Here is a 54,187-nt window from a genome sequence, read left to right on the forward strand (position 1 = left end):
GTCGGCCGTCCATTCGGCCAAGAAACACGCGAAGCATGCCACGAAGTCGGCCAAGGGCCATGCCGGCTCGGCCAAGGCGAAGACCGGTGAAGCGGCCGAGGGTGGCGCAGCGGTCGGTGCGGAGGGTGGTGCATCGGCCCAGGGCACTACGCAGTAAGCGGTGCCCGATGCCGCGTGACGCTCGTCCCGGACGGCGCGTCGCGACGGCGGCCGTCCGACGGCCCGGTGCGCGTTGCGCGAACCGGGCCGTTTTCATGTGTTGATGTGATGGGGCGCGCCGTTACGGCCGGCGTTGGCTTTGCCCTTGTCCCTGTCCTTGCGCCGGCCGCACGGCCGCCGGGGTGAATACGCTGCGCAGCCACGCGGCGAGCCGGGCGAACACGTCGTACGGTTCCTCGATGAAGATCTCCGGCTTCAGCAGCCGCAGGTATTCCATGATCTGCTGCGCTTCCTGCTTCTGGAACGAGCCATGCGAGAGCCCGAGCCGCAGCAGCCCGCGCAGTTCGCCGAGCTTGTCGCGCGCGGTGCTGCCGACGCTCATCTCGCACGCGAGCTTGGCCTCGTAGACCCGTTGTCGCAGCGATTCCGCGAGCCGCCATGCAGGCGTCTGCATCAGTTCCTCGAGCGTCTGGATGTCTTGCGCAGCCCCCTTGATCTGCGAGGCGAGCGGGTCGACCAGCGACGGGTCGCCCTGCGCTTCGGCGACGATCGCTTTCGCCCAGTCGCGGCACGCCTTCGCGAGTTCGTCGGGGGTCCACTCGGAGCGGAATGCGAAGCCGAAGCCGAATTCGCCGGCCTGCTGCATCAGGATGGCGACGACGTCCGGAAATTCCTTGTCGAGCGTGCGTTTTGCCCACGCGTACTGGCCGCCCTGCAGCATCCGCTGCACCGCGTGCTCGGTCAGCGGCACCATGTTGTCGAGCAGTTTGGCGCGCAGGAAATCCTCGAACGACGGCGTCGCGAACTGCGGGTCGAGTTTCAGCGACACGCGGACGAACGCGTCGTAGTCCTTGCGCAGGGACTCGAGTGTGTCGTCCTTGAGGGAAAGGGTGATCTGGCCCATGAATCGTCTCGATGGCGGCCCGCGCAAGCCGGCGGCCGGCACGGCGCACCGGAGCGGGCGCAGCGTCGACTGACCGGTGCGCGCCGAGGCCGGTGGCGGGTCTTCATTCCCTATATCGGCGTGCCGGACGAAAACTTGAGCGTGCTTGACCGAGCGTGTACTCAGGCGGGCAGCCAGTGGGGCAGCACGACCCCTTGCCAGAGAAAGAACACCGCGAGCCCCGCCGCGATCGTCACGAGCGGGCGGCGGGTGGCTGCCGACACGAGCACGGCGGCCAGCGCGCCGACGAGCTGCGGATTGCGCCAGGTCAGCTCGGCCGTACCGCCGTGCGGCGAGACGGTCATCGGCACGATGATCGCGGTCAGCACGGTGACGGGCACGAAGCCGAGCGCGGTCCGCACGAGCGGCGGGAAGGTCAGCCGTTCGCCGAACAGGAACAGCGTCGAGCGGATTGCGTACGTGATGACCGCCATTCCGAGAATCAGCAGCGCGTAGCTCACGATGCGGCCTCCGTGCGCGAGCCGGCGCGCGTGCGTTCGTGCAGCAGCGTGAGCGCGACGCCGATCGCGACGCCGGCGGCAACTGCGCCGAGCAGCCCGAGCTTGTACGGCCAGCCCTGCCAGAAGTACGCCAGCGTGCCGGCCGTCACGGCCGCCGCGAAATAGCGCAGCGTGCCGAGCTGCGGGACGACGATCGCGATGAAGGTCGCCGCCATCGCGAAATCGAGGCCGAGCGACTGCAGGCCCGGGAACGCGGCGCCGAAGCCGATGCCCGCGAGCGTCCAGACCTGCCAGTTCAGGTACATCGCGAGCCCCGAGCCGAAGAAGTAGTGGGGGCCGATCGCACCGGGCGGGAAGTGCCGGTAGTGCGCATAGGCGACCGCGAACACCTCGTCGGTCATCAGTGCGCCGAGCGTCGCGCGCCAGCGCAGCGGCAGGTGCGCGACATAGGGCGCGAGCGTCGCGCTGTACAGCAGGTGACGCAGGTTCACGATTAGCGTGGTCGCGAGCACGACGACGAAGCTCGCGCTGCCCGCGATCAGGCCGAGCGCGATGAACTGCGCGGAGCCCGCGAACACGGCGAGCGACATCAGCGCGCCATGCCACGGGGCGAGCGGGCCGCCGCCAACGAGCGTGCCGAAAATCACGCCGAACGGCGCGGCGCCAACCATCATCGGGATCGTGTCGCGCGCGCCGTCGAGCCATTCGTTGAACGGGCGGCGGGCAGGCGATGCGGGTGTCGGGTTCAAAGGGTGCTCCTCCATGAACTGGAGGATAGCGGGCAGGTGACCGGCCGGCTTGTATGTTCTTGCGCTCGCGGGATCGGGCCGGTGCCTGCACGCTTGCGGGCGCCGCCCGCATCGCGGTGGCGGGCCGTGCGCTGCCGTGTGTCAGCTCGCCTGCCAGCGCCCGGGCGGCACGCCGAACATGCGTTTGAAATGTCGGGTGAAGTGGCTTTGGTCGACGAAGCCGCTGGCTGCCGCGACATCGGCGACGGGTACGCCCGCGCGCAGCGGCGCCAGCGCGCGCTGCAAGCGCAACTGGTTGCGCCACGCATGCGGCGGCATGCCGGTCGTGCGGGTGAACAGGCGCGCCGCGTGGAACGGCGACAGGCCGGCCGCGTGTGCGACTTCGTCGAGCGTCACAGTGCACATGAGATCGGCGGCGAGCCGCTCGCGCATCGCGTCGACGCGCGGCTCGTCCGCCGCGAGCGGCGCCGGTCGCGGCAGGGCATCGGCATGGCGCACGATCAGCGTCGACAACGCATCGAGCATCGCCGTCTCGGCAGCGAGCGGATCGTAGATGCGCGGTGCGCCGGTCGCCGGATCATGCGCCGGCTGCCCGTGCGCCTGCAAGGGCAGGGCGCGCTCGCTGCCGGCCTCCATCATCCGGTGCGCCAGCGTGAGCCGGGCCGCAAGATCGGCGTCGCGAATCACGTCCGGCGCAAACCACGGCGCGTCCTGCGGGCGGCCGGCAATCGCACTGGTGAGTTCGCGGATGAATTCGACCGGCATGTAGCTGACGCGATAGCACCAGCCCTCGTCGGCCGCGCGCGAACCCGTATGCACCTCGCCGGGATTGATCACGGGCACGGAGCCGGTTTCGGCGACATAGCCGCTGCCACGATAGGTGAAGCGTTCCGCGCCTTCGAGAATCACGGGGATCGTGTACGCGTCGTGCCAGTGCGGTGCGAACGTGTGGTCGCGATAGGTGGCCGTGACGAGATCCGCATCCGGCAGCAGCGGCGTGCGCCAGTAGCGTGCTGAGTCGGGAAGGCGGGTGGCGGACATGATCGGGCGCGGAAGCGGTCGAATCGACAGTGTATCGCTCGCGCGCCCGGCAGGCGTGCGCTTTACTTGACCGGAATCGTCGTCCCGGCCGGCATCGGCACCGCGGTGACGGCGTTCTTCGGGCTGCCGCTGACGATGCGGTCGCTGTAGGTCAGGTAGACGATCGTGTTGCGCTTGGCATCGACCACGCGCACGACATGCAGGGTCTTGAAGATGAACGACATGCGCTCGCTGAACACGTCGGTCTGCTGCTTGAGCGGCTCCTTGAAGCTGATCGGGCCGACCTGCCGGCATGCGATCGACGCTTCGCTCGGATCCTCGGCGACGCCGAGCGTGCCCTTGATCCCGCCGGTGCGGGCGCGCGACACATAGCAGGTCACGCCGTTCACGACCGGATCGTCATATGCCTCGACGACCACGCGATCGGAGCCGGTGACGCGGAAATGGGTGTTGACGCTGCCGACTTCCTCCGCGTGCGCGAGCGGTGCCGCGGCGAACGCGGAAAGCAGGAGGGCGAAGGGGGCTGAGCGGAAGAGGCGATGCTTCATCGACGGAACCGGATGCGAATGCGGGACAGAGACTCTAGCATGCGCACGACCGGGCGATGAAAGGCGAAAGGCGGGCCGGAAAAACAAAAGGCCCGTCGAATGACGGGCCTTTCGCTATTTGGCTCCCCGACCTGGGCTCGAACCAGGGACCTACGGATTAACAGTCCGGCGCTCTACCGACTGAGCTATCGGGGAATAAATCGGTACATCTGCATGCGTGTTTGTCTACCAGCAAAAAGCCCGTCCACTTTCAACGGGCCTTTGCGTTTTTGGCTCCCCGACCTGGGCTCGAACCAGGGACCTACGGATTAACAGTCCGGCGCTCTACCGACTGAGCTATCGGGGAACAAACAACAACAGCAGAGAAACGAGATTGTATGGAGTGTTCGCTAACCTGTCAATAGTTTTGAGCGACGAGGCACAAAATTTTTTGCAGGGTCGCCGTGCGATCAGCGCTCGAGCAGGTGCAGCTTGTCCTGCACGTCCTTCCACTCGTCCGCGTCGGCCGGTGCCGGCTTGGTCTTCGTGATCGACGGCCAGTCCTTCGCCAGCTCGGCGTTCAGCGCGGTGAACTGCTGCTGGTCGCCCGGAACGTCTTCTTCGGCATAGATCGCATTGGTCGGGCACTCGGCGACGCACACGGCGCAGTCGATGCACTCGTCCGGATCGATGGCGAGAAAGTTGGGACCTTCACGGAAGCAATCCACCGGGCACACATCCACGCAGTCCGTGTATTTGCACTTGATGCAGCCTTCGGTCACAACGTGAGTCATTAAAACGCTCCTGCTTGGCGGTATATATGGGGTGGCGTTTGCGCCAAAACCGGCATTGTAACTGAAGCGCAAAACCCGCATGGCGTGGTCGGCTATCCGGCTTATATCGTTTCGTGATTAGTTTATGGGGGCCCGCCCAGAGGCTCGCCGAAGGGGCACGCCCAGCGGGCCGCATGTACCGTACGCAGGTGCGGCCGGAGCAGGGCGGCAGGCGGTTTCACGATGGTCGGGCCCGCATTCGGGTAACATGGCCGACAGACCGGGCGGCGCGCGGTGCGCCGGGGCCCTGTCTCGATATTGGCGGTGCCGTAATCATGATCATCACTTCGCTGCTCGACACGGATCTCTACAAGTTCACGATGATGCAGGTCGTCCTGCATCACTTCCCCGCTGCAAGCGTCGAATACCGTTTCCGGTGCCGCACGCCCGGCGTCGATCTCGTGCCGTACATCGACGAGATTCGCGACGAGGTGCGCGGCCTGTGCGCGCTGCGTTTTTCCGACGTCGAACTCGACTACCTGCGGCGGATGCGCTTCATCAAGAGCGATTTCGTCGATTTCCTCGCGCTGTTCCACCTGAACGAGAAGTACATCTCGATCACGCCGTCGCCGAAGGGCAACGGCGAGATCGACATCGCGATCACGGGGCCGTGGCTGCACACGATCCTGTTCGAGATCCCGGTGCTCGCGATCGTCAACGAAGTGTATTTCCGCAACACGCAGCGCGAGCCCGACTATCGCGAAGGCCGCGAGCGGCTGTGCGAGAAAATCAAGCTGCTCGGTGCGAAGCCGGAATTCGCCGACTGCAAGATCGCCGACTACGGTACGCGCCGGCGCTTCTCGAAGGTCTGGCACGATGAAGTCGCGCTCACGCTGCGCGACGGCCTCGGCCCGCAGTTCGCGGGCACGAGCAACGTGCTTTACGCGATGAAGCACGGCATCACGCCGCTCGGCACGATGGCGCACGAGTACCTGCAGGCATGCCAGGCGCTCGGCCCGCGGCTGCGCGATTCGCAGATCTACGGCTTCGAGATGTGGGCGAAGGAATACCGCGGCGACCTCGGGATCGCGCTGTCGGACGTCTACGGGATGGATGCGTTCCTGAACGACTTCGACATGTACTTCTGCAAGCTGTTCGACGGCGCGCGCCACGATTCGGGCGATCCGTTCGAATGGGGCGAGCGGATGCTGCGCCATTACGAGTCGAACCGTTGCGACCCGCGTACCAAGGTGCTCGTGTTCTCTGACGCGCTCGACATCCCGAAGGTCATGCAGTTGTACGAACGGTTCCGTGGCCGCTGCAAGCTCGCGTTCGGCGTCGGCACGAACCTCACCAACGATCTCGGCTATGTGCCGCTGCAGATCGTGATCAAGATGGTCCGTTGCAACGGCCAGCCGGTCGCGAAGCTGTCGGATTCGCCGGGCAAGAGCATGTGCGACGACAAGGCGTATCTCGCGTACCTGCGCCAGGTGTTCGGCATCGCGCAGCCGGTCGAGGAAGACGCGTCGAAGTAAGCGTCGGCCGAACGGCCAAAACTGCGTTGGGGCGAGGTCGGCCGGTATAATCCGACGGTATCGCCCGCCAACGTCACGAGGACCGTTCATGGACACTTCCGCTGCCCGTCGCCAGATCCTCGCGCGCATTCGCGCGGCGCAGGGGCGTGCGGCCGAACCCGATGCGGCCGAGCGCGACGGCGTTGCCGACTATCTCGCCCGTCATCCGGAGGGCCCGCGTCCGCCGGCGCCGGCCGATCTCGTCGCTGCATTCGTCGACGAAGCGGCCCGTCTGTCGACGACGGTCGACGAAGTCGCGACGTTTGCCGACGTCCCTGCCGCCGCGGCACGTTACCTTTCCGCTCACGGCCTGCCGACGCAGGCCGTCGCGTGGCGCACGCTGACCGATTTCGACTGGGCGGGCGCAGGCCTGTCGGTCGAATGCCGCAAGCCGCGCGACGGCGATCTGGTCGGCCTCACCGGCTGCTTTTGCGCGACCGCCGAAACCGGCTCGCTGGTGCTGTTGTCCGGCCCCGATACCTATGCGTCGGCCGGCCTGCTGCCGGAAACACACATCGCGATCGTTCCCGCTTCGCGGATCGTCGCCGGTCACGAAGACGCGTTTGCGCTGATCCGCGGGGAGCGTGGCGAATTGCCGCGCGCGGTCAATTTCGTGTCGGGCCCGTCGCGCACGGGCGATATCGAGCAGACCATCGTACTGGGCGCGCACGGCCCGTACCGCGTTCACGTGATCGTCGTACGGGGCGCATGACGCGCCCGCCGCATCCACTACCACTCGAACAAGGAAGTTCTGCATGAAACGACATGCCGCCTGGGCGGGCATGGCGTCGGGAATTGCGCTTGGCGCCGTTCCCGCGCTTGCATCGGCCGCAACGCTCGACGGTGCCACGCTGTCTGCTCTCTGGGGCATCCCGTTCGCCGGGATCCTGCTCTCCATCGCACTGTTCCCGCTCGTCGCCCCGGTGTTCTGGCATCACCACTTCGGCAAGATTGCGGCCGGGTGGGCGATCGTGTTCCTGATCCCGTTCGCGTTCGCGTTCGGCGCGGGCACCGCGTTCGGCACGCTCGTGCACGCGCTGCTCGAGGAATACATTCCGTTCATCGTGTTGCTCACCGCGCTCTATACGGTCGCGGGCGGCATCTGCGTGAACGGCAACCTGCACGGCACGCCGAAACTGAACACCGCGATCCTCGCGCTCGGCACGCTGCTCGCGAGCGTGATGGGCACGACCGGTGCCGCGATGCTGCTGATCCGGCCGCTGCTGCGCGCCAACGACAACCGCAAGCATGTCGTGCACGTCGTGATCTTCTTCATCTTCCTCGTCGCGAACGCGGGCGGCTCGCTGTCGCCGCTTGGCGATCCGCCACTGTTCCTCGGTTTCCTGAATGGCGTGAGCTTCTTCTGGACGACCACGCACCTCGCGCTGCCGATGCTGTTCATCTGCGCGGTGCTGCTGACGCTGTTCTTCGCGCTCGATACGTACTTCTACCGGAAGGGCGGCGAGGAACGGCCGGCCGTGCTCGACCCGACACCCGACAGCGACAGGCTGTCGATCGACGGCAAGATCAATTTCGTGCTGCTCGCGGCCGTGATCGGCCTGGTGCTGATGAGCGGCATCTGGAAGCCGGGCATCATGTTCGACGTATGGGGCACGCACGTCGCGCTGCAGAACCTCGTGCGCGACGTCGCGCTCGTGGGCGTGACGCTCGCGTCGCTCGCGCTGACGCCGCGCTCCGCGCGCGAGGGCAACGCGTTCAACTGGGCGCCGATCGAGGAAGTCGCGAAGCTGTTCGCGGGGATCTTCGTGACGATCGCGCCGGTGATCGTGATCCTGCGCGCCGGCGCCGACGGCGCGTTCGCGCAGATCGTCCATCTCGTCACGGGGCCGGACGGCAAGCCGATCGACGCGATGTACTTCTGGGCGACGGGCATCCTGTCGTCGTTCCTCGACAACGCGCCGACCTATCTCGTGTTCTTCAACCTCGCGGGCGGCGATGCCCAATCGCTGATGACGACCGGCGCGTCGACGCTCGCCGCGATTTCCGCCGGCGCGGTGTTCATGGGCGCGAACAGCTATATCGGCAACGCACCCAACTTCATGGTGAAGGCGATCGCCGAATCGCGCGGCGTGAAGATGCCGAGCTTCTTCGCGTATCTCGGCTGGGCGCTGGTCGTGCTGATACCGGTATTCCTGCTGACATCGTGGCTCTTCTTCACGGCGTAAGCTGACGATTTTCAACCTAGAGCGGGCGGTCCCGGCGGCGCACGGCGCGCTGCGATCCGTCCGCGGCATGCGGAGATGGCGATGCAGAAGATCCTGGTCGCGCGTCCGATCTTTCCGGACGTGATCGAGCGGCTCAAACAGTATTTCGACGTCGACTGGAACAACGGCGACGCACTCGCTCCCGACGCGCTCGCCGCGCGTCTCGCCGACAAGGACGGCGCGCTGACGGCCGGTGACCCGATCGGCGCGGCCGAGCTCGCGGCGGCGCCGCGCCTGCGCGTCGTGGCGAACATGGCGGTCGGCTACAACAATTTCGACATGGCCGCGTTCAACGCGGCGAACGTGCTCGGCACCAACACGCCCGACGTGCTGAACGAGTCGACCGCCGATTTCGGCTGGGCGCTGATGATGGCCGCGGCACGCCGGATCGCCGAATCCGAGCACTGGCTGCGGGCCGGCCACTGGCAGAAGTGGGCGTACGACGGCTTCCTCGGCAGCGACATCTACGGCTCGACGCTCGGCGTCATCGGCATGGGGCGCATTGGCCAGGCGCTCGCGCGCCGCGCGCGCGGCTTCGGGATGCAGGTGATCTATCACAACCGGTCGCGCGTCGCGCCCGAGATCGAGGCCGAGCTGAATGCTGAATACGTGTCGAAGGACGCGCTGCTCGCTCGTGCCGATCACGTCGTACTCGTGCTGCCGTACACGAAGGAGAACCATCACACGATCGGCGCGGCCGAGCTCGCGAAGATGAAGCCCAGCGCGACGCTGACCAACATCGCGCGCGGCGGGATCGTCGACGACGCGGCGCTGGCCGTCGCGCTGCGCGACGGGACGATCGCCGCGGCCGGCCTCGACGTGTACGAAGGCGAGCCGACGGTCCATCCGGCACTGCTCGAGGTGCCGAACGTCGTGCTGACGCCGCATATCGCGAGCGCGACCGAAAAAACGCGCCGCGCGATGGCGAACCTCGCCGCCGACAACCTGATCGCCGCGCTGGGCGAGGGGCCGCGCGCGGGGCAGCCGCCGAATCCGATCAACCCTGACGTGATCGGGAAGCCGCGCGCATGACGATGACGTTGTTGCTTGCGGCGGTCGTCGTGCTGGCCGTCGCGCTTGCCGTGGCGATCGTCGCGCTCGTGCGTGGCGGTGGCCACCACGACGATGCGGCGGTACTGGGCGATCAGATCGAGGACGCCGCGCATGCGCAGGCGCGCGCGGTCGAGCGGCTCGAACGCGAATTGCGCGGCGAGATCGTCGAGAACGCGCGCGGCTCGCGCACCGAGCTGGCCGGCAGCTTCGCGCAGCTTCAGCAGACGCTCGCCGCGCAACTGACGAGCGTGGCGACCGTGCAGAACAACCAGATCGAGGGTTTCGCGCAGCAGCTCGGCAAGCTGGTCGCGGGCAATGCGCAGCAGTTCGACGCAATGCGCGAGAGCGTGCAGCGCCAGGCGCAGCAGGCGCGCGAGGAGCAGACGGGTGCGCTCAGGCTGTTCGGCGACACGTTGAACCGGCAGCTCACGCAACTGACCGAGGCGAACGACCGCCGGATCGGCGAGGTGCGCGCGACGCTCGAACAGCGGCTGAAGGAAATCGAGACGAACAACGCGGCGAAGCTCGAGGAGATGCGCCGCACCGTCGACGAGAAGCTGCACGCGACGCTCGAGCAGCGGCTCGGCGAATCGTTCAAGCTCGTGTCGGACCGGCTCGAGCAGGTGCATCGCGGGCTTGGCGAGATGCAGACGCTCGCGGCGGGCGTCGGCGATTTGAAGAAAGTGCTGACCAACGTGAAGACGCGCGGCACCTGGGGCGAAGTGCAGCTCGAGGCGCTGCTCGAACAGATGCTGACGCCCGAGCAGTACGCGAAGAACGTTGCGACGGTGCCGAAGAGCAGCGAGCGCGTCGAGTTCGCGATCCGGCTGCCGGGGCGCGATGCCGGCACGCGCGACGCGCCGCCCGTGTGGCTGCCGATCGACGCGAAATTCCCGCGCGAAGACTACGAGCGGTTGATCGATGCGCAGGAGCGCGCCGATGCGGTGGCGGTCGAGGAAGCGGCCCGCGCGCTCGAAGCGCGCGTGCGGCAGGAGGCGCGCACGATCGCCGAGAAGTACGTCGCGCCGCCGCACACGACCGATTTCGCGTTGCTGTTCCTGCCGACTGAAGGGCTCTATGCGGAGATCCTGCGTCGTCCGGGGCTGACCGACCTGCTGCAGCGCGACTATCGCGTGACGGTCGCTGGCCCGACAACGCTCACCGCCTTGCTGAACAGCCTGCAGATGGGCTTCCGTACGCTCGCGATCGAGCAACGGTCGAGCGAAGTGTGGCAGGTGCTCGGCGCGGTGAAGACGGAGTTCGGCAAGTTCGGCGACGTGCTTGCGCGCACGAAGTCGCAGCTCGAAACGGTCACGCGCTCGATCGAGGCCGCCGAGCAGCGCACGCGCGTGATGAACCGGAAGCTGAAGCAGGTCGAGGCGCTGCCGGGCGACACGGCGGCCGGGCTGCTTGGCGCAGAAAGTGTCGACGGCGCCGATGCGGACGACGCATGACGCACATGGCCGACATCGGCCTGAACGCAAAAACGGGCGCCGCGGCGCCCGTTTTCTTTTGCAGCGCTTGCCGGCATGGCCGGCGAGCGGTCAATGCCCGGCGAGCGTATCCAGCGCGTCGCCCGTGACGCGTACGATGCGCCAGTCGGGCAGCACGGTTGCGCCCATCTTTTCGTAGAAATCGATCGCAGGCTGGTTCCAGTCGAGAACCGACCATTCGAAGCGCGCGCACCGGCGTTCGACGGCCAATGCCGCGAGGTGACGCAGCATCGCGGTGCCGAGGCCCGTGCCGCGCTGCGACGGCTGTACGTACAGATCCTCGAGATAGAGGCCGCGACGGCCGAGGAACGTCGAATAATTGTGGAAGAACAGCGCATACGCGACGATCCCGCCGTCGCGTTCGGCCACGCGCGCCTCGGCAGCAGGGTGCGCGCCGAACAGCGCGTCGGCGAGATCGGCCTCGGTCGCGACGAACAGGTGCGTGAGCTTCTCGAACTCGGCCAGTTCGCGCATCAGCGCGAGGATCGCGCCGACGTCGCGCGCTTGGGCTGCGCGGATCAGCGGTGTGCTGCTCACGCTTCCTCCGGCGGATCGGACAGCACGATCTCGATGCCGCCGAAGCGCGATGCGACCCAGTTGTACGCGTGGCACGCGATCCACAGCAGCACGAAGCCGAGGATGGCGTTCAGCAGCAGCGCGCTCAGGATCGTGCTCAGTTCGACCATCCCGTAGCGAATGTATGCGACGAGAATGCCGAGCAGCACGATCGGCACGCTGAACGTCAGGTACACGAGGATCAGCGCCTTTGCGGTCTGCCCCGCGGCGATCGACGAAATTTGTTTCTTCATGTGCGGATTGCCCCGTAGAGAGTTACCGATAGTGGAATTCAGATCAGGCCGTCGAGCGGCAGGATGTCGACCGGGGTGCCCGCGTCGACTGCCGCGGTATCGTGGCCCAGGACGATGAAACAGTTGGCGGCCGAGAGGCCGCTCAGCGACGCGGAACTCTGCGAGCCCGCCGGTGCGACGTGCCAGCGGCCGTCGGCGGTGCGTGTCGCGATGCCGCGCAGGTAGTCGGTGCGGCCCGCGCGCGACTTCAGCGCATGCGTGCTGAGTGCCGTATGCATGGCCGGCGGCTGGGCCTGCGCGCCGGCCAGCGTCAGCAGCGCGGGGCGCACGATCGCGTAGAACGTCACGGCTGACGCGACCGGATTGCCGGGCAGCCCGAAAAACAGCGCGCGACCGGCGCCCTCGGCCGCGCGTGCGAGCGTGCCGCACGCGAGCGGCCGGCCGGGACGCAGCGCGAGGCTGGCGAACGTCACGTCGCCGAGCCGTGCCATGACGTCGCGCGTGAAGTCGGCTTCGCCGACCGATACGCCGCCCGACGTGATGACCGCGTCGGCCTGCGCGGCGACGGCGTCGCGCAATGCGGCTTCGAGCGCGACCGGGTCGTCGCGGACGATCCCGAGATCGACCGCGTCGACATGCAGCCTTTCGAGCATCGCGATCAGCATCCCGCGATTGCTGTCGTACAGTGCGCCGGGGCCGAGCGGCTCGCCGGGCTCGCGCAGCTCGTCACCGGTGGAGAACACGGCGACGCGCACGCGCCGGCGCACCGTGACCTGGGTGATACCGAACGACGCGAGCAGGCCGAGATCGGACGGCCGCAGGATGCGGCCCGCGGCGAGCGCGCAGGCGCCGCGCGCGAGATCCTCGCCGGCCTTGCGGCAGTTCGCGCCGCGCGCGATGTCGTGCGCGGCGAAGTGGATCGTGTCGCCGTCGACGCGCACGCGTTCCTGCGGAATCACCGTGTCGCAGCCGGCCGGCATCGGCGCGCCCGTCATGATGCGCACGCAGGATCCGGCCGCCACGGCGCCGTCGAACGGATGGCCGGCGAGCGCGGTGCCGGCGACCGTCAGCGCGACGTCCGCTTGCGGGCTGGCGCTACCGTCGAACGCATAGCCGTCCATCGCCGAGTTGTCGTACGCGGGAATGTCGAACGGCGCGTTCACGTCGGCCGCGAGCACGCGGTCGAGCGCATCGCGCAGCGTGACCGTGTCGCACGCGTCGACGGGCACCGCGAAGCGGCACGCGAGCGCCTGCGCGTCGGCGAGCGACAGCGGGGCAGCGGAATCGGGTGCGGTTCGGGAGATGGGCGAGGATTGCGTGATCATCAGTCGGACTGCGCCGCAAGGCGTATCGGGTTCGTGGCCGGTGGCGCGAGGAGGGCGCCTGGACGCGGGTTTCGCGTGCGGCAGGCGCCGGGCGGGAACCGCATGGGTGCCGTCAGCGGCGGGCCAGCGCGGCGAGTTCCTGCCAGGAGTTGGCATTGTAAAACGCACGCTCGTCGTGAAACTCGACTTCGACCGTCTTGTGGCGTGCGTACCACGCACGCACCTTGCGATCACCGGTCGCGAGCCGGGCGGCGAGATCGTCGGCCAGCGATGTGCGCAGCAGCGCGAACGTCGGCTGCGGCGAGCGTGCCTGCTGCGCGTCGACGGTTACCGCCATGGCGATGTCGGCCTGCTGCGCATCGAGCGCCGCCTGCAGCCGTGCGACGAGATCGGCAGGCAGATAGGGCGTATCGCATGGGGAGCACGCGACGAGCGGCGCGCGTGCCGCCCGCATGCCGGCGAGCAGGCCCGCGAGCGGGCCGGGGAAGTCGGGCGTTGCGTCCGCGACGATGCGCGCGTCGAACGGCGCACCGAGCTCGGCATAGCGATCGGCATGACGATTCGCGCTGATCAGCGTTTCGTCGACCTGCGGCGAGAGGCGGCGCAGCACGTGCAGCGCGAGCGGCGTGCCGTCGAGCAGCTGCAGGCCCTTGTCGACGCCGTCCATGCGCGTGGCGCGCCCGCCTGCGAGCAGCAGGCCGGCGATCGTCGGAGAGGCGGTAGCGGGCATCGTGAGAAGGCGGGAGGGGCAGCGTGCGTCAGCCGCCGATATACGACATTTCGACCCGCTTGCCCGCGCCGTCGGGCAACGCGTCGGCAGACGCGCTGCCGCGCAGTTGCGAATAGCGGTCGGTGCGGGCCTGCCAGATGCGGGCGATCGCGGTCGCGATCTCGGCGTCGCTCGCGCCGCCGCGCACGAGCGCGCGCAGGTCGTGGCCCGTCGACGCGAACAGGCACAGGTACAGCTTGCCTTCGGTCGACAGCCGCGCGCGCGTGCAGTCACCGCAGAAGGCCTGCGTGACGCTCGAAATCACGCCGATCTCGCCGCTGCCGTCCGCATAGGCCCAGCGCTGCGCGGTTTCTGCCGCCGTGTGCGGCTCGAGGGGCACGAGCGGGACGTGTTCGGCGATCCGTGCGATGACGTCCGCCGATGGCAGCACTTCGGTCATGTTCCAGCCGTTCGACGTGCCCACGTCCATGTATTCGATGAAACGCAGGATCACGCCGGTGCCGCGGAAACGCTCGGCCATCGGCAGGATCTCGCTGTCGTTGGTGCCGCGCTTCACGACCATGTTGACCTTGACCGGTGCGAGGCCCACGGCCTGGGCGGCGAAGATGCCGTCGAGCACGTCGGCGCTCGCGAACTCGGCATCGTTCATGCGCTTGAACAACGTATCGTCGAGCGCGTCGAGGCTGACCGTCACGCGCGTGAGCCCGGCGTCCTTCAGCGCGCGCGCCTTGCGCGCGAGCAGCGAACCGTTGGTCGTGAGCGTCAGGTCGAGCGGGCGGCCGTCATGGGTGGTCAGGCGGGCGAGGCGCTCGATCAGGAATTCGAGATTCTTGCGCAGCAGTGGCTCGCCGCCCGTGATGCGGATCTTTTCGACGCCGTGTGCGACAAAGAGTCGCGCCACGCGCTCGATTTCCTCGTGCGTGAGCAGCGCGCTGTGCGGCAGGAACGGGTAGTCCTTGTCGAAGACCGCGCGCGGCATGCAGTACACGCAGCGGAAGTTGCAGCGATCCGTCACCGAAATGCGCAGATCGCGCAGCGGCCTGGCGAACGTGTCGGCCAGCGTGCCGTCCGGGGCATGCGGGATGCCGGAGACGTCCGGCATCCCGCTGACGTCGGCGAGAGGAATGATGCGTCGGGACATGTTGAAAGAAGTGCGAACCAGACCTCTATTTTAGCCGCAAGCGGCGGGTCGGTCCGGTGGGCGGAAACCCGCAGCGCGGACGTGAAAAAGCCCGCCGGAGGCGGGCTTTTTCTGGTCGGACGATGCGTCGATCAGTGATGCGTCGTTTCGACCTGCTGCATCGGGGCCGTATCGGCCGGCGGCAGCGTCTTGCGTTCGCGCGGCACGCGCGCCGGACGCGGGAGTTGCGACGCGGCTTCCTGCGCGGCGGCGAACTTGCCGGCGTCCGTGTTCACCCAGACGAGACCGGCCTGCTCCAGCACGGCATCCAGGCTCGCCGAAGCGGGCGCGGCTGCCGGTTGTGCAGGCGCCGGTGCCGCTGCGGCGACGGCCTCGACCGGCGCTGCTTCGACATGGGCCGGCTCGACAGCCACCGGAGCGGCTTCGGTCGTCACGGCCGGTGCGGCCTGCTCGACGGGTGCCGGCTGCGGCGCCTCGACAGCGACAGGCGCTGCCGGCACTTCGAACGCGTCGGTCGGCGAAACCGCGACCGGAGCCGGACCGGCTTCCGTATCGACGGCCGGTGCAACCGGTGCCGGTTCTGCTGCGTGGGCGACAACCGCTGCTTCGACCGGTGCTGCTTCGACGTGTACCGGTGCCGGCTGCGGCTCGACAGCGGCCGGTGCTACCGGTTCGGCATGGTGCTCGACCACGGCTTCGACGACAACGGCGCTTGCCGCGGCGGCTGCCACGACGACTGCCGGTGCGGCCGTGTGGACCGGTTCGGCAGCAGCCGGGGCTTCCTGCGTCTCGGCTTGCACGGTGGTTTCGCCCTCTGCGCCTTGCTCGGCGTGGTCGACGACTGCGCCGTCTTCCTCGCGTTCGCGACGACCGCCGCGGCGGCCGCGACGGCGACGACGGCGTTCCTCGCCATCACGCGCGCCGGCTTCCGCATCGGCTGCCAGATCGGCGCCGGGCAGTGCTTCTGCGACGGCCTGGTCGGTTTCCGGTTCCGGATGGGTTTCGCCACGGTTGACGGTTTCGAGCGTAGCCGCATGCTGGGTCGGCTTGCGACGCTCGCCGCGCTCGCGACGTTCCTGGCGCTCGCCACGACCGGCTGCTTCGACGCCTTCCGGCTGCTCGGCACGCTCACGCGGTTCGCGCGGTTCGCGGTTTTCACGCGGTTCGCGCGGCTCACGGCCTTCGCGCGGGCCACGGCCCTCACGACCTTCACGGCCTTCGCGGTTCTCGCGACCTTCACGCGGTTCACGACCCTCGCGCGGTTCGCGGTTCTCGCGCGGCTCGCGCGCTTCACGCGGTTCGCGTGCTTCCTTGCCTTCGCGTTCCTGGCGTTGCGGCTGGCCGCGGCCTGCTGCAGCCTGGTCTCGGCCGCCTTGCGCCTGCTGGGCACCGCCGCGACGGTTGCGGTTGCGATCGCCGCCGCGTTCGCCGCGTTGCTCGGACTTCTGTTCGCCGCGAGCCGGACGGGCTGCCTGCTCCTTGACCGGTGCCGGAGCAACCGGTGCGGGCGCGGGCGCCGGCGACACGCCGAACAGGCCCTTCAGCCAGCCGATGAAGCCGGTGCTTGCCGGTGCGACAGGCGCGGGCGCGGGTGCGGCAACGGGTTCGACCGGGCGCTGCGGGGCCGGGCTCGGGGCCGGACGCTCGGGCGTGATGCCCTTGACCGCGGCTTCCTGCTTCGGCTTCACTTCCGCCGCACGCTTGCTGTAGCCGGTTTCCGACTCGAGTTCGCGGGCGGCTTCCTCGGCCATCTTCCAGGACGCGCGCGGATCGTCGAGACGTGCGTCGTCGTGGCGCAGGCGTTCGAGCTTGTAGTGCGGCGTATCGAGGTGCTTGTTCGGGATCAGCACGATGCCGACCTTGAAGCGCGACTCGATCTTGTTGATTTCCTGACGCTTTTCGTTGAGCAGGAAGGCGGTCACCTCGACCGGCACCTGGCAGTGGATCGCCGCGGTGTTTTCCTTCATCGCTTCTTCCTGAATGATCCGCAGGACCTGCAGCGCGGACGATTCGGTATCGCGGATGTGACCGGTGCCGTTACAACGCGGGCAGGTCACGTGGCTGCCTTCCGACAGGGCCGGACGCAGGCGCTGGCGCGACAGTTCCATCAGGCCGAAACGGGAGATCTTGCCCATCTGGACGCGCGCGCGGTCATGCTTGAGCGCGTCTTTCAGGCGTTGCTCGACTTCGCGCTGGCTCTTCGCCGATTCCATGTCGATGAAATCGATCACGATCAGGCCGCCGAGGTCGCGCAGGCGGAGCTGGCGGGCGACTTCGTCGGCCGCTTCGAGGTTCGTGCGGGTGGCCGTTTCCTCGATGTCAGCGCCCTTGGTCGCGCGCGCCGAGTTCACGTCGATCGCGACGAGCGCTTCGGTGTGGTCGATCACGATCGCGCCGCCCGACGGCAGCGGCACCGTGCGCGAGTACGCGGTCTCGATCTGGTGTTCGATCTGGAAGCGGGAGAAGAGGGGCACGTCGTCGTGGTAGCGCTTCACCTTCGCGACGTTGTCCGGCATCACGATGTCCATGAATGCACGGGCCTGATCGTGGATCTCGTTCGTATCGATCAGGATTTCGCCGATATCCGGCTGGAAATAGTCCCGGATCGCGCGGATCACGAGGCTCGATTCCAGATAGATCAGCATCGGCTGGCCGGGGTTGCCGCTTTGCGACGCCGCTTCGATCGCGCGCCACAGTTGCAGCAGGTAGTTCAGGTCCCACTGCAGTTCCTCGGCGCTGCGGCCGATGCCCGCGGTACGGGCGATCATGCTCATGCCGTCCGGGATCTGCAGTTGCGCCATCGTCTCGCGCAGTTCCTGACGCTCGTCGCCTTCGATCCGGCGCGACACGCCGCCGCCGCGCGGGTTGTTCGGCATCAGCACCAGGTAGCGACCGGCGAGCGAGATGAACGTGGTGAGGGCAGCGCCCTTGTTGCCGCGCTCTTCCTTCTCGACCTGGACGATCAGCTCCTGGCCTTCGCGCAGGGCATCCTGAATGCGCGCGGAGCGCATGTCGATGCCTTCCTTGAAGTACTGGCGGGCGACTTCCTTGAACGGCAGGAAGCCGTGGCGGTCTTCGCCGTAGTTGACGAAGCACGCTTCGAGCGACGGCTCGATACGGGTGATGACACCTTTGTAGATATTGCCTTTGCGCTGTTCGCGCCCGGCTGTCTCGATGTCGATGTCGATGAGCTTCTGCCCATCGACGATGGCGACGCGCAGCTCCTCCTGCTGCGTCGCATTGAACAGCATGCGTTTCATGAACGACTCCAGGCGGCTCTGCTGGCGGTGCCTCGCGGTTGTCAGTCGCGAGGGCGGGAACGACGGCAGGCCGCGCCTTGTTGTGTTGTCACAAGCACGCTGGAGCGGGAACGATGGCGGGGAGAATTGCCTGAAGAGGCGCTTGGGCCCGAAAGACGGGGCCGGCGGCCGTAGGGCACCTGCGAATACGGCTTCAAAGCACGGCGTTCACACACCGCACGCTGCAAAAGCGCGCTAAGCCTGAGTCCGGGCATTGCCACGGGCGCGCGCAATGGGTCGCGCGCGCCGACGGGCGGCAGATGCTGCGGCTTGGGCCGCAGCGGGGAGTATCGAATCCAGCCCGACTTTCCCGCTTGGGGTGTACTTCCCTGGTTTGACGTCGCCAAGTCCCGCACGCTTCGCGGAACCAAATCGGGCGCAACGCCGTAATTTTCGCAACCGGCAGCTTGCGGACGCACTTCGCGCCGTCTGGCTGCCGATCGAATTCTTTTCAACCAACTTTCCGTTACCGCGGCGCCTTGCCGACCGAATCCGCCTGTGGGCGCGATCCTTGCCGGCGAGCGGTGCCGTGCGTGCAACTTGCTGCATCTCTTTGATTAGGGGCGAGCAGCAGACCCCCGGCGCAAGTAAAATAGCGGTTTGCGCTTGCGCCTTGCCCGCTCAGTCCGGGCAGGCCGGTGAGGCCGCCCGCAACGTCAGGCTGGGCAAAATTATATTCAGTATGAACGAGTTAGGCAAAATATCCCAGAATTCGGTCGCAAGCGGCCAGGTATCGATGCTCGAGATCGACGAAAGCTCGGCCGGTCAGCGTATCGACAACTTCCTTTTGCGCGTCTGTAAAGGCGTGCCGAAAAGCCATATTTACCGGATCCTGCGCAGCGGCGAAGTGCGCGTGAATAAGGGTCGGGTCGATGCGCAGTACCGGCTCGCGTTCGGCGACATCGTCCGCGTACCACCGGTGCGGGTGGCCGCGGCCGACCTCGCGCGCGCCGAGGCGACCATCGTGCCGCCCGCGCACTTCGAGGTGCTGTTCGAGGACGACGCGATGCTCGTCATCAACAAGCCGGCCGGGGTCGCGGTACACGGCGGTAGCGGTGTCGCGTTCGGCGTGATCGAGCAGATGCGCCAGTCACGCCCGCGCGCAAAATTCCTCGAACTGGTGCACCGGCTCGACCGCGAAACGTCCGGCGTCCTGATGCTTGCGAAGAAGCGCACGGCGCTGGTGGGTCTGCACGAGCAGATTCGCGAGAACAGGATGGACAAGCGCTACTTCGCGTGCGTCCACGGTGAGTGGCAGTCGGACTGGGGCCGCCGCCGCGCGGTGAAGGCCCCGCTGTTCAAGTATTCGACCCCGGAAGGGGAGCGCCGCGTGCGTGTGCAGGACGACGGACTGCCATCGCACACGGTGTTCAACCTCGTCGACCTTTGGCCGGAGTACGCGCTGCTCGAAGCGGAACTCAAAACGGGTCGGACCCATCAGATCCGTGTGCACCTCGCGCATCTCGGCCTGCCGATCGCCGGCGACGCCAAGTATGGCGATTTCGCACTGAACAAGGCGCTGGCGCGCGCGAATGCGCAGCCGTCGTTGAAACGGATGTTCCTGCATGCGTACCGGCTGCGGCTCGCTCACCCGCTGACCGGCGAGGCGCTGCAGTTCGACGCGCCGCTGCCGGACGAATGCCGGCGCTTCCTCGACCAACTCAGCGCACTGCGCGATAACGCCTGAACCGCATGGCTCGACAGCAATTTGACCTGATCGTCTTCGACTGGGACGGCACGCTGATGGATTCGACTGCGCATATCGCGCACAGCATCCAGGCCGCATGCCGCGATCTCGGCCTTCCCACGCCGTCCGACGAGGCGTCGCGCTACGTGATCGGCCTCGGTCTGCGCGATGCGCTGCAGATTACGGCTCCGACCCTCGATCCGTCCGACTATTCTCGGCTCGCCGAGCGCTACCGCTATCACTATCTGCTCGACGACCAGCGCATCGAGCTGTTCGCCGGCGTGCGCGAGTTGCTCGCCGAGTTGCGCGACACGGGCTATCTGCTCGCCGTTGCAACCGGCAAGGGGCGGGTCGGGTTGAACCGCGTGCTCGACCAGTCGAAGCTGACGAGCCTGTTCGACGCGACGCGCTGCGCGGACGAGACCTTCTCGAAACCGCATCCGGCGATGCTGCATGAGCTGTCCCGGGAATTGGGGCAGGACCTGTCGCGCACCGTGATGATCGGCGACACGACACACGACCTGCAGATGGCCGCGAGCGCCGGAGCGGCCGGCGTCGGCGTCGCGTACGGCGCGCACACGGCCGATGCACTGGCTGCGCTCGCGCCGCGCTTCGTCGCACCGGACGTCGGCGCGCTGGCCGCGTGGCTGCGGGAGCACGCATGAGCGCGGCGCCGGATGCCGTGCGCGTGTGCGCTTCGGATGCCCTGGCTGACGGTGGCGCGGGCGTGCGCGTCGACGCGACGCTGCGCGGCGAGCAGGCCGTCGTGTTCTTCGTGCGCTACGAGGGCCAGGCATACGGTTATCTGAATCGTTGCGCGCATGTGCCGATGGAGCTCGACTGGGCCGAAGGGCAGTTCTTCGAATCGTCGGGTCTCTACCTGATGTGCGCGACGCATGGCGCGATCTACGAGCCGAACACCGGCAAGTGCGTCGGCGGCCCGTGCCGCGGCGGCCGCCTGAGGCCGGTCGAGGTCGACGAGCGCGACACGTCCGACGGGCGTGCGGTATTCTGGGTGCCCGACGCCGACCTGCGTCCCGCCGTTCCCGCCACGACCGACTAACCATAACACTGCATGGCCGACCAACCGAATTCCCCGGATTCCTCCTCCCGTCCCGACAGCCGTGAACCGAACTGGGAGCGTGCGGCGCTCGAGCGGATCGCGCTCGCGGCGGTCAAGGAGCAGCGCGCGGCGCGGCGCTGGAAGATCTTCTTTCGCTTCGCGTTCCTCGCCGTGTTCGTGCTGTTCGCGTTCGCGCTGATCGCTTTCTCGAGCGATTCGAAGTTTTCTTCGAGCGGGCGGCATACGGCGCTCGTGACGATCGACGGCGAGATCGCGGCCGGGGTCAACGCGAACGCCGACGACATCAATACGGCGCTCGATGCCGCGTTCGACGACGACGGCACCGCCGGTGTCGTGCTGCGGATCAACAGCCCGGGCGGTAGCCCGGTGCAGGCCGGGATGGTCTACGACGAGATCCGCCGGCTGCGCGCGAAGTATCCGGACAAGCCGCTGTACGTCGTCGTGACCGACATGTGCGCATCGGGTGGCTATTACATCGCGTCGGCGGCCGACAAGATCTTCGTCGACAAGGCGAGCATCGTCGGGTCGATCGGCGTGCTGATGGACGGGTTCGGCTTTACCGGCCTGATGGGCAAGCTCGGCGTCGAGCGGCGCCTGCATACGTCGGGCGAAAACAAGGGCTTCTACGACCCGTTCTCGCCGGAGACGCCGAAGATGGACGCGCATGCGCAGGCATTGCTCGACCAGGTGCACGCGCAGTTCATCAAGGCCGTGAAGGATGGCCGCGGCAAGCGGCTGCACGAGACGCCCGACATGTTCTCGGGCCTGTTCTGGACCGGCGAGAAGAGCGTCGAGCTCGGGCTGGCCGACGGCTACGGCACGACCGACACGGTCGCGCGCGACGTGCTGAAGGCGCCGGATCTCGTCGACTATACGGTGAAGGAAAGCCTGACGAACCGTGTCGCGCGCAAGTTCGGCGCGGCCGTCGGCGGCGCCGCCATGAAGGCGCTGACGGCGGGTGGTGCGTCGGTCAGCTTGCGCTGACCGAAAGCGGGCGGGCCGCAAGGGCCCGCCAGTCGCTTGGCGGTTCGTCTGCTACGGCTTCAGTTCGCCAGCAGCAGGAAGATCGCCGGGCGCTTGTGCAGATTCGGCGCGGGCGCCTTTTTCCAGTCCGCTACGGTGCGGCTCGCGATCGTCTCGGTCGCGAGGGTCAGGTCGGCCGCGACGCAGATCTGCGTCGACGGCGCGCAGGTCGCGACGAGCGTGTCGAGCATCGCGTGATTCCGGTACGGCGTTTCGATGAAGATCTGCGTCTGGCGCGCCTTGCGTGACAGTTGCTCGAGTTCGCGCAGGCGTTTCGCGCGCGCGGCCGCGTCGACCGGCAGGTAGCCGTTGAACGCGAAGCTCTGGCCGTTCAGGCCCGAGGCCATCAGCGCGAGCAGGATCGAACTCGGCCCGACGAGCGGCACGACCTTCACGCCGCGCTCATGCGCGCGGCGCACCAGCAGCGCACCGGGGTCGGCGACGGCCGGGCAGCCGGCCTCCGACACGAGGCCGGCGTCCGCACCGGCCAGAATGGGCGCGAGCAGCCGGTCGATGGCGCCGGCCGGCGTATTGACGTTGAGTTCGCTGATCTCGATTTCCTGGATCGGGCGCGTCGTGCCGATCTTCTTCAGAAACGCGCGGGTCGTTTTCGCGTTCTCGCCGATGTAATAGCCGAGCGTGCCGGCGCGCGCCTGGACGGCTGCGGGCAGCACGGCGGCGAGCATCGATTCGTCGCCTTCGCCGAGCGTGTTCGGGACGAGGTAAAGCGTGCCGGCGGTCATGCGCGGTCTCCACGGGTGGTTGCAAACAACGGGTATTCGGCGGCGCGCAGCATGCGCGTGAGCGCGATCAGCGGCAGGCCGACGAGCGCGGTCGGGTCGTTCGAGTCGATCGCGTCGAGCAGCGCGATGCCGAGCCCTTCGGACTTCGCGCTGCCGGCGACGTCGTACGGCGTTTCCGCGCGCAGGTACGCGTCGAGTTCAGCCTCGGGCAGCGCGCGGAAGCGCACGCGCGTGACGATGTCCTCGACCTGCGCTTCGCCCGTCCGGCTGTCGTACAGGCAGAGCGCGCTGTGGAATTCGACTTCGCGGCCCTGCATCGACACGAGTTGCGCGAGCGCGCGCTCATGCGTGCCGGGCTTGCCGATCTGGAGCCCGTCGAAGGTCGCGACCTGGTCCGACCCGATCACGAGCACGCCGTCCGGCGCGTCGATCGTCGCAGCGACGGCGCGCGCTTTCGCGGCGGCGAGGCGCAGGGCGGTCGCGGCCGGCGTTTCGCCGTCGTGCGGGGTTTCGTCGAGGTCGGGCGACACGACGTCGAAGGGGATGCCGAGGCGCTCGAGGAGCGCGCGGCGGTAGCGTGAACTGGAGGCAAGAATCAGCCGCGGCGGGCGGCAAACGGTATCCGGCATGGTCGGTTGGATCGGTGAGTCGTCGGGTGTTGCGCAGCGTTGCGCGGACGCAAGCTTAAGTGATTGACCGCAAAAGGTAAAACAGGTATGCTTTCCCGCTTTTCGTCGGCAGGCTTCCGTTGTGGTGGCGCCTGCCGGGTCTTCGGAAGTAAAGTACGTCATCTGCGGATGAGCCGTACGCGAGCGGTACCAAGCCGGATCCGCAAGTCAGCCTGTAGGCAGGAGCGCACATGAACACTTCTTCTGGCAAACCTGCTGCGGCGCTTGATCCGCACGCGATCGACCTGTTCGAATTCGCCCGCAGCGGGCGGCAGGCAGCGGGCGCGGTACGCCTCTCGCAACTGCCGCGCATGTTAAACGAAGTGCCCGCGGACGCGCCAGATCGCGACACGGTCTTCACATGGCAGGCGGAAGGGTTCACCCAGAAGGAGTTGCAGGACGACGGCGCCGATGGGCAGCAGCCGTATCTGCGCCTTGCGGTGCACGGCCATGCGTGGCTCACGTGCCAGCGCTGCATGACCCCGTACGACCAGACGTTCGGCGTCGACATGACGTACCGGGTCGTCGCGACCGAAGAAGAAGCTGAAGAATTTCCGCTCGACGACGATGAAGCCGATGTGATCGTGGGCTCACGCCAGTTCGATCTCGTCGACTTGATCGAAGAGGAATTGCTGCTTTCGTTGCCGCTCGTGCCCAAGCACGAGGTTTGCCCGGCAGTCCACGAAAGCCTCGTGTCGGGTGCGAGCGGTCCCGCGGAAGAGACGGACGAAGAGTCCGACGAAGCCGGGGACGAAGGCAAACGGCCGAATCCGTTCGCAGCGCTGGAAGCGCTGAAGAAGGACGGTGACGGCACCAAGAAACACTAAGCAGTTGTGGCGCGGGAAGGCGTAAAGGCTTTGGGCCAGGGTAGTTAAGCGCCGGATCGGGCTGTGTTAGAATCCGGAAAATTATTTAGGAGTTAGTCATGGCAGTCCAGCAAAACAAGAAGTCGCCGTCGAAGCGCGGCATGCATCGTTCGCACGATTTCCTGACGGCAGCGCCGCTGGCAGTCGAGCCGAGCACGGGTGAAGTGCATCTGCGTCACCACGTCAGCCCGAACGGCTACTATCGCGGCAAGAAAGTCGTCAAGACGAAGAACGACTAAGCGTCAAGTCACGCGTTGCGCGCTACGCTTGCCGTTCGCGTGACAACTGGTTCGCTTGACACTTTCCTGGCTCGACAAAAAGGCGGCATTCATCTGCCGCTTTTTTGTGCCTGAAATTCGTCGCATTCCATGACCGTAAAGCTCACAATCGATTGCATGGGAGGCGACCACGGCCCGTCCGTGACCGTTCCCGCGGCAGTCAAGTTCGTCCGCGCGCATCCCGATGCGCACCTGATGCTCGTCGGCATCGAAAGCGCGATCCGCGCTCAGCTGAAGAAGCTGAAAGCCCTCGACGATCCCGCGCTGACCATCGTTCCCGCCACCGAAGTCGTGGCGATGGACGACCCTGTCGAAGTGGCGCTGCGCAAGAAGAAGGATTCTTCGATGCGCGTCGCGCTCAACCGCGTCAAGGAAGGCGAGGCGCAGGCCTGTATCTCCGCCGGCAATACCGGCGCGCTGATGGCCGTTTCCCGTTACGTGCTCAAGACGCTGCCCGGCATCGAGCGGCCCGCGATCGCGTCCGCGCTGCCGAACCCGACCGGCTACACGATGATGCTGGACCTCGGCGCGAACGTCGACTGCGAGCCGCAGCACCTGCTGCAGTTCGCGGAGATGGGACACGCGCTCGTGGCCGCGCTCGAGGGCAAGGAACGCCCGACGATCGGCCTGCTGAACATCGGCGAAGAGGTGATCAAGGGCAACGAGACGATCAAGCGCGCAGGTGAACTGCTGCGCGCCAGCACGCTCAATTTCCGCGGCAACGTCGAAGGCAACGACATCTACAAGGGCACGGTCGACGTGATCGTGTGCGACGGCTTCGTCGGCAACGTCGCGCTGAAGACGTCCGAGGGACTCGCGCAGATGCTGGCAGACATCATCCGCGAGGAGTTCGGCCGTTCGCTGATGTCGAAGCTGATGGCGCTGCTCGCCGCGCCTGTCCTGCTACGTTTCAAGAAGCGCGTCGACCACCGCCAGTACAACGGCGCGGCGCTGCTGGGGCTGAAGGGCCTCGTGATCAAGAGCCACGGCTCGGCCGACGCCTACGCGTTTGAGTGGGCGCTCAAACGCGGGTATGATGCCGTCAAAAACGGCGTGCTGGAGCGCCTCGCGCGCGCGATGGCGGATAATTCAGTGTCGCTCGGCGAAGGCGAACACGACGCGGGCGGCGCGGGCCATGCAAGCCCCGCCGCAGGCCATCACGCCGAACCTTCCGCTGCGCAATCCTCTAAAGCATAAATGGCCCAATCGACTCTCTATTCCCGCGTGCTCGGCACGGGCAGCTACCTGCCGCCTGACCGCGTCACGAACCAGCAGTTGACCGATCGTCTCGCGAAGGAAGGCATTGAGACGAGCGATGAATGGATCGTTGCGCGCACGGGCATCCATGCGCGCCATTTCGCCGCACCGGACGTGACGACCAGCGACCTCGCGTTCGAGGCGTCGCGTCGCGCGATCGAAGCCGCCGGCATCGATCCGCAGTCGATCGACCTGATCATCGTCGCGACTTCGACCCCCGATTTCGTGTTCCCGAGCACCGCGTGCCTGCTGCAGAACAAGCTCGGCATCAAGAACGGCGGCGCGGCATTCGACGTGCAGGCCGTGTGTTCGGGCTTCGCGTACGCGATGGCGACGGCCGACAGCTTCATCCGCAGCGGCCAGCACCGCACCGCGCTCGTGATCGGCGCGGAGACGTTCTCGCGCATTCTCGACTTCAAGGACCGCACGACCTGCGTGCTGTTCGGCGACGGCGCGGGCGCGGTGATCCTGTCCGCGTCGGAAGAGCCGGGCGTGCTCGGCAGCGCGCTGCACGCGGACGGCAGCTATTCGCACATCCTCTGCACGCCGGGCAACGTCAACCGTGGCGTGATCGAAGGCAGCGCGTTCCTGTACATGGACGGGCAGGCCGTGTTCAAGCTCGCGGTCAACGTGCTCGAGAAGGTCGCGATCGAGGCGCTCGCGAAGGCGAATCTCGCGCCCGAGCAGATCGACTGGCTGATTCCGCACCAGGCCAACATTCGCATCATGACCAGCACCTGCCGCAAGCTCGGCTTGCCGCAGGAGCGCATGGTCGTGACGGTCGACCAGCACGGCAACACGTCGGCCGCGTCGATCCCGCTGGCGCTCGACACCGCGGTGCGCGACGGTCGCATCCAGCGTGGCCAGCACGTGCTGATCGAAGGCGTCGGCGGCGGCTTCACCTGGGGCGCGTCGGTCTTCCGCTACTGATCCGCAGCGCGCGACTGCTGCGCGCGGATCCCATCGGCGCGCCATTCGTGCGCGCCGTCCGAATCGACTCAATTGGGGACGATATGAAATTTGCATTCGTATTTCCGGGGCAGGGCTCGCAGGCGGTCGGCATGCTCAACGCATTCGCCGATCTGGCCGTCGTGCGCGAGACGCTCCAGGAAGCGTCCGATGCACTCAATCAGGATCTCGGCAAGCTGATCGCCGAAGGCCCGGCCGAAGAGCTGAATCTCACCGCCAACACGCAGCCCGTGATGCTGACCGCAGCCTATGCGTGCTATCGCGCGTGGCAACAGGCAGGCGGCCCGGCGCCGTTGATCGTCGCCGGCCACAGCCTCGGTGAATACACGGCGCTCGTCGCAGCCGGCGCGCTCGCGTTCAAGGACGCGGTGCCGCTCGTGCGTTTCCGCGCGCAGGCGATGCAGACGGCCGTGCCGGTGGGCCAGGGCGGCATGGCCGCGATCCTGGGCCTCGACGACGACACGGTGCGTGCGGTCTGCGCCGAAGCAGCGGAAGCTGGCGTTGTCGAAGCCGTGAACTTCAATGCGCCCGCGCAGGTCGTTATCGCAGGCAACAAGGCCGCGGTCGAAAAGGCCTGCGAGATCGCGAAGGCGAAGGGCGCGAAGCGCGCACTGCCGCTGCCGGTGTCGGCGCCGTTCCATTCGTCGCTGCTGAAGCCGGCGTCGGACCAGCTGCGCGACTATCTTGCGAACGTCGACGTCAAGGCGCCGCAGATTCCGGTCGTCAACAACATCGACGTCGCCGTGGTCAGCGATCCGGCTGCGATCAAGGACGCGCTGGTGCGCCAGGCCGCGGGCCCGGTGCGCTGGGTCGAGTGCGTGCAGCACATCGCCGGCACGGGCGTCACGCACGTGATCGAATGCGGTCCGGGCAAGGTGCTCGCCGGCCTGACGAAGCGCATCGACGGCAACCTGACGGGTGCGTCGGTGTTCGATCCGGCGTCGCTCGACGAAGCGCTCAAGCTGGTGACCGCCTGACGCGGCGCCCTTTCTCAAGAGACGGATATTCGATTCATGGACAAGACTCTCGATAAACAGGTTGCGATCGTCACCGGCGCGTCGCGCGGCATCGGCCGTTCGATCGCGCTCGAACTCGCGCGCCTGGGCGCGACGGTGATCGGCACGGCGACGAGCGAATCGGGCGCTGCTGCGATCACCGCGGCGTTCGCGGAAGCGGGCGTCACGGGGCGCGGTGCAGTGCTGAACGTCAACGACGCGGCAGCCGCCGAGGCGCTGATCGACGCGACCGTGAAGGAATTCGGCGCGCTGAACGTGCTCGTCAACAACGCGGGCATCACGCAGGATCAGCTCGCGATGCGCATGAAGGACGAGGACTGGGACGCGGTGATCGACACCAACCTGAAGTCGGTGTTCCGCCTGTCGCGTGCAGTGCTGCGCCCGATGATGAAGGCACGTGGCGGCCGCATCATCAACATCACGTCGGTGGTCGGCTCGGCCGGTAACCCGGGTCAGGTCAACTACGCGGCTGCAAAGGCCGGCGTCGCGGGCATGACGCGTGCGCTCGCGCGCGAAATCGGCAGCCGCGGCATCACCGTGAACTGCGTGGCGCCGGGCTTCATCGACACCGACATGACGAAGACGCTGCCGGAAGAACAGCAGGCCGCGCTCAAGACCCAGATTCCGCTCGGCCGCCTCGGCAGCCCGGAAGACATTGCCCATGCCGTCGCGTTCCTCGCATCGCCGCAGGCCGGTTACATCACCGGTACGACGCTGCACGTGAACGGCGGCATGTACATGTCGTAACGGTTTTCGTTTACCATCCGCGCCGTATCCCGTTTTTCAGGCGGATCGGCGCTTGATCGACCATCAAGCCAACGCGCGTTTTGGCGTCAGCAAACCTGATAAAATGCGCGCACTTGTAAATCTGAACTTTCCCTCGGAGGGGTAATGGATAACATCGAACAACGTGTCAAGAAGATCGTCGCTGAACAACTGGGCGTCGCGGAAGCCGAGATCAAGAACGAAGCTTCGTTCGTGAACGACCTGGGCGCCGACTCGCTCGACACGGTCGAACTGGTGATGGCTCTGGAAGACGAGTTCGGCATGGAAATCCCGGACGAAGAAGCAGAGAAGATCACGACCGTTCAGCAAGCGATCGACTACGCTCGCGCAAACGTCAAGGCGTAATAGGCGCCTTTCGCGCTTGTCCGCCTCGTCGCCGCGATCTTCGCGATTGACGCGCCATCCTGCCGGCTTCGCGCCGGACGGACTAACAGCCACAGGGCTCGCAGGGCTGATTCCTGTGGCCACTGTGGCTTTTGTTTTTGTCATCCAATAATGGAAAAGAGGTTACCGTGAGCCGCCGTCGTGTTGTTGTTACAGGCCTGGGGCTGATTTCGCCTGTTGGCAATAATGTTGCCGACGGCTGGGCCAATCTCGTCGCCGGCAAGTCCGGTATTGCCACCGTCACGAAGTTCGATCCGTCGAACCTCGCCGTCCATTTCGCGGGCGAAGTGAAGGGTTTCGTCGCCGAGGAGTACATCCCGGCGAAGGAAGCCCGGAACATGGATACGTTCATCCATTACGGCATCGCCGCCGGCGTCCAGGCCATCAAGGACAGCGGGCTGGAAGTGAACGAAGCCAATGCGGAACGCATCGGCGTGCTGGTCGGTTCCGGCATCGGCGGCCTGCCGATGATCGAGGATACGCACCAGACCTACGTCGATCGCGGCGCGCGCCGGATTTCGCCGTTCTTCGTGCCCGGTTCGATCATCAACATGATCTCGGGCCACCTGAGCATCATGTTCGGCCTGAAGGGCCCGAACCTCGCGGCCGTGACGGCCTGCACGACCGGCCTGCACAGCATCGGCCTCGCAGCGCGCCTGATCCAGGCCGGCGACGCCGACGTGATGGTCGCGGGCGGTGCCGAATCGACGGTGTCGCCGCTCGGCATCGGCGGTTTCGCGGCAGCGCGCGCGCTGTCGACCCGCAACGACGATCCGGCCAGCGCGTCCCGTCCGTGGGACAAGGACCGCGACGGCTTCGTGCTGGGCGAGGGTGCCGGCGTGATGGTGCTCGAAGAGTACGAAGCGGCGAAGGCACGCGGGGCGAAGATCTACGCGGAAGTCTCGGGCTTCGGCATGACGGGCGACGCGTACCACATGACCGCACCGAACATGGACGGCCCGCGCCGTTGCATGGTCGCGGCACTGCGCGACGCCGGCCTGAACGCGGATGAGGTCCAGTACCTGAACGCGCACGGCACGTCGACGCCGCTGGGCGACAAGAACGAGTCCGACGCGGTGAAGGCGGCCTTCGGCGAGCATGCGTACAAGCTCGTCGTGAACTCGACGAAGTCGATGACGGGCCACCTGCTGGGCGGCGCGGGCGGCCTCGAATCGGTGTTCACGGTGCTGGCGCTGCACAACAACGTGTCGCCGCCGACCATCAACATCTTCAACCAGGACCCGGAGTGCGATCTCGATTACTGCGCGAACACCGCGCGTGACATGAAGATCGACGTCGCCGTGAAGAACAACTTCGGCTTCGGCGGTACCAACGGCACGCTGGTGTTCAAGCGCGTCTGACGCTGCAATCGCTTGACGAGTCCATTCGATGCTCCGGCCGGGCGCCCGCAACGCTTTGCGTTGCGGGCCTCGGCCGTGTCGTATCTCGTGCTGGCCGCGTTCGTCGCGTCGGCGGCCGCGTCGGTCTACCTGTTCTGGGCACCGCGCGCGGGCGCTGCCGCCGGCGCATGCGTGTCGGCCGCGACGGCAGCGCTGCTGGCCGTGTGCGCCGCGCGGGCCTGTGCCCGCCGGCTGCCGGCCGAGCTGAGGATCGACGCATTCGGGGAAGTTGCGGCGTTTGGCCGCACCGGGCGCCTGCTGGCCCGCGGTCGCGTGACGGGCCATGCGCACTGGAGCAGCCTGTTGCTGGTGCTGTCGGTCGGGCAGGGTGCCCGGCGGGCCCGGCCGCTGCTGATCCCGGCCGATGCGCTCGACGCCGCATCGTTCAGCGCACTTTCCGTGCTGGCGAGAACGGCGGGCGCGGCGGGGCGGGCGTGACGGCGGCGCGGTTACGGACCGTAACCAGCGGCCGGCGCGGGAACGCTACAATATTGCTCCGCGTTGCATCCCTAGTTAACGGATTTGTCAGGTGAGTGAAAAAGAAATCGATCAGGCTCTGGTCGAGCGCGTACAGAAGGGCGACAAGGCAGCGTTCGAACTCCTGGTCTCCAAATACCACCGCAAGATCATTCGGCTGATCTCGCGCCTCGTGCGGGATCCCGCCGAGGTCGAGGATGTGGCCCAGGACGCGTTCATCAAGGCGTATCGTGCGCTGCCGCAATTCCGCGGCGAATCGGCGTTCTATACGTGGTTGTACCGAATTGCCGTCAACACGGCGAAGAACTACCTTGCGACGCAAGGCCGCCGGGCACCGACCTCGACCGAGGCCGATGCGGAGGAAGCGGAAACTTTCTCCGACGCAGACCAACTAAGGGATATCAACACGCCTGAGTCGATGTTGATGAGCAAGCAGATTGCCGAGACGGTCAACGCTGCCATGGCTCTGCTGCCCGAAGAACTGCGCCAGGCAATTACGCTGCGCGAGATCGAGGGCCTGAGCTACGAAGAGATCGCGGAAATGATGGGCTGTCCGATCGGGACGGTCCGGTCGCGGATCTTCCGTGCACGCGAGGCAATCGCTGCCAAATTGCGTCCGCTGCTCGATACGCCCGAAGGCAAGCGCTGGTAAGCGCGACGGGCGGAGCGACGCGGGTCGGGGTCTAGTTACGGATAGAGTCGTGAAGTCACGACGGGGTGTGCAAGATGGGGAGCATCATGGGGTCGGTCAATACGCAGTCGCAAGCGTCCTCGCGCGGCGAGCGCCTTTCCGCGCTGGTCGACGGCGAAATGTTCGATGGCCCGGACAACGGGCAGTTTCTGGCTGAGCTCAACCGCGCGGATCGCGCTGCGTGGGCCCATTACCACCTGATCGGCGATGCGCTGCGCTCGGACGAACTGGCGTTGTCGCCCGCGCTGAGCGTTGCGTTCACCGCGCGCATGTCGGCTGCGCTGGAAAGCGAGCCGCACCTGCTCGCACCGGCGGCCGCGCCCGTCGCGCGCAAGCTGCTGTCGCTGCGCCGGCGCGTCGTGCCCGCGTTCGCGGTCGCCGCTGCCGCGGCCACGCTGACGTGGATCGTCGTCCCGCAAATGCAGACGGCCGGTGCCCCGGGCGCCGTTCAGGTCGCATCGGCCGGTGCACCGCAAGGCGGTAACCTGCAGCGCGTGACGGTTGCGCAGGCATCGGCCCAGCCGGGGCTGCAGGACGTCAACATCATTCGCGACGCCAGCCTCGACCAATATCTTGAAGCGCATCAGCAATTCGCGCAGCAGCCCGTCGTCACGGGTTCGATGCCGCTGATCCGCGCTGCCGTGACCACCACGCCAGGCCAATAAACCCGATGCGGACATTGCAGTTGAATCACGCCATCTCCGGATGGAAGCGGCTGCCGGCCCTCCTGCTTTGCGCAGCCGCCCTGTTGTCCGTTCAATCCCTTCCTGCCAGCGCCCAGCAACCGGACGATCCCGTCGCGACCCGCAAGGGTGCCGCGGACTGGCTCGACCGCGTCCAGCAGGCGGCGCAGCAGCAGAGCTACGAAGGCACGTTCGTCTACCAGCGCGGCGGGTATGTGCAGTCGTCGCGCATCGCGCACGTCTCGTCCCGCGACGGCGAGTTCGAGCGCATCGAGACGCTCGACGGCAAGCCGCGCAAGCTGCTGCGCCATAACGACGAGCTGTACACGTTCGTGCCCGAGCGCAAGCTGTGCGTGGTCGAGCGCCGTCAGACGCGCGACTCGTTCCCGGCGCTGCTCGGCGCGAGCGGCGAGCACGTGATGTCCGTCTACGACGCGAAGTCGCTCGGCAAGGATCGCGTGGCGGGGATCGACGCGCAGGTCGTCGAACTCGTGCCGAAGGATGCGTACCGCTTCACGTACAAGTTGTGGGCCGACGCGCGCACCGGGCTGCTGCTGCGTTCGCAGACGCTCGATGCGAACGATCACGTGCTCGAGCAGATCGCGTTCTCGCAATTGCAGGCGGGCGGCGCAAGCGGCGACAAGGCCGCGATCGCGGCCGGCATGCGCAATCTGAGCGGCTGGACGGTCGTGCGTCCGCCGGTCGCGACAGTCGACATGGAAGCGCAGGGCTGGCAGCTCGCACCGAGCGTGGCCGGTTTCCAGAAGATTCGTGAAGTGCGCCGGCCGATGGCCGCGCGCGACGCGGGCGAACCGCCGATCCCGGTCGATCAGGCTGTCTTCACCGACGGTCTCGCGACGATCTCGGTCTTCATCGAGCCGGCCGAAAAGAATACGCGCAAGGAAGGCGCGGGCAGCACCGGTGCAACGAACGTTCTCGTGAAGCGCCGCGGCGATTACTGGATCACCGTGCTCGGCGAAGTGCCGCCGGCCACGTTGCAGCAGTTCGCGTCTGCCATAGAATACAAGGCTTCCAAGTAACGCTACGGCTTCCGACATGATGAAACCCACGCTGCGCAAATGGCTCGCGGCCGCGGCGCTGTCTGCCTGCCTGCCGCTCGTGCCGCATTCCGCGTTCGCGGTGACGGCTCCCGCTGCCAGCCTGCCCGACTTCGCCGACCTGGTCGAAAAGGTCGGGCCGGCCGTCGTGAACATCCGGACCACCGCCAACGTGCCGACGAGCGGCCCGCGCGGGATGCTCCCGCCGGGCTTCGACAACGGCGACATGTCGGAATTCTTCCGGCGCTTCTTCGGCATTCCGCTGCCGCAGGCGCCCGGCAACGGTAGCGGCAATGGCGGCGGCAACCCGAAGAACGCGCCGGCGCCGGACAATCCGCCCGACACCGAGCAGAATCGTGGCGTCGGCTCGGGCTTCATCGTGTCGGCCGACGGTTACGTGATGACCAATGCGCACGTCGTCGACGATGCGGACACCATCTACGTGACGCTGACCGACAAGCGCGAATTCAAGGCGAAGCTGATCGGCGTCGACGATCGCACGGACGTCGCGGTCGTCAAGATCCAGGCGTCGAACCTGCCGGTCGTCGCGATCGGCGATTCGAACAAGGTGCGTGTCGGCGAGTGGGTCGTCGCGATCGGTTCGCCGTTCGGCCTCGACAACACCGTGACGGCCGGCATCGTCAGCTCGAAGAGCCGCAATACGGGCGACTACCTGCCGTTCATCCAGACCGACGTCGCCGTGAACCCCGGCAACTCGGGCGGCCCGCTGATCAACATGCAGGGCGAGGTGATCGGCATCAACTCGCAGATCTACAGCCGTACCGGCGGCTTCATGGGCATCTCGTTCGCGATTCCGATCGACGAGGCGATGCGCGTGGCCGACCAGCTGAAGGCGACCGGCAAGGTCACGCGCGGCCGGATCGCGGTCGCGATCGGCGAAGTGACGAAGGACGTGGCCGATTCGATCGGGCTGCCGAAGGCCGAGGGTGCGCTCGTCAGCAGCGTCGAGCCGGGCGGTCCGGCCGACAAGGCGGGCATCCAGCCGGGCGACATCATCCTGAAGTTCAATGGTCGTTCGGTCGACACGGCGTCGGATCTGCCGCGCATGGTCGGCGACACGAAGCCCGGCACGAAGGCGACGGTCAGCGTATGGCGCAAGGGTCAGGCACGCGATCTGCCGATCACGATCGCGGAGACGCCGGCCGAATCGACGGCGAAGGCCGAGCAGCGCAAGAACGCGCCGCAGAAGCCGCGCCAGACCAATTCGCTCGGCCTGACGGTCAGCGACCTGACGGCGGAGCAACTGAAGACGCTGAAGCTGAAGAGCGGCGTGCAGATCGACGGCGTCGACGGCCCGGCCGCCCGTGCGGGCCTGCAGCGCGGCGACATCGTGCTGCGTGTCGGCGACACCGACATCACGAACGCGAAGCAGTTCGCCGACGTGACCGCGCAGCTCGATCCGCAGAAGGCGGTCGCGGTGCTCGTGCGGCGCGGCGACAACACGCAGTTCGTGCCGGTTCGGCCGCGCCAGAAGTAACGCGCCGATGTTCACGCTCTACGGCCGCGGCTGGTGCCACCTGTGCGACGACATGCGCGACGCACTGGCGCCGGTGGCGGCCGAATTCGACGTCGCGGTCGATTACGTCGACATCGACGCCGATACGGCGCTCGTCGCCCGCTACGACGAGGACGTGCCGGTGCTGCTGCTGGATGGGGCAGAAGTGTGTCGTCACCGGTTCGACGCCGCGAAGGTGCGCGACGCGCTTGCGGCCCGGCGCCGAGCCTGACCTGCCGCCAGCGGGCGTCGTTTCGCACGGGGCTTGACCCGACGGGCACCCCCTCGGCGGGCCACCGCGCGGCGCGGCGTCCGAAATCCCGCCCGGCGAAGGCCTTTTCGGCTAAAATAAGCCGTTTTTTCACCGACTTACAAGGCGTGCTCCGCGGTCGTCGAGCGCGCCTTTTTCGCTTGATCGGCACTGAATGGATCATATTCGCAATTTCTCGATCATCGCGCACATCGACCATGGCAAGTCGACGCTCGCGGATCGCATCATCCAGGTATGCGGCGGCCTCGCCGACCGTGAAATGGAAGCGCAAGTGCTCGACTCGATGGATATCGAGCGCGAGCGCGGCATCACGATCAAGGCGCAGACAGCCGCGTTGTCCTATCGCGCGCGCGACGGCAAGGTCTACAACCTGAACCTGATCGACACGCCGGGGCACGTCGACTTTTCGTACGAAGTCAGCCGTTCGCTGTCCGCGTGCGAAGGCGCGCTGCTGGTCGTCGATGCGAGCCAGGGCGTCGAGGCGCAGACGGTCGCGAACTGCTATACGGCGATCGAGCTCGGCGTCGAGGTCGTTCCCGTGCTGAACAAGATCGACTTGCCGGCCGCGAACCCCGAGAACGCGATCGAGGAGATCGAGGACGTGATCGGCATCGACGCGACCGACGCGACGCGCTGCAGCGCGAAGACGGGTCTCGGCGTCGAGGACGTGCTCGAGTCGCTGATTGCGAAGGTGCCGCCGCCGAAGGGCGATCCGGCCGCGCCGCTGCAGGCGCTCATCATCGACTCGTGGTTCGACAACTACGTCGGCGTCGTGATGCTCGTGCGTATCGTCAACGGCACGCTGCGTCCGAAGGACAAGATCAAGATGATGGCGACCGGCGCGCAGTATCCGGTCGAGCACGTCGGCGTGTTCACGCCGAAGTCGCGCAATCTCGAATCGCTGTCGGCCGGGCAGGTGGGCTTCATCATCGCCGGCATCAAGGAGCTGACGGCCGCGAAGGTCGGCGACACCGTCACGCATGTGGCCAAGGCCGCTACCGAGCCGCTGCCGGGCTTCAAGGAAGTGAAGCCGCAGGTGTTCGCGGGGCTGTATCCGGTCGAGGCGAACCAGTACGACGCGCTGCGCGAGTCGCTCGAGAAGCTGAAGCTGAACGACGCATCGCTGCAGTACGAGCCGGAAGTGTCGCAGGCACTCGGGTTCGGTTTCCGCTGCGGCTTCCTCGGGTTGCTGCACATGGAAATCGTGCAGGAGCGGCTCGAGCGCGAGTTCGACATGGATCTCATCACGACCGCACCGACGGTCGTCTACGAGGTCGTGCAGAGCGACGGCTCGACGATCAAGGTCGAGAACCCGGCGAAGATGCCGGAGCCTGGTCGTATCGTGGAAGTCCGCGAGCCGATCGTCACCGTGAACCTGTACATGCCGCAGGATTACGTGGGCTCGGTGATCACGCTGTGCGAGCAGAAGCGCGGCTCGCAGATCAACATGCAGTATCACGGCCGCCAGGTGCAGCTCACGTACGAGATCCCGATGGCCGAGATCGTGCTCGACTTCTTCGATCGCCTGAAGTCGGTGTCGCGCGGCTATGCGTCGATGGACTACGAGTTCAAGGAATACCGTTCGTCGGACGTCGTGAAGGTCGACATGCTGATCAACGGCGACAAGGTCGATGCGCTGTCGGTCATCGTGCACCGTTCGCAGTCGCAGTACCGCGGTCGTGAAGTCGCCGCGAAGATGCGCGAGATCATCCCGCGCCAGATGTACGACGTGGCGATCCAGGCCGCGATCGGCGCGCACATCGTCGCGCGCGAGAACATCAAGGCGCTGCGCAAGAACGTGCTCGCGAAGTGCTACGGCGGCGACATCACGCGAAAGAAGAAGCTGCTCGAAAAGCAGAAGGAAGGCAAGAAGCGGATGAAGCAGGTGGGTTCGGTCGAGATCCCGCAGGAAGCGTTCCTTGCAATCTTGCGCGTCGAAGACAAATAACAGGACTGATCCTTTTATGAATTTTGCGCTGATTCTTTTTGTGCTCGTCGTCTTGACGGGCGTAGCGTGGGTGCTGGACAAACTGGTGTTCCTGCCGCGGCGACGCAAGGCGGCCGACTCGGCGATCGAGGAGTTCGATCGCCAGCAGTCGCGCATCGACAAGCGTTTCGCGGATGAAAACGCCGTGCAGACGCGTTCGAAGCTGCGCGACGAGAAGCTGCGCCAGCCGTGGTGGCTGGAGTACACGGCGAGCTTCTTCCCGGTGATCCTGGCGGTGTTCGTCGTGCGTTCGTTCGTCGTCGAGCCGTTCAAGATTCCGTCGGGCTCGATGGTGCCGACGCTGCTCGTCGGCGATTTCATCCTCGTCAACAAGTTCGAATACGGGCTGCGCCTGCCGGTCACGAACACGAAGATCACGCAGGGCAGCCCGCTGTCGCGCGGCGACGTCGTGGTGTTCCGTTATCCGAAGGACGAGTCGGTCGACTACATCAAGCGCGTGATCGGCCTGCCGGGCGATACCGTCGCGTATCAGGACAAGCAGCTCACGATCAACGGCCAGCCGGTGCCCGAAGCGCCGCTGCCCGATTTCTTCGACGACGAGCGCCAGAATTACGCGAAGCAGTTCGAGGAAACGATCGGCAACAAGAAGAACGCGATCCTCAACAACCCGGCCGTGCCGCCGTTCGTGATGGGCGCATACGATTATCCGTTTCGCGACAACTGCACGTACAACAGCCGCGGTGTGATCTGCAAGGTGCCGCCCGGTCACTACTTCATGATGGGCGACAACCGCGACAACAGTGCGGACAGCCGCTACTGGGGTTTCGTGCCGGACCAGAACATCGTCGGCCGCGCGTTCTTCATCTGGATGAACTTCAGCGATCTGAAGCGCATCGGTTCCTTCAACTGATCGCATTCGACTCACTCGCACTACGCGATGCACGGGCCGCGTCGCGTAGTGCCGAACTACTTTAAGAACCGGCGGTAACACCGCCTCGTCACGCCTTTTCGTGTCCGGCCGTGCCGTTTCGGCCCGACCGGCGCCCGCGTTATACTCCTGCACATGCCCCTATCCCAGTTGGAAAGCCGGCTGCGCTACGAATTTCGCAATGCGGAATTGTTGCGCCAGGCTTTGACCCATCGTAGTCACAGTGCCACGCACAACGAACGGCTCGAGTTTCTCGGCGATTCCGTTCTGAATTGCGCGGTGGCCGCCCTTTTGTTCCAGCGTTTCAGCAAGTTGGACGAAGGCGATCTGTCGCGCGTACGCGCCAACCTCGTCAAACAGCAGTCGCTGTACGAAATTGCTCAGGCCCTGAATATCTCGGACGGGCTGCGGCTAGGCGAGGGCGAGCTGCGCAGCGGCGGGTTCCGCCGCCCGTCGATCCTCGCGGACGCGTTCGAAGCCATCATCGGGGCCGTATTCCTCGATGGCGGCTTCGAAGCCGCCCAAGGGGTCATCAAGCGCCTCTATATCCCGATTCTCGACCACATCGATCCGCGCACGCTCGGCAAGGACGCGAAGACGCTGCTGCAGGAATACCTGCAGGGGCACAAGATCGCGCTGCCGACTTACACGGTGGTCGCGACGCATGGTGCGGCGCACAATCAGCAATTCGAAGTCGAATGCACGGTGCCGAAGCTCGACGTGAAGGTGTCGGGCTCCGGTGCGAGCCGGCGCGCGGCCGAGCAGGCTGCCGCGAAGAAGGCGCTCGATGAAGTGATGGCGGCCGCGCCGATGCTGGCCACCAAGCCGAAGCGCTCGAAAAACGCGCGCGGGTCGAAGCATGTCGAACCCGAAATCGTGCCGGGCGTGAAGGGCGTGCAGGAAGCGCTCGATCTGCGCTCGCCGGAGCGGAAGGAACGCGCGGCGGCGCGCGAGGCGAGGGCAGCCGGTGTGGCGCCCGCGGCATCCACGGCGACCGGTACCGAGCCGGCCGCGGCGCCGATGGCCGCGATTCGCGCGGCGCATGTCGACGCGGCGGCGGAGAAGGGCGAGCGGGCGGCGAAGCCGGCGGCCGACAAGGTTGCCGACAAACCGGCCGAGCGCACCGACAAGGTTGCGGAGAAGCCCGCGGAAGCCGTACCTGCTGCGCGTGCAGCCGACAAGCCGGCTGGCCAGGTGGCCGATCCGGCGGCGGCGTCCGCCGACAAGACTTCCGCCGGTACCGACCCCGCTTCGCGCGCGGCTGTGCGCACACGCGACGCCGCGGCGCCGGATTCCGAGACGCCGCCGGGCGGCGCGAGCCTCGCTGCCACACAGGCGCGCGTGGCCGATGCCGACCACTGAATTGCCCATCGATCGTGCCGCGCGCCGCGCGGCCGTTTCCGAACCTGTCTCCCAAACGATATGAACACTCCCGCTCCTACCGGTTTCCGTTGCGGCATGATCGCGATCGTGGGCCGCCCGAACGTCGGCAAGTCGACGTTGATGAACGCACTCGTCGGCCAGAAGATCAGCATCACGTCGCGCAAGGCGCAGACGACCCGCCACCGCATCACCGGCATCAATACGTTCGACGACGCGCAATTCGTGTTCGTCGACACGCCGGGCTTCCAGACCCGCCACAGCACCGCGCTGAACCGTTCGCTGAACCGCGCGGTCACGTCGACGCTCACGTCGGTCGACGTGATCCTGTTCGTGATCGAGGCAGGCCGCTTCGGGCCCGACGACCAGAAGGTGCTCGACCTGATTCCGCCCGGCATGCCGACGCTGCTGATCGCGAACAAGATCGACCGCGTGACCGACAAGGCGACGCTGTTCCCGTTCATGCAGCAGATGAGCGGGTTGCGCGAATTCACCGAACTCGTGCCGCTGTCGGCGCAGCGCCCGGAAGACATCAAGCGTCTGCTGGACACGATCAAGCCGTACCTGCCGGAAGGCGAGCCGATCTACGGCGAGGACGAACTCACCGATCGCAGCTCGCGCTTCCTCGCAGCTGAAATCCTGCGCGAGAAGGTGTTCCGCTGGACCGGCGACGAACTGCCGTACACGAGCACCGTGCTGATCGACAAGTTCGAGGAAGAAGGGCGCCTGAAGCGCATCTTCGCGACGATCCTCGTCGAGCGCGATTCGCACAAGGCGATGGTGATCGGCAAGAAGGGCGAGAAGCTCAAGCAGATCAGCACCGAGGCGCGGATGGACATGGAGAAGCTGTTCGACGGCCCCGTGTACCTCGAGACCTTCGTGAAGGTGAAGAGCGGCTGGGCCGACAACGAGGCAGGGCTGCGCGCCTATGGGTACGAATGACGCGCTGACGTCGACCGAAGACGCGGTGACGGCCGGCGCGAACGACGCGCCGCTGCCGGCACCGCCCGAACCGCCGCGCAAGGCGCGGCGCGCGACGTCTCGCACGTCCGATTTCCGCGTCGCCGAGCAGCCGGCGTTCGTGCTGCACAGTTACCCGTATCGGGAAACGAGCCTGATCATCGACGTGCTGACGCGTGATCATGGCCGGCTCGCGCTCGTCGCGAAGGGCGCGAAGCGCCCGCACTCCGCATTGCGCGGCGTCCTGCAGACCTTCCAGCCGCTACTGCTGTCCTGGTCGGGCAAATCCGAGGTGCGCACGCTGACGGGCGCCGAGTGGGTCGGCGGGATGCTGCCGCTCGGCGGCGACGGGCTGCTGTGCGGCTTCTACGCGAACGAGCTGCTCGTGAAATTCTGCGCGCGCGAAGATCCCCAGCCGCCGCTCTTCAATCACTACGTGCTGACCCTCACGCGCCTCGCCCACGGCGAGCCCGCGGTGCAGGTGCTGCGCTCGTTCGAGCGCGTGCTGTTGCGCGAGACCGGCTACGCGATGGCGCTGAACCGCACGGTCGCGCGCCGCGCGGTCGAGCCCGACCGCCGCTACGTGTTCGATCCCGAGCGCGGCGTGCGCAATGCGGACGACGAAGTCCCATCGCACTGGCCGGTGATTTCCGGACAGACGTTGCTCGATATGGAGCAGGACGATTACCATCGAGCCCAGACGGTTGCGCAAAGCAAGACGCTGATGCGCTTCCTGCTGAACACCTATCTCGGCGGTACGCCGCTTGCCACGCGTCAGATCCTGATCGACCTGCAAAACCTATGAGCTTCTTCCTGACAACGCCCACCGCCATCGACCTCGGCGTGAACATCGACCACGTCGCGACGCTGCGCAATGCGCGCGGCACGACCTATCCCGATCCGATCCGCGCGGCACTGGCCGCGGAAGAAGCCGGTGCGGATGCGATCACGCTGCACCTGCGCGAGGATCGCCGCCACATCGTCGACGCGGATGTGCGCAAGCTGCGCCCGCTGCTGAAGACGCGCATGAACCTCGAATGCGCGGTGACGGCCGAGATGCTCGATATCGCATGCGAAGTGCGCCCGCACGACGCGTGCCTCGTGCCCGAGAAGCGCGAGGAGCTGACGACCGAAGGCGGTCTCGATGTCGCCGGCCACTTCGAGGCCGTGCGGGCGGCATGCAAGCAGCTCGCCGATGTGGGCGTGCGCGTGTCGCTGTTCATCGACCCGGACGAGACGCAGATCCGTGCCGCGCACGAAGCGGGCGCGCCGGTGATCGAGCTTCACACGGGCCGCTACGCCGAAGCGCACGACGAAGCCGAGCAGCAGCGCGAATACGAGCGCATCGTCGCGGGCGTTCAGGCCGGCGCGCAGCTCGGCCTGAAGGTCAATGCCGGTCACGGGCTGCATTACACGAACGTGCAGCAGATCGCTGCGATCGACGGCATCGTCGAACTGAACATCGGCCACGCGATCGTCGCGCATGCGATTTTCGCGGGCTGGGACAACGCGGTGCGCGAAATGAAGGCGATCATGGTCGCCGCGCGCGTTGCCGCGCTGCATGGCGGCGCGCGCTGAAGATGACATGCCGCCGCGCGTCGCGCGTCATGCCTGACCCGGCCCGGCCGGGTCGCACCGGCGCGTACTGACATGGCGATCTACGGCATCGGTACCGACATCGCCCAGGTGAGCCGCATCGCGGCCGTGCTCGAACGCACGGGCGGCCGGTTTGCCGAGAAGGTGCTGGGCCCCGACGAACTGCGTGTGTTCCATGCGCGCCGCGCCCGCTCCGAGGTGCGCGGCATCGCGTTCCTCGCGACGCGCTTTTCCGCGAAGGAAGCGTTCTCGAAGGCGATCGGGCTCGGCATGCACTGGCCGATGACGTGGCGTGCGCTGCAGACCCTCAACCACCCGAGCGGCGAGCCGTACGTGGTCGCGTCGGGCGAGCTGGCCGACTGGCTGGCCGCCCGTGGCATCACGGCGCGCGTGACGGTCAGCGACGAACGCGACTATGCGGTGTCGTTCGTGATCGCCGAGACGGATGCGGCGCCTGCACCAGTTTCCCGAACCTCCTCCTGACGGAATTCCCGATTCAATGAAAACGACTCCCGGCCCGGTCATGCTCGACGTCGTCGGCACGGCCCTGTCGCGCGACGATGCGCGGCGCCTCGCGCATCCGAATACCGGCGGCGTGATCCTGTTCGCGCGGCACTTCCAGAACCGTGCGCAACTGACCGCGCTGACCGACTCGATCCGCGCGGTGCGCGAAGACATCCTGATCGCCGTCGATCACGAAGGCGGGCGCGTGCAGCGGTTCCGCACCGATGGCTTCACGGTGCTGCCCGCGATGCGTCGCCTCGGCGAGCTGTGGGATCGCGACGTGCTGCTCGCGGCGAAGGTCGCCACGGCCGTCGGCTACATCCTGGCCGCCGAGCTGCGTGCTTGCGGGATCGACATGAGCTTCACGCCCGTGCTCGACCTCGACTACGGGCACTCGAAAGTGATCGGCGATCGCGCGTTCCATCGCGATGCGCGCGTCGTCACGCTGCTCGCGAAGAGCCTGAACCACGGGCTGTCGCTCGCCGGGATGGCGAACTGCGGCAAGCATTTCCCGGGGCACGGCTTCGCGGAGGCCGACTCGCACGTCGCGTTGCCGACCGACGACCGCACGCTCGACGCGATCCTCAAGCAGGACGTCGCGCCGTACGACTGGCTCGGCCTGTCGTTGTCCGCGGTGATTCCCGCGCATGTGATCTACACGCAGGTCGACAAGCGGCCGGCCGGTTTCTCGCGCGTGTGGTTGCAGGACATCCTGCGCGGGCGGCTCGGCTTCACGGGCGCGATCTTCAGCGACGACCTGTCGATGGAAGCCGCGCGCGAAGGCGGCACGCTCACGCAGGCGGCCGATGCCGCGCTCGCGGCCGGTTGCGACATGGTGCTCGTCTGCAACCAGCCGGATGCGGCCGAGGTCGTGCTGAACGGGCTGAAAGCGCGGGCAACGGACGAGTCGGTGCGACGCATCAAGCGGATGCGCGCGCGCGGCAAGGCGCTCAAGTGGGACAAGCTGATCGCGCAGCCCGAGTATCTGCAGGCGCAGGCGCTGTTGAGCAGCGCACTGGCCTGAGCGGGGAGGGGATGGCGCGGTGCGCGTCATTCCGGTCACCGAAACAAAAAGCCGCGCAATCGCGCGGCTTTTTTATGGATTGCTGCCGCCGTGAACCCGGCAGATTCGGGAATCAGGCCAGTCGGTGACGTGAATTAATGCGCAACTAACGGTCAGATCCTCTCAGCGCCTGCCTGCATCGCCGCCCGCTCAGTTCACCTTCATCCGCTGCAGCTTGTTGTACAGCGTCTTCGGGCTGATGCCGAGCAGCGTTGCCGCGCGGTGGCGCGTGCCGCCGACTGCGTCGAGCGTCGCGCGGATCAACAGATCCTCGACGTCGGACAGCGGCGTGCCGACCTTGATCTGCACGCTGCTGCCGTTCAGCGCGGCGCCGGCCGAGAAGCTCGGTTCGCCCGCGCGCAGCGTCTCGATGAAATCGCCCGATGCGTCGTACGCGAAGCGCACGCGTTCCTGCAGCTCGCGCACGTTGCCCGGCCATTCGTAGGACAGGCATTCGCGCACGAAGCCCGGCGCCGCGCGCTTGTCGGTCGTGCTGCGGCCGGTTGCGCGCGCTTCGCGGTTCAGTTCGTCGATCAGTGCGTCCGCGATCGCGAGCGCGTCGCCGTCGCGCTCGCGCAGCGGCGGCATCGTGATCGACGCCGCATCGAGGCGCAACCACAGATCCTCGCGCAGCGTGCCGTTCGCGACTGCTTCGCGCGCCGGGCGGCGCGTGGTCGCGATCAGCCGGAAATCGCTCGTGATCGAGCTGGTGCCGCCGATCCGCATGAAGTTCTGCGAATCGAGCGCATGCAGCAGCGCTTCCTGCAGCACGAGCGGCAGCGCGGTGATTTCGTCGAGGAACAGCGTGCCGCCGCCGGCCTGCTCGAACAGGCCCGATTCGCGGCGCTCGGCGCCGTCGAACGCGCCGCGCTCATGGCCGAACAGCACGCTGTCGAGCGATGCGCCGTGGCGGCCGGCCTGCGCGATGGTCCGGCAGTCGAACGACACGAACGGCCCCTTGCGGCGCCGGCTCAGGTCGTGCAGCGTGCGCGCGGCCAGCTTCTTGCCGGTACCGGCTTCGCCCGAGAACAGCACGGCTGTTTCGGTGCGCGCGTTGTGCTCGATCATGTCGTACACGTGCTGCATCGCGTCGCTGCGGCCGACCAGCGCGCCGAAGCGGCCGAGATGGCGCAGCGAGGCGCGCAACGACTGCACTTCGTCGATCAGTTCGTACGGGCGCGGGATCCGCGCGAGCAGGCTGCGCAGGCGCGGAATGTTGATCGGCTTCAGCAGGTAATCCCAGATACCGTGACGCAGGCCCTCGATGGCGCTTTCGACCGTCGCATTGCCCGTCAGCACGATAACGGGCAGCGAGCCGTTCGGCTGTTGCTGCGGCAGGTGCTGGAGCAGGTCGAACCCGCTGCCGTCCGGCAGGTTCAGGTCGACGAGCACGACGTCGGGAATGGAGCGGCCGAGCGCCGTGCGCGCTTCGGCGAGCGACGTGGCCGTGTCGACCGAGAAGCCGTCCGCGGCGAGCAGCGCGGTGAGGCCGGACAGACTGTTGGGATCGTCTTCGACAATCAGGGCGTGTGGCATGGTGGACGCGAGTCGAGTCAAGAGAGGCGGGCTGTCGGCCAACGGGGCCGCAACCGCATGTCAGATTAAAAACTGATTTTATGCCCCGCTGAACGCGTAACGAGCATTATTTCTCCGGCGCTATAAAACAGTTACCGATGATACAAATTGAATATCTTTACCGGTGGATTTTGTGCTTTACATGAGCCTGACACCCGCCCGGTTGTTGGCGCCGGACAAACAAAAAGCGCCCCGAAGGGCGCTTTGTTCGATGCGGGTACTGCTGGCGATTACGCGCGGCTGCGGTATTCGTTCGTACGCGTATCGATTTCGATCTTGTCGCCGGTGTTGCAGAACAGCGGCACTTGCAGTTCGAAGCCCGTTGCGAGCTTGGCGTTCTTCAGCACCTTGCCCGACGACGTGTCGCCCTTGACTGCCGGTTCCGTGTAGGTGATCTCGCGAACGAGGACCGTCGGCAGTTCGACCGAGATGGCCTTCTCGTTGTAGAACACGACTTCGCAAGCCATGCCGTCTTCGAGGTAGTTCAGCGCTTCGCCCATCATTTCCGCTTCGACTTCGAACTGGTTGTAGTCGGCGTCCATGAACACGTACATCGGATCGGCGAAGTACGAGTACGTCACTTCCTTGCGGTCGAGCACGACGACGTCGAACTTGTCGTCAGCCTTGTAAACCGCTTCCTGGCCTGCGTTCGTCAGCAGGTTCTTCATCTTCATCTTGACGACGGCGGAGTTACGGCCCGACTTGTTGTATTCGGCCTTGGCGATGACCCATGCGTCGCTGCCGATCTGCACGACGTTGCCTACGCGGAGTTCCTGTGCGGTTTTCATAAAAAACTGTCCTGATCAAATCAAATAAATAGGTGCCTGAGCGTTGCGCAACGGCTGACGGTGCAAGCGTGCGTTCCGGTGGACGCCAAAAGCGAGCGCTTGCCTGGTCAGCCGTCGGATAACCGCTTATTTTAACTGAGATTTTGCATATTCCGCCAGCTTTCCGGCGAGATCGCCAACGGCCGCGAGCGCATCGGCCCAGCGGGCCGCGTTGGCGTCCAGTGCGACGCGGTGCTGCCAGAAATCGGCCCAGTCGGGCGTGCCGACGCCGTTCCAGGCATGCCAGAACCGCTCGAGTGCCGCGCGCGGCGCGTCGGCGAGGCCGGCAGACAGGTGCGCGAGCGCGGCATCGAGCTTCGGCAGGTGCACGTCGTCGGCCTGCGGGTAGATGTGCCACACGAACGGCTTGCGTGCCCACTGCGCCCGGACGAACGAATCCTCGCCGCGCACGAAATTGATGTCGGCCACCCACAGCAACGGATCGTAGTCGGCCTGGGGGACGAACGCGAGCCCGTGAGCCGTCAGGTTACCGCTGTTCGCATGCGTGCCCGCGCCGAACGACTCGACCCCGAAAAAGCGCGCGACGGCAGGCGACACGCGGCCGGCCGGCACGAGTGCGACGACCGGCGACGGGCCGTCGCGCCACTGCGCGAGCAGCGCGTCGACGGCCGGATTCTCGTAGGCGAACAGGCTGACGACCGTGGTGCCGGGGGGCGGCGGCGGGCTGCCAGTCGCGTGCCGCCACCAGGCGTCTTGCGCCGCGGCGTCGGTTTCGAAGGCCGTGCGGCGCGTATCGAGATCGTGCTCCTTCAGGACGCCGCCGGTGCCGGCCGACAGGCCGGGGAAGAAAAACGTCTTCAGCAGCGGGTAGCGCGGATGCGGCGACGGCCGCAGATGGAAATCGGCGACCCAGTCCTCGGCGCTCAGGTATTCGAGGTTGATCCACACGGGGCGACGGGCGCGGCGCGCCATCGCCGCGAGATACGCGCCGGGCAGCTCGCACGCGAACGCTTCGATCACGACATCGGCGATCTCCAGCGCGTCGCCGACTTCCGCATGCCAGTGCTCGACCACGATCGTGTCGACCGTCTGCCGCCCCGCGTCGGGATCGACCCCGGGCAGCAGGCGCGCGAACGTGCGCAGGTCGTCGACGAACAGGCGAACCTGCCAGCCGTGCTCGTGCGCGAGCTGGCGCGCGACGCGCCAGCAGACGCCGATGTCGCCGAAATTGTCGACCACCGTACAGAAGAGGTCGCAGGCGATCGGTTCGCCCGGCGGGAGCGGTGCGGCGGGCAGGGGGGCAGCGGTGGTGCGTGGCATCGAAGCGGGGCGGTGAATGCTCTAAACTGGCGATTCTAATAGACCCGTTCCGCGTTACAAGGCGCCCGGATCACGCATGACATCCCCTGAAGCTTCCGATACCCCGTTCGAACCGAAGAAGATCCTCGCGCAGCTGCCGCACATGCCCGGCGTCTATCGCTATTACGACACGGCGGGCGCCGTGCTCTATGTCGGCAAGGCACGCGATCTGAAGAAACGCGTATCGAGCTATTTCACGAAGACGCAGCTGTCGCCGCGCATCGCGATGATGGTCACGCGCATCGCGCGCATCGAGACGACCGTCACGCGGTCGGAGGCCGAGGCGCTGCTGCTCGAGAACAACCTGATCAAGGCGCTCGCGCCGCGCTACAACATCCTGTTTCGCGACGACAAGTCGTATCCGTACCTGAAGCTGACCGCGCACCGATTTCCGCGGATGGCCTACTACCGTGGCTCGGTCGACAAGCAGAACCAGTATTTCGGGCCGTTCCCGAGCGCCTGGGCCGTGCGCGAGAGCATCCAGATCCTGCAGCGCGTGTTCCAGTTGCGCACCTGCGAGGATTCGGTCTTCAACAACCGCACGCGGCCGTGTCTGCTGCACCAGATCGGGCGCTGCACGGCGCCGTGCGTCGGCGCGATCTCCGACGAGGATTACGCGATCGACGTGTCGAACGCCGCGCGCTTCCTGCTCGGCCGGCAGTCCGAAGTGATGAAGGAGCTCGAGCAGAAGATGCACGCGTTCGCGGCCGAGCTGAAATTCGAGCAGGCGGCGGCCGTGCGCAACCAGATGAGCTCGCTCGCGACGGTGCTGCACCAGCAGGCGATCGAGGTGGGCAGCGACAGCGACGTCGACATCCTGGCCGTCGTCGCGCAGGGCGGGCGCGTGTGCGTGAACCTCGCGATGGTGCGTGGCGGCCGGCATCTCGGCGACAAGGCGTATTTCCCGACGCACGTCGAAAGCGCGCTGACGCTCGCCGAGGGCGGTATCGGCGACGAGTCCGAGCTGGCGGAGGCGGCCGCCGCGGCCGTCGACGTATTGCCCGACCTGCCCGCGGAAGAACCCGGCCGCACGCGCGCCGACGCGGCGGCGTCGGTCGAGGCCGAGGTGCTCGACGCGTTCATCGCGCAGCACTATCTCGGCAATCGCGTGCCGCCGGTGCTCGTCGTGAGCCATGCGCCCGCGAGCCGCGACCTGCTCGAGTTGCTGTCCGAGCAGGCCGGCCACAAGGTGTCGCTGGTGCGGCAGCCGCAGGGGCAGCGGCGCGCGTGGCTGTCGATGGCCGAACAGAATGCGCAGATCGCGCTCATGCGACTGCTGTCCGAGCAGGGCTCGCAGCAGGCGCGCACGCGCGCGCTCGCGGAGACGCTCAGCTACGAATGCGACGATCTCGCCACGCTGCGGATCGAATGCTTCGACATCAGTCATACGATGGGCGAGGCGACGCAGGCGTCGTGCGTGGTCTACCACCATCACAAGATGCAGTCGGGCGAGTACCGCCGCTACAACATCACCGGGATCACGCCGGGCGACGACTACGCGGCGATGCGGCAGGTGCTCACGCGCCGCTACGAGAAGATGGTCGAGCAGGCCGCGCAGGCGGCTGCCGCCGACGATGCGGCCGGGATCGACGGCGAGTCGACGCGCCAGGCCGAGGCGTCGAGCCTGCTGCCGAACATCGTGCTGATCGACGGCGGCAAGGGTCAGGTCGAAATCGCGCGTCAGGTGTTCACCGAGCTCGGCCTCGATACGTCGATGCTGGTCGGCGTCGCGAAAGGCGAGGGGCGCAAGGTCGGCCTCGAGACGCTCGTGTTCGCGGACGGCCGCACGCCGCTCGAACTCGGCAAGGAAAGCGCGGCGCTGATGCTCGTCGCGCAGATCCGCGACGAGGCGCACCGCTTCGCGATCACCGGCATGCGCGCGAAACGCGCGAAGGCGCGCCAGACGTCGCGGCTCGAGGAGCTCGAGGGTGTCGGCGCGAAGCGCCGGCAGCGGCTGCTCGCGCGGTTCGGCGGGTTGCGCGGCGTGGTTGCCGCGAGCGTCGAGGAGCTCGCGAGCGTCGAGGGTATCTCGCACGCGCTCGCCGAGCAGATCTACAAGCAGCTTCACTGACGCGGCCGTGCGGCCGACTGCGTTGCCAGCGTTCTTGTGGCAGGCCGGTCGACACGGCACAATTGCGAATCCTTTACTGTCCCGCATGCCATGCCGTTCAATTTCCCGATTTTCCTGACGTGGGTACGGATCGTGCTGATCCCGCTCGTCGTCGGCGTGTTCTATCTGCCGGACACGGTGATGGGCGGCGCGCACCGCAATCTCGCGGCGGCGGCGATCTTCATACTCGCGGCGCTGACCGACTGGTTCGACGGCTATCTCGCCCGCAAGTGGAACCAGACGTCGTCGTTCGGCGCATTTCTCGATCCGGTGGCGGACAAGCTGATGGTGACGGCCGCGCTGCTGATCCTCGTGCAGATTTCGCGGGTCGACGCGGCGATCGCACTCGTGATCGTCGGCCGCGAGATTGCGATTTCGGCGCTGCGCGAGTGGATGGCACAGATCGGCGCGTCGAAGAGCGTCGCGGTGAACCAGCTCGGCAAGTTCAAGACCGCCTGCCAGATGGTCGCGATTCCGATGCTGTTGTTCTACGGGCCGCTGCCGCTCGGCGTCGCGACGATCGACACGCGCGTGTGGGGCGAATGGCTGATGTATCTCGCCGCGGTGCTGACGATCTGGTCGATGCTGTACTACATGAAGCTCGCATGGCCGCAAATTCGCGAGCGCGGGGGCGCGTGACCTGCGCCGCGGATTCGGCGGAGCAGGTTTTTTGGAAAAAGGGCTGGAAAAGCTCTTGACACACGAATGTGCCTTCGACATAATCTCGCTTCTCCGCTGCACGACGAAGTAAGTGCGTGACGGGGAAGCAGTAGCGCAGCAATACGCGGGAGTAGCTCAGTTGGTAGAGCGCAACCTTGCCAAGGTTGAGGTCGCGAGTTCGAGACTCGTCTCCCGCTCCAGATTTTTCTGGCAGCGTGTTGTACGGCGAAGCGCTGCAGATGCAGGACACATGCGGGAGTAGCTCAGTTGGTAGAGCGCAACCTTGCCAAGGTTGAGGTCGCGAGTTCGAGACTCGTCTCCCGCTCCAGATTTTATCTGGCAGCGTGTTGTACGGTAAAGCGCTGCAGATGCAGGACAATGCGGGAGTAGCTCAGTTGGTAGAGCGCAACCTTGCCAAGGTTGAGGTCGCGAGTTCGAGACTCGTCTCCCGCTCCAAGTAATGGGGAAGCCACGCTTCCCTTTTTATTTGATGGACCGATGGTCCTCGAATAAAAATCTGTCGCTTGCCTCACGGCATCCGGACAGTCCGCTTTTGGCGCGATAGCAAAGCGGTTATGCAGCGGCCTGCAAAGCCGTTTAGGCCGGTTCGACTCCGGCTCGCGCCTCCAGGTAGAACGAGATAAAGCCCCGCTTCGGCGGGGCTTTTCTTTTTTCTGCGTCACTTTCGTTCCACCCCGAAAGTCGCCGAGGCGGATCGCTTGCGCATGACGTTCGCCTTTTCTCCACGACGTAAAAATCAGTGATGTCGGGATGGACGCGGCGCGTGCAGTCGACTGGCCGCCGATGCGGCAAATTTTTGGGCGCGTGTGGTACAGTCGGCAGCGGCGTAACACCACGCCTCCACTCCGCGGAAAGGGTTCACACCCAGGTCGAGCATCTCACCGCATGTTCATGCGACTCCTAGCCGATAAGCGGATACGGCTGCCTTTGGAGATCGTATGCCTCAAGATCCTCGCGCCACGGCGCAAAACGGTCACATCGACCTCGTTCGGCAGCGCAAGCGTGCCAAGCAACTTCTCAAGCAACTCCAGGCGGGAATTCCGGTTGCCGGACCGGGCGAGAACCTGCGCCGAGCGGCGTCCCCCGTGCTTGCCGACGCCCAATGGCTGATCGCGCGCGAACTGGGATTTGCCAGCTGGCCGAAACTCAAGTCGCATGTGGACGCCGTCGAGTTCGCCGCACGGCATCCGGAATTTGCCGCCAATGACACGGCAGATACCCAGCATTGGCGTTGCGGCAACGACATCGCGCATAGTCTGCGCGTAGCCGGGTTTCGTGGGGAATTCCACGTGTTCGCCGATCCGTACTGCATGGGCCCGGTTCCCAGGCTGGAGCCGGAGGCGTTCATCGACACGCGTTGCGAATTCATCAGCCAGTGTTTCGACATCCCGCTGCCGGCGGTTCGACAGCGCGCGGCGACCGAGTACGGCGCGTTGTCGAAGCTGTCGCGGGCCACGCATGCCGTACTCTGGTGCGAAGCGGATGCGTACGATCAGCTCTTCCTGATCGCCGTTCTTGCAAACATGACGCGACGGCCGGAATCGTTGGAACTGGTCGAGATCGACAGCGTGCCGGGCGTCGATCGTTTCGTCGGCCTGGGGCAACTGGCGCCGCAGGTGCTCGCATGGCTATGGCCGCGTCGGCGTGAACTGACCGACGACGCGTTCTCGCTTGCACGCGAGGCCTGGGACGCCTATCGCGATGCGACGCCGCTTGCTTGGGCGGCGCTTTGCAGGGAGGCGAGTCCCAGCCTTCCGCTGCTGGCCCCGGCACTGAGGCGCCAGTTGCAGGAGTTGCCGTCGGTGCGTGATGGCCTCGGTCTGACGGAAAGACTTGCGCTGGAGATCGTTCGCGACGGTGACGGGCTTGCCTGGTCGCAGGTGTTTGCCGAGTTGAACCTGCGTCGCGATCCGCTGCCGTTCCTGGGTGACGCGATGTTCTACGCGATGATGCGCCCGCTGGTCGAAGGCGCCTGTCCGCTGATCAAGGTGCATGACGAACTGCCCGAGCGAGAAAAGTGCATCGTTGGCCTGACCCCGCTTGGCGAGCAGGTGCTGCAAGGAAACGCGTATTGGCAGGATCACTGCGACGTGCCGCGCTGGGTGGGCGGCACGCAAATACTGCCGCGCAGCACCCATTGGGCTTTGGATGACAACTTCACACCTGTGCTGCGCCATCGTTTTGATTGAGCAGGGGCAATCGACTGATCGCGGTTCGCGATAGCCATGTCCGACCGGCTGCAATCACCTCATCGCGGATGCGGAAAGTTTTCTCTAAGCGAGCGCGAGTGGCGTTGATCGGGTTGCGTCGGTGCATATGTTCGACGTCGCTAGCCATGAAGCGGTGTTGGCCCGCAAAGCCTTGTGCGGGTGGGCGCCTCCAACTCGCGCTCCCGAAAAAAAGCCCCGCTTTGGCGGGGCTTTTTCGTCTCACGCGCCGGCCCTGACACGGGCAGGGTCGGAAGGGCGTGCAATTCTCCCGAATGCTTTTTCCGCCATGAGGTGGGCCGATGCGCGAAGAGCGTGACGATGCCGCTCAACCATCCACCGGCTGCGTCGGCGTGTCGAGCGTCAACTGATAGAACGCCGCGTCGAGCCACCGACCGAACTTGAATCCCGCCTGCGTGACCGTGCCCGAGTGCACGAATCCGAGCTTCGTATGCAGTGCGACGCTCCCGGCATTGGTTGCATCGATGCAGCCGACCACCACGTGCACCTGCGCTTCGCGCGCGCGCCGGACCACTTCGCGCAGCAGCACCTCGCCAAGCCCGCGGCCGCGCTGGTCGCGATGCACGTACACGCTGTGTTCGACCGTGTATTTGAAGGCGGGAAACGCGCGGAACGTGCCCCAGCTTGCGAAGCCAAGCAGCGTGCCCGACGCGTCGACCGCGCCGATGACCGGGAAGCCGCCCGCACGCTTCGCCGCGAACCACGCGACCATCGCTTCCGGCGGGCGCGGCTTGTAGTCGTACAGCGCGGTCGAGGTCGCGATCGCGTCGTTCAGGATCTCGAGGATGGCCGGCGCGTGCTCGGCCTCGCTGCAATCGATCAGGCGCACGTCGTCGCGCTGTTTCGGGGAATTCATAGAGGCTCCTGTGGGCAGTAATGGAGTCGCGCGCACGGCGGTTGCGACGACGCGTTCATCAGGGATTCCGCACGCCGGCGGCGGCAGACGCATCGCAGATCACGACGACATAGCGCGCGGCCTGCGACGACGGATTGCTGAAAATCAGCGGCTGGTCGAGCCGCATGGCCAGACAGTCGCCTGCGTGGAGTTCGTGAAGCGCGTCGCCGAACGTGACGTCGACGCGGCCGCTGATGACCCACACCTGCTGATGCAGCGCGCTTTCGCGCCCGCCGCTGTCGTACGCGACGCGCGCACCGGGCGGGAAATCCACCTCGACGAGCTGGATCGGTGACGGCCAGCCGGCCGGGGAGAGGTTGCGGCGCACATAGCCGGACGCCGGATCCCGCCATTCGCCCTGCTGCGCGCGGCGTACCAACGGTTGCGCGGGCGTGTCGTCCTGATCGCCGTCGAACAGCCCGGCCAGCGACACGCCGAGCCCGGCCGCGAGCTTGTCGAGCACGACAGCCGTCGGGCTGGCCGATGCGCGTTCGATGAGCGAGATCATCGAACGGCTGACGCCGGAGCGCGCGGCCAGCGCATCGAGCGTGTAGCCTCGCACGGTGCGCAGGTCGCGCACGCGCCGGGCGATGCGTTCGTTGATGCCGGTGTCGTCGGCAACGGCGGTGGCTGATTCTTTCATGATGGATTTATTTTCCAGCAAACTGGAATTTACTGTCAACGGGGTGGGTGGCTGTCGGCCAACGTCTCGACGGAGTCCGAATGGCTTGCCCGGCGGTCGGGCGAGGCGTAATATACGAATCGACTATGTTTCGTTTAATTGGGGATATATGGGCATCATCAAGATTTCCGAGCACATGCACGAGCGGCTGCGCTCGACCAGCACGGCGCTGAGCCGCTCGATCAACGCGCAGGCCGAACACTGGCTGCGCGTCGGGATGCTCTCGGAACTCAATCCGGCGCTGTCCTATGGCGACATCTGCCGGATGCTGATCGAGGCCGAGGCGCGGGGCGGCGAGGCGGGGCCGGCGGAACCGGTCGAGCACGGCATC

At 66.4% G+C, this 54,187-nt stretch carries 55 protein-coding genes and 6 tRNA genes (2 of these 61 cut by a window edge); 40 read left to right on the top strand and 21 right to left on the bottom strand.

Features of this window, described 5'->3' with window-relative positions; all coding sequences use genetic code 11:
- Positions 1-157, top strand: partial view of a hypothetical protein gene (locus ACN8ZM_RS05625; protein ID WP_420210732.1) — the final stretch only. It extends 245 nt beyond the left edge of the window; the window shows 157 of its 402 coding nt (coding positions 246-402); the start codon falls outside the window, past its left edge; it ends in the stop codon at positions 155-157.
- Positions 158-280: 123 nt separating this feature from the next.
- Here the strand turns inward: ACN8ZM_RS05625 and ACN8ZM_RS05630 are convergent, their stop codons facing one another.
- The 8 genes from ACN8ZM_RS05630 to fdxA all read right to left on the bottom strand — a co-directional run bounded on the left by ACN8ZM_RS05630 (position 281) and on the right by fdxA (position 4,674).
- Positions 281-1,063: a DUF4088 family protein gene (locus ACN8ZM_RS05630; RefSeq protein ID WP_175023158.1), complete on the bottom strand. Its 783-nt coding sequence runs from the start codon at positions 1,061-1,063 to the stop codon at positions 281-283.
- Between the two features lie 161 nt (positions 1,064-1,224).
- A complete protein-coding gene (locus tag ACN8ZM_RS05635; protein WP_043181927.1) occupies positions 1,225-1,563 on the bottom strand; it encodes an AzlD domain-containing protein in 339 nt (112 codons plus the stop codon).
- Positions 1,560-2,327 carry an AzlC family ABC transporter permease gene (locus ACN8ZM_RS05640; protein ID WP_089450146.1) on the bottom strand — a complete coding sequence of 256 codons (768 nt, stop codon included), beginning with the start codon at positions 2,325-2,327 and terminating at the stop codon, positions 1,560-1,562. Before ACN8ZM_RS05640 ends, ACN8ZM_RS05635 begins: the two co-directional genes overlap by 4 nt.
- A gap of 126 nt (positions 2,328-2,453) precedes the next feature.
- On the bottom strand, positions 2,454-3,353 hold the full coding sequence (locus ACN8ZM_RS05645; RefSeq protein WP_043181929.1) for an AraC family transcriptional regulator: 900 nt from the start codon (positions 3,351-3,353) through the stop codon (positions 2,454-2,456).
- A gap of 62 nt (positions 3,354-3,415) precedes the next feature.
- Positions 3,416-3,901, bottom strand: a complete 486-nt coding sequence (locus ACN8ZM_RS05650; RefSeq protein ID WP_420210733.1) for a CreA family protein — start codon at positions 3,899-3,901, stop codon at positions 3,416-3,418.
- A gap of 119 nt (positions 3,902-4,020) precedes the next feature.
- Positions 4,021-4,096: transfer RNA gene (locus ACN8ZM_RS05655), tRNA-Asn, on the bottom strand.
- Positions 4,097-4,171: 75 nt separating this feature from the next.
- Positions 4,172-4,247: transfer RNA gene (locus tag ACN8ZM_RS05660), tRNA-Asn, on the bottom strand.
- 103 nt (positions 4,248-4,350) lie between these two features.
- Positions 4,351-4,674, bottom strand: coding sequence for a ferredoxin FdxA (fdxA, locus tag ACN8ZM_RS05665; protein WP_011351384.1), 324 nt, complete (start codon positions 4,672-4,674; stop codon positions 4,351-4,353).
- Between the two features lie 314 nt (positions 4,675-4,988).
- Here fdxA and pncB point away from each other — a divergent pair, with 314 nt between their 5' ends.
- The 5 genes from pncB to rmuC all read left to right on the top strand — a co-directional run bounded on the left by pncB (position 4,989) and on the right by rmuC (position 10,959).
- A complete protein-coding gene (gene pncB, locus ACN8ZM_RS05670) occupies positions 4,989-6,188 on the top strand; it encodes a nicotinate phosphoribosyltransferase (protein ID WP_420210734.1) in 1,200 nt (399 codons plus the stop codon).
- A gap of 88 nt (positions 6,189-6,276) precedes the next feature.
- Positions 6,277-6,939, top strand: coding sequence for a LutC/YkgG family protein (locus tag ACN8ZM_RS05675; protein ID WP_420210735.1), 663 nt, complete (start codon positions 6,277-6,279; stop codon positions 6,937-6,939).
- A 43-nt stretch (positions 6,940-6,982) separates the two neighbouring features.
- Positions 6,983-8,413 carry a sodium:proton antiporter gene (locus ACN8ZM_RS05680; RefSeq protein WP_043181942.1) on the top strand — a complete coding sequence of 477 codons (1,431 nt, stop codon included), beginning with the start codon at positions 6,983-6,985 and terminating at the stop codon, positions 8,411-8,413.
- An 81-nt stretch (positions 8,414-8,494) separates the two neighbouring features.
- Positions 8,495-9,484: a 2-hydroxyacid dehydrogenase gene (locus ACN8ZM_RS05685; RefSeq protein WP_420210736.1), complete on the top strand. Its 990-nt coding sequence runs from the start codon at positions 8,495-8,497 to the stop codon at positions 9,482-9,484.
- Entirely contained in the window at positions 9,481-10,959 is a 1,479-nt protein-coding gene (gene rmuC, locus ACN8ZM_RS05690) for a DNA recombination protein RmuC (RefSeq protein ID WP_043181944.1), read from the top strand. Before ACN8ZM_RS05685 ends, rmuC begins: the two co-directional genes overlap by 4 nt.
- Before the next feature lie 90 nt (positions 10,960-11,049).
- On the opposite strand, the gene ACN8ZM_RS05695 is transcribed toward rmuC, so the two are convergent.
- The 6 genes from ACN8ZM_RS05695 to ACN8ZM_RS05720 all read right to left on the bottom strand — a co-directional run bounded on the left by ACN8ZM_RS05695 (position 11,050) and on the right by ACN8ZM_RS05720 (position 18,263).
- Positions 11,050-11,535, bottom strand: coding sequence for a GNAT family N-acetyltransferase (locus ACN8ZM_RS05695; RefSeq protein WP_420210737.1), 486 nt, complete (start codon positions 11,533-11,535; stop codon positions 11,050-11,052).
- Positions 11,532-11,807, bottom strand: coding sequence for a hypothetical protein (locus ACN8ZM_RS05700; protein WP_006476519.1), 276 nt, complete (start codon positions 11,805-11,807; stop codon positions 11,532-11,534). The genes ACN8ZM_RS05695 and ACN8ZM_RS05700 overlap by 4 nt, the downstream gene beginning before the upstream one ends.
- Positions 11,808-11,845: 38 nt before the next feature.
- The gene (gene glp / locus ACN8ZM_RS05705) at positions 11,846-13,132 is read right to left on the bottom strand and encodes a gephyrin-like molybdotransferase Glp (protein WP_420210738.1); all 1,287 of its coding nucleotides are present in this window, start codon (positions 13,130-13,132) and stop codon (positions 11,846-11,848) included.
- Positions 13,133-13,244: 112 nt separating this feature from the next.
- Positions 13,245-13,862: a molybdenum cofactor guanylyltransferase MobA gene (gene mobA / locus ACN8ZM_RS05710; protein WP_420210739.1), complete on the bottom strand. Its 618-nt coding sequence runs from the start codon at positions 13,860-13,862 to the stop codon at positions 13,245-13,247.
- 28 nt (positions 13,863-13,890) lie between these two features.
- Complete coding sequence (gene moaA, locus ACN8ZM_RS05715) at positions 13,891-15,003, bottom strand: GTP 3',8-cyclase MoaA (RefSeq protein ID WP_043181948.1); 1,113 nt, start codon at positions 15,001-15,003, stop codon at positions 13,891-13,893.
- A gap of 131 nt (positions 15,004-15,134) precedes the next feature.
- On the bottom strand, positions 15,135-18,263 hold the full coding sequence (locus tag ACN8ZM_RS05720; protein WP_420210740.1) for an Rne/Rng family ribonuclease: 3,129 nt from the start codon (positions 18,261-18,263) through the stop codon (positions 15,135-15,137).
- Positions 18,264-18,984: 721 nt separating this feature from the next.
- Between ACN8ZM_RS05720 and ACN8ZM_RS05725 the strand changes: the two genes are divergently transcribed.
- Genes ACN8ZM_RS05725 through ACN8ZM_RS05740 form a run of 4 tightly spaced genes read left to right on the top strand, consistent with a single transcriptional unit; the run spans position 18,985 to position 22,057 of the window.
- Positions 18,985-19,989, top strand: coding sequence for an RluA family pseudouridine synthase (locus ACN8ZM_RS05725; RefSeq protein ID WP_089450676.1), 1,005 nt, complete (start codon positions 18,985-18,987; stop codon positions 19,987-19,989).
- A gap of 5 nt (positions 19,990-19,994) precedes the next feature.
- Positions 19,995-20,654 (top strand): HAD-IA family hydrolase, encoded by a 660-nt coding sequence (locus ACN8ZM_RS05730; RefSeq protein ID WP_043181953.1) that lies wholly within the window; start codon positions 19,995-19,997, stop codon positions 20,652-20,654.
- Positions 20,651-21,052, top strand: coding sequence for a Rieske (2Fe-2S) protein (locus ACN8ZM_RS05735; protein WP_043181955.1), 402 nt, complete (start codon positions 20,651-20,653; stop codon positions 21,050-21,052). The genes ACN8ZM_RS05730 and ACN8ZM_RS05735 overlap by 4 nt, the downstream gene beginning before the upstream one ends.
- 12 nt (positions 21,053-21,064) lie before the next feature.
- The gene (locus ACN8ZM_RS05740) at positions 21,065-22,057 is read left to right on the top strand and encodes a S49 family peptidase (RefSeq protein ID WP_420210741.1); all 993 of its coding nucleotides are present in this window, start codon (positions 21,065-21,067) and stop codon (positions 22,055-22,057) included.
- Positions 22,058-22,116: 59 nt separating this feature from the next.
- Here the strand turns inward: ACN8ZM_RS05740 and ACN8ZM_RS05745 are convergent, their stop codons facing one another.
- Positions 22,117-22,839, bottom strand: coding sequence for an SAM-dependent methyltransferase (locus ACN8ZM_RS05745; protein WP_043181959.1), 723 nt, complete (start codon positions 22,837-22,839; stop codon positions 22,117-22,119).
- Complete coding sequence (locus ACN8ZM_RS05750) at positions 22,836-23,468, bottom strand: Maf-like protein (protein ID WP_043181961.1); 633 nt, start codon at positions 23,466-23,468, stop codon at positions 22,836-22,838. The genes ACN8ZM_RS05745 and ACN8ZM_RS05750 overlap by 4 nt, the downstream gene beginning before the upstream one ends.
- A 230-nt stretch (positions 23,469-23,698) precedes the next feature.
- Here ACN8ZM_RS05750 and ACN8ZM_RS05755 point away from each other — a divergent pair, with 230 nt between their 5' ends.
- The 22 genes from ACN8ZM_RS05755 to nagZ all read left to right on the top strand — a co-directional run bounded on the left by ACN8ZM_RS05755 (position 23,699) and on the right by nagZ (position 43,499).
- On the top strand, positions 23,699-24,334 hold the full coding sequence (locus tag ACN8ZM_RS05755; RefSeq protein WP_043181963.1) for a DUF177 domain-containing protein: 636 nt from the start codon (positions 23,699-23,701) through the stop codon (positions 24,332-24,334).
- 98 nt (positions 24,335-24,432) lie between these two features.
- Positions 24,433-24,612: a 50S ribosomal protein L32 gene (gene rpmF, locus ACN8ZM_RS05760; protein ID WP_006051932.1), complete on the top strand. Its 180-nt coding sequence runs from the start codon at positions 24,433-24,435 to the stop codon at positions 24,610-24,612.
- A 129-nt stretch (positions 24,613-24,741) separates the two neighbouring features.
- Entirely contained in the window at positions 24,742-25,848 is a 1,107-nt protein-coding gene (gene plsX, locus ACN8ZM_RS05765; protein ID WP_043181965.1) for a phosphate acyltransferase PlsX, read from the top strand.
- On the top strand, positions 25,849-26,838 hold the full coding sequence (locus tag ACN8ZM_RS05770) for a beta-ketoacyl-ACP synthase III (protein ID WP_043181967.1): 990 nt from the start codon (positions 25,849-25,851) through the stop codon (positions 26,836-26,838).
- 83 nt (positions 26,839-26,921) lie between these two features.
- Positions 26,922-27,854 carry an ACP S-malonyltransferase gene (gene fabD, locus ACN8ZM_RS05775; protein WP_420210742.1) on the top strand — a complete coding sequence of 311 codons (933 nt, stop codon included), beginning with the start codon at positions 26,922-26,924 and terminating at the stop codon, positions 27,852-27,854.
- Between the two features lie 36 nt (positions 27,855-27,890).
- Positions 27,891-28,640 carry a 3-oxoacyl-ACP reductase FabG gene (fabG, locus tag ACN8ZM_RS05780; protein WP_006476504.1) on the top strand — a complete coding sequence of 250 codons (750 nt, stop codon included), beginning with the start codon at positions 27,891-27,893 and terminating at the stop codon, positions 28,638-28,640.
- A 144-nt stretch (positions 28,641-28,784) separates the two neighbouring features.
- Positions 28,785-29,024, top strand: coding sequence for an acyl carrier protein (gene acpP / locus ACN8ZM_RS05785; protein WP_004197638.1), 240 nt, complete (start codon positions 28,785-28,787; stop codon positions 29,022-29,024).
- 167 nt (positions 29,025-29,191) lie between these two features.
- Positions 29,192-30,424: a beta-ketoacyl-ACP synthase II gene (gene fabF / locus ACN8ZM_RS05790; protein WP_043181980.1), complete on the top strand. Its 1,233-nt coding sequence runs from the start codon at positions 29,192-29,194 to the stop codon at positions 30,422-30,424.
- 12 nt (positions 30,425-30,436) lie between these two features.
- Complete coding sequence (locus ACN8ZM_RS05795; protein ID WP_089450153.1) at positions 30,437-30,901, top strand: protein YgfX; 465 nt, start codon at positions 30,437-30,439, stop codon at positions 30,899-30,901.
- Between the two features lie 91 nt (positions 30,902-30,992).
- Complete coding sequence (rpoE, locus tag ACN8ZM_RS05800; protein ID WP_006490873.1) at positions 30,993-31,592, top strand: RNA polymerase sigma factor RpoE; 600 nt, start codon at positions 30,993-30,995, stop codon at positions 31,590-31,592.
- 86 nt (positions 31,593-31,678) lie between these two features.
- On the top strand, positions 31,679-32,296 hold the full coding sequence (locus ACN8ZM_RS05805; protein WP_089450677.1) for a sigma-E factor negative regulatory protein: 618 nt from the start codon (positions 31,679-31,681) through the stop codon (positions 32,294-32,296).
- 5 nt (positions 32,297-32,301) lie between these two features.
- A complete protein-coding gene (locus tag ACN8ZM_RS05810; RefSeq protein ID WP_043181984.1) occupies positions 32,302-33,354 on the top strand; it encodes a MucB/RseB C-terminal domain-containing protein in 1,053 nt (350 codons plus the stop codon).
- A 16-nt stretch (positions 33,355-33,370) separates the two neighbouring features.
- Positions 33,371-34,870, top strand: coding sequence for a DegQ family serine endoprotease (locus ACN8ZM_RS05815; RefSeq protein WP_420210743.1), 1,500 nt, complete (start codon positions 33,371-33,373; stop codon positions 34,868-34,870).
- 7 nt (positions 34,871-34,877) lie between these two features.
- Positions 34,878-35,120 (top strand): glutaredoxin family protein, encoded by a 243-nt coding sequence (locus ACN8ZM_RS05820; RefSeq protein ID WP_420210744.1) that lies wholly within the window; start codon positions 34,878-34,880, stop codon positions 35,118-35,120.
- A 193-nt stretch (positions 35,121-35,313) separates the two neighbouring features.
- A complete protein-coding gene (gene lepA, locus ACN8ZM_RS05825) occupies positions 35,314-37,107 on the top strand; it encodes a translation elongation factor 4 (RefSeq protein ID WP_043181988.1) in 1,794 nt (597 codons plus the stop codon).
- A 16-nt stretch (positions 37,108-37,123) separates the two neighbouring features.
- Entirely contained in the window at positions 37,124-38,017 is an 894-nt protein-coding gene (lepB, locus tag ACN8ZM_RS05830; protein WP_043181990.1) for a signal peptidase I, read from the top strand.
- Between the two features lie 153 nt (positions 38,018-38,170).
- On the top strand, positions 38,171-39,397 hold the full coding sequence (gene rnc, locus ACN8ZM_RS05835; protein ID WP_420210745.1) for a ribonuclease III: 1,227 nt from the start codon (positions 38,171-38,173) through the stop codon (positions 39,395-39,397).
- 60 nt (positions 39,398-39,457) lie between these two features.
- Positions 39,458-40,357 (top strand): GTPase Era, encoded by a 900-nt coding sequence (gene era, locus ACN8ZM_RS05840; protein ID WP_089450159.1) that lies wholly within the window; start codon positions 39,458-39,460, stop codon positions 40,355-40,357.
- Entirely contained in the window at positions 40,344-41,180 is an 837-nt protein-coding gene (gene recO, locus ACN8ZM_RS05845) for a DNA repair protein RecO (protein ID WP_043181996.1), read from the top strand. The genes era and recO overlap by 14 nt, the downstream gene beginning before the upstream one ends.
- Positions 41,177-41,953, top strand: a complete 777-nt coding sequence (gene pdxJ / locus ACN8ZM_RS05850; protein WP_031400031.1) for a pyridoxine 5'-phosphate synthase — start codon at positions 41,177-41,179, stop codon at positions 41,951-41,953. The genes recO and pdxJ overlap by 4 nt, the downstream gene beginning before the upstream one ends.
- 72 nt (positions 41,954-42,025) lie before the next feature.
- Positions 42,026-42,454 (top strand): holo-ACP synthase, encoded by a 429-nt coding sequence (gene acpS / locus ACN8ZM_RS05855; protein WP_043181999.1) that lies wholly within the window; start codon positions 42,026-42,028, stop codon positions 42,452-42,454.
- A gap of 16 nt (positions 42,455-42,470) precedes the next feature.
- On the top strand, positions 42,471-43,499 hold the full coding sequence (nagZ, locus tag ACN8ZM_RS05860; protein ID WP_043182001.1) for a beta-N-acetylhexosaminidase: 1,029 nt from the start codon (positions 42,471-42,473) through the stop codon (positions 43,497-43,499).
- A 189-nt stretch (positions 43,500-43,688) separates the two neighbouring features.
- Here nagZ and ACN8ZM_RS05865 read toward each other — a convergent pair whose 3' ends face one another.
- From ACN8ZM_RS05865 to earP, 3 genes are all read right to left on the bottom strand, one after another.
- On the bottom strand, positions 43,689-45,074 hold the full coding sequence (locus ACN8ZM_RS05865; protein ID WP_043182004.1) for a sigma-54-dependent transcriptional regulator: 1,386 nt from the start codon (positions 45,072-45,074) through the stop codon (positions 43,689-43,691).
- 269 nt (positions 45,075-45,343) lie between these two features.
- Positions 45,344-45,901, bottom strand: coding sequence for an elongation factor P (efp, locus tag ACN8ZM_RS05870; protein WP_011351421.1), 558 nt, complete (start codon positions 45,899-45,901; stop codon positions 45,344-45,346).
- A gap of 126 nt (positions 45,902-46,027) precedes the next feature.
- On the bottom strand, positions 46,028-47,221 hold the full coding sequence (gene earP / locus ACN8ZM_RS05875; RefSeq protein WP_420210746.1) for an elongation factor P maturation arginine rhamnosyltransferase EarP: 1,194 nt from the start codon (positions 47,219-47,221) through the stop codon (positions 46,028-46,030).
- A gap of 76 nt (positions 47,222-47,297) precedes the next feature.
- On the opposite strand from earP, the gene uvrC reads away from it, so the two are divergent.
- The 7 genes from uvrC to ACN8ZM_RS05910 all read left to right on the top strand — a co-directional run bounded on the left by uvrC (position 47,298) and on the right by ACN8ZM_RS05910 (position 52,240).
- Positions 47,298-49,331 (top strand): excinuclease ABC subunit UvrC, encoded by a 2,034-nt coding sequence (uvrC, locus tag ACN8ZM_RS05880; protein WP_301769090.1) that lies wholly within the window; start codon positions 47,298-47,300, stop codon positions 49,329-49,331.
- Between the two features lie 90 nt (positions 49,332-49,421).
- Complete coding sequence (gene pgsA / locus ACN8ZM_RS05885; protein WP_011351424.1) at positions 49,422-50,009, top strand: CDP-diacylglycerol--glycerol-3-phosphate 3-phosphatidyltransferase; 588 nt, start codon at positions 49,422-49,424, stop codon at positions 50,007-50,009.
- 145 nt (positions 50,010-50,154) lie between these two features.
- Positions 50,155-50,230 (top strand) — tRNA-Gly (locus ACN8ZM_RS05890).
- Between the two features lie 52 nt (positions 50,231-50,282).
- Positions 50,283-50,358, top strand: a tRNA-Gly gene (locus ACN8ZM_RS05895).
- A gap of 52 nt (positions 50,359-50,410) precedes the next feature.
- Positions 50,411-50,486, top strand: a tRNA-Gly gene (locus ACN8ZM_RS05900).
- 99 nt (positions 50,487-50,585) lie between these two features.
- Positions 50,586-50,659: transfer RNA gene (locus ACN8ZM_RS05905), tRNA-Cys, on the top strand.
- 330 nt (positions 50,660-50,989) lie between these two features.
- Positions 50,990-52,240: a DUF1835 domain-containing protein gene (locus tag ACN8ZM_RS05910; RefSeq protein WP_089450161.1), complete on the top strand. Its 1,251-nt coding sequence runs from the start codon at positions 50,990-50,992 to the stop codon at positions 52,238-52,240.
- A gap of 346 nt (positions 52,241-52,586) precedes the next feature.
- Here the strand turns inward: ACN8ZM_RS05910 and ACN8ZM_RS05915 are convergent, their stop codons facing one another.
- Together ACN8ZM_RS05915 and ACN8ZM_RS05920 are read right to left on the bottom strand one after the other, a co-directional pair.
- Positions 52,587-53,135 (bottom strand): GNAT family N-acetyltransferase, encoded by a 549-nt coding sequence (locus ACN8ZM_RS05915; protein ID WP_089450162.1) that lies wholly within the window; start codon positions 53,133-53,135, stop codon positions 52,587-52,589.
- Positions 53,136-53,193: 58 nt separating this feature from the next.
- On the bottom strand, positions 53,194-53,817 hold the full coding sequence (locus ACN8ZM_RS05920; RefSeq protein WP_420210747.1) for a helix-turn-helix domain-containing protein: 624 nt from the start codon (positions 53,815-53,817) through the stop codon (positions 53,194-53,196).
- A gap of 148 nt (positions 53,818-53,965) precedes the next feature.
- On the opposite strand from ACN8ZM_RS05920, the gene ACN8ZM_RS05925 reads away from it, so the two are divergent.
- Positions 53,966-54,187: the 5' portion of a ParD-like family protein gene (locus tag ACN8ZM_RS05925; protein ID WP_043182015.1), read on the top strand. Its footprint extends 15 nt past the window's final position; 222 of the gene's 237 nt are visible here — the first part of the coding sequence; it begins with the start codon at positions 53,966-53,968; its stop codon lies off the right edge, out of view.

The organism is Burkholderia aenigmatica (assembly GCF_048627025.1).
Classification (GTDB): Bacteria; Pseudomonadota; Gammaproteobacteria; order Burkholderiales; family Burkholderiaceae; genus Burkholderia; species Burkholderia aenigmatica.

Excerpts from the sequence above, each read along its gene's own strand:
- lepA (WP_043181988.1), top strand. The coding sequence starts at position 35,314 with ATGGATCATATTCGCAATTTCTCGATCATCGCGCACATCGACCATGGC.
- ACN8ZM_RS05915 (WP_089450162.1), bottom strand. The coding sequence starts at position 53,135 with ATGAATTCCCCGAAACAGCGCGACGACGTGCGCCTGATCGATTGCAGC.
- ACN8ZM_RS05810 (WP_043181984.1), top strand. The coding sequence starts at position 32,302 with ATGCGGACATTGCAGTTGAATCACGCCATCTCCGGATGGAAGCGGCTG.
- ACN8ZM_RS05750 (WP_043181961.1), bottom strand. The coding sequence starts at position 23,468 with ATGCCGGATACCGTTTGCCGCCCGCCGCGGCTGATTCTTGCCTCCAGT.
- acpP (WP_004197638.1), top strand. The coding sequence starts at position 28,785 with ATGGATAACATCGAACAACGTGTCAAGAAGATCGTCGCTGAACAACTG.
- moaA (WP_043181948.1), bottom strand. The coding sequence starts at position 15,003 with ATGTCCCGACGCATCATTCCTCTCGCCGACGTCAGCGGGATGCCGGAC.
- ACN8ZM_RS05815 (WP_420210743.1), top strand. The coding sequence starts at position 33,371 with ATGATGAAACCCACGCTGCGCAAATGGCTCGCGGCCGCGGCGCTGTCT.
- ACN8ZM_RS05910 (WP_089450161.1), top strand. The coding sequence starts at position 50,990 with ATGCCTCAAGATCCTCGCGCCACGGCGCAAAACGGTCACATCGACCTC.
- ACN8ZM_RS05630 (WP_175023158.1), bottom strand. The coding sequence starts at position 1,063 with ATGGGCCAGATCACCCTTTCCCTCAAGGACGACACACTCGAGTCCCTG.
- pgsA (WP_011351424.1), top strand. The coding sequence starts at position 49,422 with ATGCCGTTCAATTTCCCGATTTTCCTGACGTGGGTACGGATCGTGCTG.
- ACN8ZM_RS05730 (WP_043181953.1), top strand. The coding sequence starts at position 19,995 with ATGGCTCGACAGCAATTTGACCTGATCGTCTTCGACTGGGACGGCACG.
- ACN8ZM_RS05675 (WP_420210735.1), top strand. The coding sequence starts at position 6,277 with ATGGACACTTCCGCTGCCCGTCGCCAGATCCTCGCGCGCATTCGCGCG.
- ACN8ZM_RS05755 (WP_043181963.1), top strand. The coding sequence starts at position 23,699 with ATGAACACTTCTTCTGGCAAACCTGCTGCGGCGCTTGATCCGCACGCG.
- ACN8ZM_RS05805 (WP_089450677.1), top strand. The coding sequence starts at position 31,679 with ATGGGGTCGGTCAATACGCAGTCGCAAGCGTCCTCGCGCGGCGAGCGC.
- rpmF (WP_006051932.1), top strand. The coding sequence starts at position 24,433 with ATGGCAGTCCAGCAAAACAAGAAGTCGCCGTCGAAGCGCGGCATGCAT.
- efp (WP_011351421.1), bottom strand. The coding sequence starts at position 45,901 with ATGAAAACCGCACAGGAACTCCGCGTAGGCAACGTCGTGCAGATCGGC.
- ACN8ZM_RS05720 (WP_420210740.1), bottom strand. The coding sequence starts at position 18,263 with ATGAAACGCATGCTGTTCAATGCGACGCAGCAGGAGGAGCTGCGCGTC.
- nagZ (WP_043182001.1), top strand. The coding sequence starts at position 42,471 with ATGAAAACGACTCCCGGCCCGGTCATGCTCGACGTCGTCGGCACGGCC.
- rmuC (WP_043181944.1), top strand. The coding sequence starts at position 9,481 with ATGACGATGACGTTGTTGCTTGCGGCGGTCGTCGTGCTGGCCGTCGCG.
- fabD (WP_420210742.1), top strand. The coding sequence starts at position 26,922 with ATGAAATTTGCATTCGTATTTCCGGGGCAGGGCTCGCAGGCGGTCGGC.
- uvrC (WP_301769090.1), top strand. The coding sequence starts at position 47,298 with ATGACATCCCCTGAAGCTTCCGATACCCCGTTCGAACCGAAGAAGATC.
- pncB (WP_420210734.1), top strand. The coding sequence starts at position 4,989 with ATGATCATCACTTCGCTGCTCGACACGGATCTCTACAAGTTCACGATG.
- ACN8ZM_RS05725 (WP_089450676.1), top strand. The coding sequence starts at position 18,985 with ATGAACGAGTTAGGCAAAATATCCCAGAATTCGGTCGCAAGCGGCCAG.
- fdxA (WP_011351384.1), bottom strand. The coding sequence starts at position 4,674 with ATGACTCACGTTGTGACCGAAGGCTGCATCAAGTGCAAATACACGGAC.
- pdxJ (WP_031400031.1), top strand. The coding sequence starts at position 41,177 with ATGAGCTTCTTCCTGACAACGCCCACCGCCATCGACCTCGGCGTGAAC.
- mobA (WP_420210739.1), bottom strand. The coding sequence starts at position 13,862 with ATGCCCGCTACCGCCTCTCCGACGATCGCCGGCCTGCTGCTCGCAGGC.
- ACN8ZM_RS05770 (WP_043181967.1), top strand. The coding sequence starts at position 25,849 with ATGGCCCAATCGACTCTCTATTCCCGCGTGCTCGGCACGGGCAGCTAC.
- ACN8ZM_RS05645 (WP_043181929.1), bottom strand. The coding sequence starts at position 3,353 with ATGTCCGCCACCCGCCTTCCCGACTCAGCACGCTACTGGCGCACGCCG.
- ACN8ZM_RS05820 (WP_420210744.1), top strand. The coding sequence starts at position 34,878 with ATGTTCACGCTCTACGGCCGCGGCTGGTGCCACCTGTGCGACGACATG.
- fabG (WP_006476504.1), top strand. The coding sequence starts at position 27,891 with ATGGACAAGACTCTCGATAAACAGGTTGCGATCGTCACCGGCGCGTCG.
- glp (WP_420210738.1), bottom strand. The coding sequence starts at position 13,132 with ATGATCACGCAATCCTCGCCCATCTCCCGAACCGCACCCGATTCCGCT.
- ACN8ZM_RS05740 (WP_420210741.1), top strand. The coding sequence starts at position 21,065 with ATGGCCGACCAACCGAATTCCCCGGATTCCTCCTCCCGTCCCGACAGC.
- ACN8ZM_RS05920 (WP_420210747.1), bottom strand. The coding sequence starts at position 53,817 with ATGAAAGAATCAGCCACCGCCGTTGCCGACGACACCGGCATCAACGAA.
- rnc (WP_420210745.1), top strand. The coding sequence starts at position 38,171 with ATGCCCCTATCCCAGTTGGAAAGCCGGCTGCGCTACGAATTTCGCAAT.
- ACN8ZM_RS05700 (WP_006476519.1), bottom strand. The coding sequence starts at position 11,807 with ATGAAGAAACAAATTTCGTCGATCGCCGCGGGGCAGACCGCAAAGGCG.
- ACN8ZM_RS05735 (WP_043181955.1), top strand. The coding sequence starts at position 20,651 with ATGAGCGCGGCGCCGGATGCCGTGCGCGTGTGCGCTTCGGATGCCCTG.
- lepB (WP_043181990.1), top strand. The coding sequence starts at position 37,124 with ATGAATTTTGCGCTGATTCTTTTTGTGCTCGTCGTCTTGACGGGCGTA.
- era (WP_089450159.1), top strand. The coding sequence starts at position 39,458 with ATGAACACTCCCGCTCCTACCGGTTTCCGTTGCGGCATGATCGCGATC.
- ACN8ZM_RS05650 (WP_420210733.1), bottom strand. The coding sequence starts at position 3,901 with ATGAAGCATCGCCTCTTCCGCTCAGCCCCCTTCGCCCTCCTGCTTTCC.
- ACN8ZM_RS05685 (WP_420210736.1), top strand. The coding sequence starts at position 8,495 with ATGCAGAAGATCCTGGTCGCGCGTCCGATCTTTCCGGACGTGATCGAG.
- earP (WP_420210746.1), bottom strand. The coding sequence starts at position 47,221 with ATGCCACGCACCACCGCTGCCCCCCTGCCCGCCGCACCGCTCCCGCCG.
- ACN8ZM_RS05680 (WP_043181942.1), top strand. The coding sequence starts at position 6,983 with ATGAAACGACATGCCGCCTGGGCGGGCATGGCGTCGGGAATTGCGCTT.
- ACN8ZM_RS05745 (WP_043181959.1), bottom strand. The coding sequence starts at position 22,839 with ATGACCGCCGGCACGCTTTACCTCGTCCCGAACACGCTCGGCGAAGGC.
- ACN8ZM_RS05640 (WP_089450146.1), bottom strand. The coding sequence starts at position 2,327 with ATGGAGGAGCACCCTTTGAACCCGACACCCGCATCGCCTGCCCGCCGC.
- acpS (WP_043181999.1), top strand. The coding sequence starts at position 42,026 with ATGGCGATCTACGGCATCGGTACCGACATCGCCCAGGTGAGCCGCATC.
- ACN8ZM_RS05865 (WP_043182004.1), bottom strand. The coding sequence starts at position 45,074 with ATGCCACACGCCCTGATTGTCGAAGACGATCCCAACAGTCTGTCCGGC.
- plsX (WP_043181965.1), top strand. The coding sequence starts at position 24,742 with ATGACCGTAAAGCTCACAATCGATTGCATGGGAGGCGACCACGGCCCG.
- recO (WP_043181996.1), top strand. The coding sequence starts at position 40,344 with ATGGGTACGAATGACGCGCTGACGTCGACCGAAGACGCGGTGACGGCC.